The sequence below is a fragment of the Celeribacter persicus genome (assembly GCF_003050785.1).
In the GTDB taxonomy this organism is placed as follows: Bacteria; Pseudomonadota; Alphaproteobacteria; order Rhodobacterales; family Rhodobacteraceae; genus Celeribacter; species Celeribacter persicus.
This window is the reverse complement of sequence record NZ_QAOH01000010.1, coordinates 1-55,849: the sequence shown is the minus strand read 5'-3', so window position 1 is coordinate 55,849 and position 55,849 is coordinate 1. Positions and strand designations below refer to the sequence as shown.

At 59.5% G+C, this 55,849-nt stretch carries 55 protein-coding genes, 3 tRNA genes and 1 riboswitch (1 of these 59 cut by a window edge); of the genes, 23 read left to right on the top strand and 35 right to left on the bottom strand.

Annotated elements, in window-relative coordinates; translation table 11 throughout:
- Nucleotides 1–1,157, bottom strand: the 5' portion of a protein-coding gene (locus C8N42_RS13415; RefSeq protein WP_107817084.1) for a glycosyltransferase family protein. The gene continues 64 nt to the left of window position 1, outside the view; only the first 1,157 of its 1,221 coding nucleotides appear in the window; the start codon lies at nt 1,155–1,157; its stop codon lies off the left edge, out of view.
- A 3-nt stretch (nt 1,158–1,160) separates the two neighbouring features.
- Complete coding sequence (locus tag C8N42_RS13410) at nt 1,161–1,964, bottom strand: HAD-IIB family hydrolase (RefSeq protein ID WP_107817151.1); 804 nt, start codon at nt 1,962–1,964, stop codon at nt 1,161–1,163.
- A gap of 160 nt (nt 1,965–2,124) precedes the next feature.
- Between C8N42_RS13410 and C8N42_RS13405 the strand changes: the two genes are divergently transcribed.
- The 3 genes from C8N42_RS13405 to lpxK are packed head-to-tail and all read left to right on the top strand — an operon-like array spanning nt 2,125 to nt 4,668.
- Nucleotides 2,125–2,370, top strand: a complete 246-nt coding sequence (locus tag C8N42_RS13405) for a DUF4170 domain-containing protein (protein WP_107817083.1) — start codon at nt 2,125–2,127, stop codon at nt 2,368–2,370.
- A gap of 13 nt (nt 2,371–2,383) precedes the next feature.
- Complete coding sequence (locus tag C8N42_RS13400) at nt 2,384–3,679, top strand: 3-deoxy-D-manno-octulosonic acid transferase (RefSeq protein WP_107817082.1); 1,296 nt, start codon at nt 2,384–2,386, stop codon at nt 3,677–3,679.
- Nucleotides 3,676–4,668 carry a tetraacyldisaccharide 4'-kinase gene (lpxK, locus tag C8N42_RS13395; protein WP_107817081.1) on the top strand — a complete coding sequence of 331 codons (993 nt, stop codon included), beginning with the start codon at nt 3,676–3,678 and terminating at the stop codon, nt 4,666–4,668. Before C8N42_RS13400 ends, lpxK begins: the two co-directional genes overlap by 4 nt.
- A gap of 4 nt (nt 4,669–4,672) precedes the next feature.
- Here the strand turns inward: lpxK and C8N42_RS13390 are convergent, their stop codons facing one another.
- Nucleotides 4,673–5,323: a DsbA family protein gene (locus C8N42_RS13390; protein WP_107817080.1), complete on the bottom strand. Its 651-nt coding sequence runs from the start codon at nt 5,321–5,323 to the stop codon at nt 4,673–4,675.
- On the bottom strand, nt 5,320–5,856 hold the full coding sequence (locus C8N42_RS13385; protein ID WP_107817079.1) for a DUF721 domain-containing protein: 537 nt from the start codon (nt 5,854–5,856) through the stop codon (nt 5,320–5,322). Before C8N42_RS13385 ends, C8N42_RS13390 begins: the two co-directional genes overlap by 4 nt.
- Nucleotides 5,857–5,966: 110 nt before the next feature.
- Here C8N42_RS13385 and mutY point away from each other — a divergent pair, with 110 nt between their 5' ends.
- Together mutY and C8N42_RS13375 are read left to right on the top strand one after the other, a co-directional pair.
- Nucleotides 5,967–7,016, top strand: a complete 1,050-nt coding sequence (gene mutY / locus C8N42_RS13380; RefSeq protein WP_107817150.1) for an A/G-specific adenine glycosylase — start codon at nt 5,967–5,969, stop codon at nt 7,014–7,016.
- A gap of 39 nt (nt 7,017–7,055) precedes the next feature.
- Entirely contained in the window at nt 7,056–8,195 is a 1,140-nt protein-coding gene (locus C8N42_RS13375) for an alkane 1-monooxygenase (RefSeq protein WP_107817078.1), read from the top strand.
- Between the two features lie 110 nt (nt 8,196–8,305).
- Here the strand turns inward: C8N42_RS13375 and C8N42_RS13370 are convergent, their stop codons facing one another.
- The 3 genes from C8N42_RS13370 to C8N42_RS13360 all read right to left on the bottom strand — a co-directional run bounded on the left by C8N42_RS13370 (nt 8,306) and on the right by C8N42_RS13360 (nt 10,764).
- Nucleotides 8,306–9,406, bottom strand: coding sequence for a site-specific DNA-methyltransferase (locus C8N42_RS13370; RefSeq protein ID WP_107817149.1), 1,101 nt, complete (start codon nt 9,404–9,406; stop codon nt 8,306–8,308).
- Between the two features lie 114 nt (nt 9,407–9,520).
- Complete coding sequence (locus C8N42_RS13365) at nt 9,521–10,159, bottom strand: ribonuclease HII (RefSeq protein WP_107817077.1); 639 nt, start codon at nt 10,157–10,159, stop codon at nt 9,521–9,523.
- A gap of 116 nt (nt 10,160–10,275) precedes the next feature.
- On the bottom strand, nt 10,276–10,764 hold the full coding sequence (locus C8N42_RS13360; protein WP_107817076.1) for a hypothetical protein: 489 nt from the start codon (nt 10,762–10,764) through the stop codon (nt 10,276–10,278).
- Nucleotides 10,765–10,935: 171 nt separating this feature from the next.
- On the opposite strand from C8N42_RS13360, the gene C8N42_RS13355 reads away from it, so the two are divergent.
- Together C8N42_RS13355 and C8N42_RS13350 are read left to right on the top strand one after the other, a co-directional pair.
- Complete coding sequence (locus C8N42_RS13355; RefSeq protein ID WP_107817075.1) at nt 10,936–11,223, top strand: hypothetical protein; 288 nt, start codon at nt 10,936–10,938, stop codon at nt 11,221–11,223.
- Nucleotides 11,195–11,893: a winged helix-turn-helix domain-containing protein gene (locus C8N42_RS13350; protein ID WP_107817074.1), complete on the top strand. Its 699-nt coding sequence runs from the start codon at nt 11,195–11,197 to the stop codon at nt 11,891–11,893. Before C8N42_RS13355 ends, C8N42_RS13350 begins: the two co-directional genes overlap by 29 nt.
- A gap of 3 nt (nt 11,894–11,896) precedes the next feature.
- Here the strand turns inward: C8N42_RS13350 and C8N42_RS13345 are convergent, their stop codons facing one another.
- Genes C8N42_RS13345 through C8N42_RS13320 form a run of 6 tightly spaced genes read right to left on the bottom strand, consistent with a single transcriptional unit; the run spans nt 11,897 to nt 15,658 of the window.
- Nucleotides 11,897–12,352, bottom strand: coding sequence for a cytochrome c family protein (locus C8N42_RS13345; RefSeq protein WP_107817073.1), 456 nt, complete (start codon nt 12,350–12,352; stop codon nt 11,897–11,899).
- Nucleotides 12,353–12,376: 24 nt separating this feature from the next.
- Nucleotides 12,377–12,784 carry a c-type cytochrome gene (locus tag C8N42_RS13340; RefSeq protein ID WP_170109303.1) on the bottom strand — a complete coding sequence of 136 codons (408 nt, stop codon included), beginning with the start codon at nt 12,782–12,784 and terminating at the stop codon, nt 12,377–12,379.
- Between the two features lie 49 nt (nt 12,785–12,833).
- Complete coding sequence (locus C8N42_RS13335) at nt 12,834–13,355, bottom strand: methylamine dehydrogenase light chain (RefSeq protein WP_107817071.1); 522 nt, start codon at nt 13,353–13,355, stop codon at nt 12,834–12,836.
- A gap of 2 nt (nt 13,356–13,357) precedes the next feature.
- The gene (locus tag C8N42_RS13330) at nt 13,358–13,975 is read right to left on the bottom strand and encodes a redoxin domain-containing protein (protein WP_107817070.1); all 618 of its coding nucleotides are present in this window, start codon (nt 13,973–13,975) and stop codon (nt 13,358–13,360) included.
- A 16-nt stretch (nt 13,976–13,991) separates the two neighbouring features.
- Nucleotides 13,992–14,519, bottom strand: a complete 528-nt coding sequence (locus tag C8N42_RS13325; protein ID WP_107817069.1) for a MauE/DoxX family redox-associated membrane protein — start codon at nt 14,517–14,519, stop codon at nt 13,992–13,994.
- Nucleotides 14,519–15,658: an amine dehydrogenase large subunit gene (locus C8N42_RS13320; protein ID WP_107817068.1), complete on the bottom strand. Its 1,140-nt coding sequence runs from the start codon at nt 15,656–15,658 to the stop codon at nt 14,519–14,521. Before C8N42_RS13320 ends, C8N42_RS13325 begins: the two co-directional genes overlap by 1 nt.
- Nucleotides 15,659–15,861: 203 nt before the next feature.
- Between C8N42_RS13320 and C8N42_RS13315 the strand changes: the two genes are divergently transcribed.
- Nucleotides 15,862–16,785 (top strand): AraC family transcriptional regulator, encoded by a 924-nt coding sequence (locus C8N42_RS13315; protein WP_107817067.1) that lies wholly within the window; start codon nt 15,862–15,864, stop codon nt 16,783–16,785.
- Nucleotides 16,786–16,806: 21 nt separating this feature from the next.
- Here C8N42_RS13315 and C8N42_RS13310 read toward each other — a convergent pair.
- Nucleotides 16,807–16,883: transfer RNA gene (locus tag C8N42_RS13310), tRNA-Arg, on the bottom strand.
- A 309-nt stretch (nt 16,884–17,192) separates the two neighbouring features.
- On the opposite strand from C8N42_RS13310, the gene C8N42_RS13305 reads away from it, so the two are divergent.
- Both C8N42_RS13305 and ilvD read left to right on the top strand, forming a co-directional pair.
- Entirely contained in the window at nt 17,193–18,251 is a 1,059-nt protein-coding gene (locus tag C8N42_RS13305) for a LacI family DNA-binding transcriptional regulator (RefSeq protein ID WP_211309193.1), read from the top strand.
- A 134-nt stretch (nt 18,252–18,385) separates the two neighbouring features.
- Complete coding sequence (ilvD, locus tag C8N42_RS13300) at nt 18,386–20,230, top strand: dihydroxy-acid dehydratase (RefSeq protein WP_107817066.1); 1,845 nt, start codon at nt 18,386–18,388, stop codon at nt 20,228–20,230.
- Nucleotides 20,231–20,288: 58 nt separating this feature from the next.
- On the opposite strand, the gene C8N42_RS13295 is transcribed toward ilvD, so the two are convergent.
- A complete protein-coding gene (locus tag C8N42_RS13295; protein ID WP_170109302.1) occupies nt 20,289–21,200 on the bottom strand; it encodes an META domain-containing protein in 912 nt (303 codons plus the stop codon).
- A gap of 111 nt (nt 21,201–21,311) precedes the next feature.
- Nucleotides 21,312–21,387: transfer RNA gene (locus C8N42_RS13290), tRNA-Lys, on the bottom strand.
- A gap of 114 nt (nt 21,388–21,501) precedes the next feature.
- On the opposite strand from C8N42_RS13290, the gene dapF reads away from it, so the two are divergent.
- The 6 genes from dapF (at nt 21,502) to C8N42_RS13260 (ending at nt 27,262) form a co-directional block, all read left to right on the top strand.
- Nucleotides 21,502–22,338 (top strand): diaminopimelate epimerase, encoded by an 837-nt coding sequence (gene dapF, locus C8N42_RS13285; RefSeq protein WP_107817064.1) that lies wholly within the window; start codon nt 21,502–21,504, stop codon nt 22,336–22,338.
- Nucleotides 22,338–23,597: a tRNA (N(6)-L-threonylcarbamoyladenosine(37)-C(2))-methylthiotransferase MtaB gene (mtaB, locus tag C8N42_RS13280; RefSeq protein WP_107817063.1), complete on the top strand. Its 1,260-nt coding sequence runs from the start codon at nt 22,338–22,340 to the stop codon at nt 23,595–23,597. Before dapF ends, mtaB begins: the two co-directional genes overlap by 1 nt.
- Nucleotides 23,594–24,256, top strand: coding sequence for a glutathione S-transferase (locus C8N42_RS13275; protein WP_107817062.1), 663 nt, complete (start codon nt 23,594–23,596; stop codon nt 24,254–24,256). Before mtaB ends, C8N42_RS13275 begins: the two co-directional genes overlap by 4 nt.
- A gap of 188 nt (nt 24,257–24,444) precedes the next feature.
- Nucleotides 24,445–25,008 (top strand): ubiquinol-cytochrome c reductase iron-sulfur subunit, encoded by a 564-nt coding sequence (gene petA, locus C8N42_RS13270; RefSeq protein ID WP_107817147.1) that lies wholly within the window; start codon nt 24,445–24,447, stop codon nt 25,006–25,008.
- 11 nt (nt 25,009–25,019) lie between these two features.
- Nucleotides 25,020–26,426 (top strand): cytochrome b, encoded by a 1,407-nt coding sequence (locus C8N42_RS13265; RefSeq protein WP_107817061.1) that lies wholly within the window; start codon nt 25,020–25,022, stop codon nt 26,424–26,426.
- Between the two features lie 17 nt (nt 26,427–26,443).
- Nucleotides 26,444–27,262, top strand: a complete 819-nt coding sequence (locus C8N42_RS13260; RefSeq protein ID WP_107817060.1) for a cytochrome c1 — start codon at nt 26,444–26,446, stop codon at nt 27,260–27,262.
- A 51-nt stretch (nt 27,263–27,313) separates the two neighbouring features.
- Here C8N42_RS13260 and C8N42_RS13255 read toward each other — a convergent pair whose 3' ends face one another.
- From C8N42_RS13255 to thiB, 3 genes are read right to left on the bottom strand one after another with little or no spacing between them, the layout of a single operon-like run.
- Nucleotides 27,314–28,006 (bottom strand): thiamine ABC transporter ATP-binding protein, encoded by a 693-nt coding sequence (locus tag C8N42_RS13255; protein WP_107817059.1) that lies wholly within the window; start codon nt 28,004–28,006, stop codon nt 27,314–27,316.
- The gene (locus C8N42_RS13250; protein WP_107817058.1) at nt 27,999–29,543 is read right to left on the bottom strand and encodes a thiamine/thiamine pyrophosphate ABC transporter permease ThiP; all 1,545 of its coding nucleotides are present in this window, start codon (nt 29,541–29,543) and stop codon (nt 27,999–28,001) included. Before C8N42_RS13250 ends, C8N42_RS13255 begins: the two co-directional genes overlap by 8 nt.
- Nucleotides 29,519–30,508 (bottom strand): thiamine ABC transporter substrate binding subunit, encoded by a 990-nt coding sequence (thiB, locus tag C8N42_RS13245; protein ID WP_107817057.1) that lies wholly within the window; start codon nt 30,506–30,508, stop codon nt 29,519–29,521. Before thiB ends, C8N42_RS13250 begins: the two co-directional genes overlap by 25 nt.
- Nucleotides 30,509–30,549: 41 nt before the next feature.
- Nucleotides 30,550–30,654: riboswitch (TPP riboswitch) on the bottom strand.
- Nucleotides 30,655–30,747: 93 nt separating this feature from the next.
- Here thiB and aroC point away from each other — a divergent pair.
- Nucleotides 30,748–31,848 (top strand): chorismate synthase, encoded by a 1,101-nt coding sequence (gene aroC / locus C8N42_RS13240; protein WP_107817056.1) that lies wholly within the window; start codon nt 30,748–30,750, stop codon nt 31,846–31,848.
- Nucleotides 31,841–32,794, top strand: a complete 954-nt coding sequence (locus C8N42_RS13235) for an AEC family transporter (protein ID WP_107817055.1) — start codon at nt 31,841–31,843, stop codon at nt 32,792–32,794. The genes aroC and C8N42_RS13235 overlap by 8 nt, the downstream gene beginning before the upstream one ends.
- 75 nt (nt 32,795–32,869) lie before the next feature.
- Here C8N42_RS13235 and C8N42_RS13230 read toward each other — a convergent pair whose 3' ends face one another.
- Nucleotides 32,870–33,157 (bottom strand): HU family DNA-binding protein, encoded by a 288-nt coding sequence (locus C8N42_RS13230; RefSeq protein WP_066703235.1) that lies wholly within the window; start codon nt 33,155–33,157, stop codon nt 32,870–32,872.
- Between the two features lie 135 nt (nt 33,158–33,292).
- Nucleotides 33,293–34,777, bottom strand: coding sequence for an AMP nucleosidase (locus tag C8N42_RS13225; protein WP_211309192.1), 1,485 nt, complete (start codon nt 34,775–34,777; stop codon nt 33,293–33,295).
- Between the two features lie 87 nt (nt 34,778–34,864).
- On the opposite strand from C8N42_RS13225, the gene C8N42_RS13220 reads away from it, so the two are divergent.
- Nucleotides 34,865–35,731: an SDR family oxidoreductase gene (locus tag C8N42_RS13220; protein ID WP_107817054.1), complete on the top strand. Its 867-nt coding sequence runs from the start codon at nt 34,865–34,867 to the stop codon at nt 35,729–35,731.
- Here the strand turns inward: C8N42_RS13220 and C8N42_RS13215 are convergent.
- The 6 genes from C8N42_RS13215 to C8N42_RS13190 form a co-directional block, all read right to left on the bottom strand.
- Nucleotides 35,704–36,912 carry an MFS transporter gene (locus C8N42_RS13215; RefSeq protein ID WP_107817053.1) on the bottom strand — a complete coding sequence of 403 codons (1,209 nt, stop codon included), beginning with the start codon at nt 36,910–36,912 and terminating at the stop codon, nt 35,704–35,706. The genes C8N42_RS13220 and C8N42_RS13215 overlap by 28 nt on opposite strands.
- Before the next feature lie 113 nt (nt 36,913–37,025).
- Nucleotides 37,026–38,969 carry a 1-deoxy-D-xylulose-5-phosphate synthase gene (gene dxs, locus C8N42_RS13210; RefSeq protein ID WP_107817052.1) on the bottom strand — a complete coding sequence of 648 codons (1,944 nt, stop codon included), beginning with the start codon at nt 38,967–38,969 and terminating at the stop codon, nt 37,026–37,028.
- A 14-nt stretch (nt 38,970–38,983) separates the two neighbouring features.
- A complete protein-coding gene (locus tag C8N42_RS13205) occupies nt 38,984–39,850 on the bottom strand; it encodes a polyprenyl synthetase family protein (protein ID WP_107817051.1) in 867 nt (288 codons plus the stop codon).
- Nucleotides 39,850–40,092, bottom strand: a complete 243-nt coding sequence (locus C8N42_RS13200; protein WP_107817050.1) for an exodeoxyribonuclease VII small subunit — start codon at nt 40,090–40,092, stop codon at nt 39,850–39,852. Before C8N42_RS13200 ends, C8N42_RS13205 begins: the two co-directional genes overlap by 1 nt.
- 83 nt (nt 40,093–40,175) lie before the next feature.
- Nucleotides 40,176–40,901 (bottom strand): response regulator, encoded by a 726-nt coding sequence (locus C8N42_RS13195; RefSeq protein ID WP_107817049.1) that lies wholly within the window; start codon nt 40,899–40,901, stop codon nt 40,176–40,178.
- Nucleotides 40,876–41,388 carry a MarR family winged helix-turn-helix transcriptional regulator gene (locus tag C8N42_RS13190; RefSeq protein ID WP_107817048.1) on the bottom strand — a complete coding sequence of 171 codons (513 nt, stop codon included), beginning with the start codon at nt 41,386–41,388 and terminating at the stop codon, nt 40,876–40,878. Before C8N42_RS13190 ends, C8N42_RS13195 begins: the two co-directional genes overlap by 26 nt.
- A gap of 167 nt (nt 41,389–41,555) precedes the next feature.
- Between C8N42_RS13190 and C8N42_RS13185 the strand changes: the two genes are divergently transcribed.
- The gene (locus tag C8N42_RS13185; RefSeq protein ID WP_107817047.1) at nt 41,556–42,425 is read left to right on the top strand and encodes a branched-chain amino acid aminotransferase; all 870 of its coding nucleotides are present in this window, start codon (nt 41,556–41,558) and stop codon (nt 42,423–42,425) included.
- A 176-nt stretch (nt 42,426–42,601) separates the two neighbouring features.
- Nucleotides 42,602–43,102 (top strand): hypothetical protein, encoded by a 501-nt coding sequence (locus tag C8N42_RS13180; RefSeq protein WP_107817046.1) that lies wholly within the window; start codon nt 42,602–42,604, stop codon nt 43,100–43,102.
- A 17-nt stretch (nt 43,103–43,119) separates the two neighbouring features.
- On the opposite strand, the gene C8N42_RS13175 is transcribed toward C8N42_RS13180, so the two are convergent.
- The 6 genes from C8N42_RS13175 to C8N42_RS13150 all read right to left on the bottom strand — a co-directional run bounded on the left by C8N42_RS13175 (nt 43,120) and on the right by C8N42_RS13150 (nt 52,765).
- The gene (locus C8N42_RS13175) at nt 43,120–44,037 is read right to left on the bottom strand and encodes a DMT family transporter (protein ID WP_107817045.1); all 918 of its coding nucleotides are present in this window, start codon (nt 44,035–44,037) and stop codon (nt 43,120–43,122) included.
- Between the two features lie 36 nt (nt 44,038–44,073).
- A complete protein-coding gene (gene queG, locus C8N42_RS13170; protein ID WP_107817044.1) occupies nt 44,074–45,114 on the bottom strand; it encodes a tRNA epoxyqueuosine(34) reductase QueG in 1,041 nt (346 codons plus the stop codon).
- A gap of 87 nt (nt 45,115–45,201) precedes the next feature.
- Nucleotides 45,202–45,867, bottom strand: coding sequence for an FtsZ-binding protein FzlA (fzlA, locus tag C8N42_RS13165; protein WP_107817043.1), 666 nt, complete (start codon nt 45,865–45,867; stop codon nt 45,202–45,204).
- A 49-nt stretch (nt 45,868–45,916) separates the two neighbouring features.
- Nucleotides 45,917–46,636, bottom strand: coding sequence for a monofunctional biosynthetic peptidoglycan transglycosylase (mtgA, locus tag C8N42_RS13160; protein ID WP_107817042.1), 720 nt, complete (start codon nt 46,634–46,636; stop codon nt 45,917–45,919).
- 101 nt (nt 46,637–46,737) lie between these two features.
- The gene (gltB, locus tag C8N42_RS13155) at nt 46,738–51,273 is read right to left on the bottom strand and encodes a glutamate synthase large subunit (protein ID WP_107817041.1); all 4,536 of its coding nucleotides are present in this window, start codon (nt 51,271–51,273) and stop codon (nt 46,738–46,740) included.
- A gap of 58 nt (nt 51,274–51,331) precedes the next feature.
- A complete protein-coding gene (locus C8N42_RS13150; protein WP_107817040.1) occupies nt 51,332–52,765 on the bottom strand; it encodes an NAD(P)-dependent oxidoreductase in 1,434 nt (477 codons plus the stop codon).
- Between the two features lie 231 nt (nt 52,766–52,996).
- Between C8N42_RS13150 and C8N42_RS13145 the strand changes: the two genes are divergently transcribed.
- Nucleotides 52,997–53,800, top strand: a complete 804-nt coding sequence (locus C8N42_RS13145; RefSeq protein ID WP_107817039.1) for an undecaprenyl-diphosphate phosphatase — start codon at nt 52,997–52,999, stop codon at nt 53,798–53,800.
- A gap of 51 nt (nt 53,801–53,851) precedes the next feature.
- Here C8N42_RS13145 and C8N42_RS13140 read toward each other — a convergent pair whose 3' ends face one another.
- Complete coding sequence (locus tag C8N42_RS13140) at nt 53,852–54,838, bottom strand: complex I NDUFA9 subunit family protein (RefSeq protein ID WP_107817145.1); 987 nt, start codon at nt 54,836–54,838, stop codon at nt 53,852–53,854.
- A 145-nt stretch (nt 54,839–54,983) separates the two neighbouring features.
- On the opposite strand from C8N42_RS13140, the gene C8N42_RS13135 reads away from it, so the two are divergent.
- Nucleotides 54,984–55,070, top strand: a tRNA-Leu gene (locus C8N42_RS13135).
- A gap of 172 nt (nt 55,071–55,242) precedes the next feature.
- Here C8N42_RS13135 and C8N42_RS13130 read toward each other — a convergent pair.
- Nucleotides 55,243–55,849, bottom strand: a 607-nt coding sequence (locus C8N42_RS13130; RefSeq protein WP_211309191.1) for a CpsD/CapB family tyrosine-protein kinase, incomplete at its 5' end; no start/stop codon positions are given.

The following is a 55,849-nucleotide window of genomic DNA, read 5'->3' as shown; positions in this document are numbered from 1 at the left end:
GCGGCATGGACCCGCGACCAGTTCGGAATGAACGGCGTTTCCATCGGGTTCTCAAGGAACACATTGCCCGCCTGAATGATATTGTTGGCGAAAAGCTCCACTGCTTGTTCTTCCACATGGCGATCAACATGCAGCCCGTTCATCCGCGCGTCGTTGAAATAGGTCTCGATAAGATCGAGCGCGCCGCGATAGTAGGTGGCCTTGATCGAGCGGAAAATCTCTTCGGAGAACACCGTGCCATCGGCAGCGAGTTTGCGATAAAGCGCCTTGCAAATGTCGACCGACATACGCGACAGACCGGTAGTCGCGTCCTCCTGTGACAGGTCCTGATGCTTGTGATCGTAACGGTCGGAAATTTCCACCTGACAGACCGCACGCGGGCTGAGATTGCGCCAAGCCTCCGACAACAACCCAATCTCAAGCCCCCAATCGGACGGGATGCGCATATCGGGCAGGATCGAAGTCCGCATGGCGAATTCGCCTGCGAGCGGGTAGCGGAAATCGGCGAGAAAATCGAGGAAGTCCTGCGGACCGAGCACCTTGGACAACGCATGGATCATCGGCGTCACCAACAGGCGCGTCACCCGCCCGTTCAGCTTGCCATCGGCGACACGGGGGTAGAAGCCCTTGGACATCTGATAAGGAAAGGTCGGGTTCGCCACCGGATAGACCAGCCGCGCCAGCATCGCCGCCGAATAGGTCACCACGTCGCAATCATGCACGGCCACCACCGCACTATCGGCCCGCGAAATCGTATAACCGAGACAGAACCAGACATTGCGCCCCTTGCCCGGCTCGGACGGCGAAAGGTCAAGCTCCTTGAGCCGCGCATCCACCGCCTGAAGCCGCGGCCCGTCGTTCCAGAGCACCACATGATCGGCCTTCAGCCGGGAAAAGAATTTCCGCGCATAGCGATATTGCTCCTCGGTGGCGCGATCGAGCCCGATGACGATGCGATGGATGAAATCCACCTTGTTCAGCTCGTCGATGATGTTCGGCAGCGCCTCACCTTCGAGTTCGGAAAACAGCGACGGCAGGATCAGCGTGATCTTGCGGGAAGAGGCAAAGGCGTTCAACTCCCGGCCCAAGTCTTCTTCGGAGTTGATACGCAGGTTGTGCAGCGTCGCCACGTGACCGCCCTGATGAAAATCCGCCATGTGTCAGCCTTTCTCTTTGTATTCTTGTGCAATGCGTTCCAGCACCGCAAGGTTCCAGCCTTCGGGTCCGGGCACTTTCGTGCGTGTGATCCGACCCTCGGCCTCTCCCACAAGGGACGGGATACCCGGCCCATGTGAATTCGCGACGACAACCCCGAAATCAGCCGCCTCAATCATTTCAACGTCGTTAGGAGCATCACCCAAAGCCATGGTGGTCGGCCGGGGATGATAGCGGGACACGATCTCCGCCATCCGGTCGGCCTTGGTCGCTCCAAAGGACAGTGTGAGATATCGCCCGCCCTGACGCGCGGCGATCCCTTTTTCCGCCAAAGCCGCCTCAAAGGCCTTTTGCGCCTCAGCGTTTCCCGACCAAAGCCCCGGCTCGGAAAACTGCCGCCGCGCCGCAAGCCTGGCCTGTGCCAAGGGGAGGCCTGTGTTCGCCGCGACCTCCTCCACGCTCCAGTCGGAAAAGCCGGAGAAACAGACGCGCAGATCGGCGGGCAATTCCGCAAGTACCGCCAAAAGCGCCTCATGCGCGCTACGATCCGCTTGCGCTTCTGCCCCCGCAGGCAAAATCCCTGCGCCGTTTTCGACAATAGCCGGGCAATCGGCAAAACCCATCTGATCCCTCAAATCTGCAATTTCAGAGGCGGTCTTGGAGCTTGCCAGAACCAGCGGGGCACCCAATGCGCGCATCCGAAGCAAAGCCGGTTTCGCGGGGGCCCAGGAATAGCTGCCATGATCGAGCAATGTGCCGTCCAGATCGGAAAACACGATCAGGCGGGGAGCGTTGTGGTCCGTCGTCATGGTGATATGATGACGACAGAGGCAGGTGAGGGAAACAGCCAATCCGAAAAATCCCACGTCCTCGCAATAAAGCGCCCAAGAATTAGGCAGCCCTTCAAGGCCGCTTGACCCCCCTTCTGATTGGACTAGGGTGCGCCTCATCACATCCGGGAGATATTCCATGGCACAAAGACTGCACCTCGTGTTCGGCGGCGAACTTGTCGACCCGTCCAAAACCGTATTCCGCAACGTGGATGATATTCACATCGTTGGGATTTTCCCGAATTACGAGACCGCGCATGCCGCCTGGAAAGCCGAAGCGCAACGGACCGTCGACAATGCCCACATGCGCTATTTCATCGCGCATCTGCACCGTTTGCGTGACGAGGAACAGCTCGCCTCCCCCACCGAAGAGCTTGGAGCGTGAGGCCTAGGCCAGCATGGCCCGACCCCTTCCCTTTTTACTCTATTCCGGCCTGAACGGACGGTCCGAGCGACGTCACACCGAACGTCTGGACCGCCTGCTTTCCGAGGGCACGCTGACACGACAGGCGCGTGACGCGCGACTGGCCCTTGATCTGCCCCCTCGCCCACGCGGCGAGGTCTTGTGGTTTCATGCCGCGACCCAATTCGCGCTGCGACCGGCAGTGGAGCTTTTTGCCCGGATCGCCGAAGATCGCCCCGATCTATGCGCCGTGATCACCATGAGCCCCGGCGTGCATCCTCCAAACAACCAAAGGCCGGAAGGTGTGATCTTTTCCGAAGCGCCCGAGGACGAAACCACCATCGTGCGTCGTTTCCTGTCCCATTGGCGACCGGACGGGCTGATCTGGATCGGTGGCCGGTTTCGTCCGACATTGTTGCGCGCCGCGCATGATGAGGGGCTGCCGACCCTCTCCATCGAGGCACCGCACAGCCCGAGCACACTCGATCTGCCCGCACCGATCCCCGGCCTGCGCAACGCAGTTCTGAAATGTTTCGATCACGCGATCACCGCCTCCGCTGAAAGCAGCGTCCCGTGGCGACGGGCCGATTTAGACCCGAAACATGTCGAATGTCTCGGTTATCTCGAAGAGGGCGGCATTGCTCCGATCATCGACGATGAGGAACTGTCCCGCCGTTCCGGGGAACTCGGCACGCGGCCATGCTGGTTCGCGGCCCAGGTGGAACTGCCGGAGCTGAACAACGTTCTTCGGGCGCATAAAAGCGCGCTGCGGCGGGCGCATCGGTTGTTGCTTGTGATGTCCCTGTCCGATGCTTCGACGCTTGCAAGCGTGCTTCACCAATGTGAAGATACCGGACTGAACGCGATGGCTCTTGGCCCGGAGGACAGTATTTCCGAAGCCCTGCAGATCGCCGTTCTGACAGGAGAGTCCACAAATCAGGACGGGCTTTGGCATCGTCTCTCCCCGGTGAGCTTTCTCGGGCGTTCTCTCGTGCCCTTTGGCGGCATCGACCCTTATCCGGCTGCCGCCATGGGATCAGCCATCCTGCACGGCCCCCATGTCAACGCCCATGCCACCGCCTATGCCCGTCTCGCGACCGGCAACGCCACGCGGCAGGTGCGTGACGGGCATGAACTTGGCGAGGAACTCGGGCAGCTGATGTCCCCGGATCAGATTGCATTGATGGCTGCCGCAGCCTGGGAAATCGCCTCGACCGGGGCCGAGGTTACGGACCGGGTCTCCGCCCTCGTACAGGACATTCTCGATCTCCGGGAAAGGCGGTCCACATGAAAGCGCCACTGTTCTGGTCCAATCCGAAGGACGCCCCCGGCTGGCAGGCCCGCCTGCTGTCCCCACTCTCCGCGCTTTATGCCCGTACCACCGCAAAACGTGTTGCCAGACCCGGCTACAAGGCCGGCGTGCCGGTGATCTGTGTCGGCAATATCAACGCCGGCGGCACGGGCAAGACACCCACCACCATCGCGCTCGCTCAACATCTGACCGAACGGGGCTACACCCCTCATGTCGTGTCCCGTGGCTATGGCGGGCGCCTCGAAGGCCCCGTGCGTGTCGACGAGCGCAAACACAGCGCGGATGAGGTTGGTGACGAACCGCTTCTGATCGCCGCCTTTACCCCGGTCTGGGTCGCCAAGGACCGTGCCGCAGGCGTGCGTCAGGCCGAGGCCGCCGGTGCCGATGTCATCCTGCTCGACGATGGGATGCAGAACCCTTCGGTCGAGAAAGACCTGACCGTCATCGTGGTCGATGCCTGGCGCGGGTTTGGCAACGGGCGGGTGATCCCCGGCGGACCTCTGCGCGAACCCGTGTCCGCAGGCATGGCGCGGGGCGATATTCTGATCTCCATCGGGGACACCCGCGCACAGGATCGTTTTGAAGCGAATTGGGCTGGATTGGTCTCTGTATCGCACGTGAAAGCGGAATTGAAACCGTTGCCCACCGGCCTCGACTGGCAGGGGCAAAACGTCATGGCCTTTGCCGGGATCGGCCACCCCGAGAAATTCTTCCAGACCCTCACCGGGCTCGGCGCCAATCTCCTGCGCACTGAAGCGCTCAAGGATCATCAACCGCTCTCCGTGCCGCTTATGAAACGGCTGGAGGTCGAGGCTCTGGCCTTGGGCGCACAGATGGTGACCACGGAAAAAGACGCGGTGCGCCTGCCCCGCGCCTTTCGCATGAAAGTGGTGACCCTGCCCGTCCGGCTCGATATTGCCGACTGGGCGCCCATCGACGGCCATTTGGGCCGCCTTGGGCTGGTTTAGGGTCTTATTCGGCCAGTTTCGCGTCGAGGATTTTCTTGAGATCGGCGTAGCTCATGTTGGAATGTTTCTCGCCGTCAATCACCAGAGTAGGCGTGGCGTCGATGTCGTATTCCGCCACTTCCGCAGTGAATTTCGCATAAAGCTTTTCGGCCATCTCGCCGTCATTCAGGCAGGTATCGAGATTTTCGTCCGTGAGCCCTGCGCGTTTGCCGATCTTGCGCAGGTTCTCGACGATCTGCATCGTGTCCCGGCCTCCGGCGATCCAGTCGCTCTGTTCGTCGTAGAGCATTTTCTGCACGCCGAAATAGCGCATCTCGCCCCCACAACGCGCCACCATCGACGCCCAGAGACCGAACTTGTCGAAATACACTTCGCGGTAGATGAAACGCACCTTGCCCGTGTCGATGTAGTCTTTCTTGAGCGGCCCAAACACGGTTTTGTGGAAGGTCGCACAATGCGGGCAGGTGTAGGACGCGTATTCGATCAACTCGACCGGTGCGTTCTTGTCGCCGAGCGTCAGATCGAAAATGCCGGAGGTGTCCGGCAGGTCCTCGGCCTGCGCCGGTGTCACCAGAAAGGAGGTGACAGCAGAGGGCATGAGCCCCGCGCCAAGGGTCGCGAGAGCGGTCGTGATCATGAATGTGCGGCGGTTCATTTCTCTTCCTTCATCTTGTGGTGTTGCCGGGTCAGGAATGTTCCGGCGAATTTCTCAAGTGCCTGACGCAAAGCCTCGTCACGCACTCCTTCGGAAAGCGTGTGCGCCTCGGCTTTGGTTTCCGGCGTCAATTCAGGGGCAGGTTCGGGTTTCGGGCCGTGAAATGCGACACGCCCTTCGGAAAATCCGGTCGGAGCGGTTTGTGTCACATGGATACGGCTGATCGCATTATATCCATAAACCGCATTCACACGATCCCGGATTTTCGGCACTTCGGCCTGAACCATGGGAGCAAAAGCCCCGGTGGTCAAAAGCGTCAGCGTTGCGCCGAAACCGCCCTTGGCATAGGACACTTTCACAGGGCGCGACATGGCGGCCGTGGCCTCACCGACGATCTCTTCCCAGTGGGTCAGGAGACGAGACTCGGAAAACCCGCGCGCCTCGGAGGCTTCGCGAATGCGCGCCTGCAAAAGGCCGGAGGTGCGTTCAAACCCCCGTCTGCGTCTTTTGGCCTCTGTCTGCACGTCCGTCATGTCCTGCTGTTTCCTAGGCTGGCGTCTGCCTGTCTTCCCTCTATTCTAGAGGCGCGCGCGCAAGGCGCCAGAAGAAAGCAGATGACAGGACCTAAAGATTGCGTGACGAAATGAAACACGAAGACGCCGCGACGGCGCTTCTCGACTGGTATGACACGCATGCACGGGTGCTGCCCTGGCGCGTGTCGCCAGCTGATCGTGCCGCAGGTGTCGCGCCCGATCCTTACCGGGTCTGGATGTCGGAAATCATGCTGCAACAGACCACGGTTGCGGCAGTGAAATCCTATTTCGAACGGTTCACCGCGCTCTGGCCCTCGGTGACGGATCTCGCCAATGCCGAGGACGAGCGTGTGATGGGAGAATGGGCCGGGCTCGGCTATTACGCCCGTGCTCGCAACCTCCTGAAATGCGCGCGGGTGATCCGGGATGAGTTCGACGGTGTTTTTCCCAGGACCCGGATCGCATTACAGTCCTTGCCCGGCGTCGGCCCTTATACTTCTGCCGCCATTGCATCCATTGCGTTTGACCTGCCGGAGACCGTGGTGGACGGCAATGTCGAACGGGTGGTGTCCCGTCTGTTTCGGGTCGAAACACCACTGCCGACCGCCAAGCCGGAATTGACGGAACTGGCGGAAACGCTCACGCCCATAGCGCGCCCGGGTGATTATGCGCAAGCGATGATGGATCTGGGGGCCACGATCTGCACGCCGAAATCCCCCGCCTGTGGCATTTGCCCCTTGAGCTACGTCTGCGCGGCACGACACGCCGGAGATCAGGCTCGTTTCCCGCTCAAATCGCCAAAGAAGCCAAAACCCACACGACATGGCCACGCTTATGTCGGTCGCACAGAGGCGGGAGAATGGATTCTGGAAAAGCGGCCCGAAAAGGGGCTACTGGGGGGCATGATGGGCTGGCCCGGCACGGAGTGGCAGGAAGCGCATCCGCCCGCGCCCCCCTTTCCAGGCGACTGGCAGGATCTCGGAGAAGTGCGTCACACCTTCACGCATTTCCACCTGATCCTCACGGTCCATGCCGCCACCCATGTGACAAAACCGCCCGAAACCTGCGTTTTGAAGGGCAATAACGCGTTTCAGGCCTCGGATCTGCCGACTGTGATGCGAAAGGCATTTGACCTCGCCCTCTCCAACCTTGAGTATTGAGAGACACGCGCGGGCGCTTTGGTGAAGAGTCGTAATCCTATGAACATGGCCCAAATCAGCTTTCGGAACGCAATGCCATTCTGGCTGTCGCTCACCCTTATCCCTTTCATCTGGCTCGGCGCCTTTGTCGGCGGCTGGACCGTGATCATCGTGCCGCTTTATGCATGGTACATGTTCGGATTTCTCGATGGCATTCTGGGGCTGAACACCGACAATGCAGACCCGAACACGCCGGAAAGCGAGCTTTTCTGGTATCGCGCGATCACGATCATCTGGTTCCCGGTGCAATTCGTGAACATTTTTGCCCTGATCTGGTTCGTCACCCATACGGATCACCTCTCGACGCTTGAGACCGTGGTCCTGTTCTTTGGACTTGGCGTGTCTTCCGGCACGACCGGCATGGTCTATGCCCATGAGCTTCTGCATCAGCGCAACAATCTGGAACGCTGGCTCGGCGATCTGCTTTTAGCTTCCGTGCTTTACTCGCATTTCCGGACCGAACACCTTCTGGTTCATCACAAACATGTCGGCACACCTCGCGATGCCGTAACGGCGCGTTACAATGAGGGGTTTCATCACTATTTCCTGCGTGTGCTCCGGGAATGTCCGCACTCGGCCTGGGAGGCCGAAAAAGCGATGTTGGCGCGCAAGGGATTGTCGCCCTGGAACCCGCGCAACCCCCATTTCCGATACTGGACCCTGCAAATCCTGATGCTGATCCTCGCCACGCTGATCGGCGGCGTTCCGGGGGTGTTGCTTTTTATCTGGCAAGCCTTGGTGGCCATCTGGCAACTGGAACTGACCAACTACGTCGAACACTACGGGCTCACGCGGCGGCACCTTGGGAATGGCAAGTATGAGCATGTCATGCCGCATCATAGCTGGAATGCCGCGCATATGGCGACCAACTGGCTTTTGATCAACCTGCAACGCCATTCGGATCACCATTACAAACCCGACCGGCGGTTTCCGCTTTTGCAGAATTACGACGAGACCGAGGCACCACAATTGCCCTATGGCTATACCGTCATGGGCGTTGTCGCGATGGTGCCGCCGCTGTGGCGGAAGATGATGAATCCCAGGGTCAAACAATGGCGCAAGCAATATTACCCGGACCTTGAGAGTTTCGAGGACTGGGAGCCCTACAAGAACGGCACCAACCCACTGCCACGTTTGTGAGGATAAAAAAAGCCCCGCTGCGCAGACACAGCGGGGCCAAGGTGGTGCCGCGTAGTCAGGCCGCAGGCACCAGGCGGTAACTTTGAATTTTTCAGGAATAGACCTGTCGCTTACTGCATCTCCGCGCGAATCTGTTGACGCAGCACGTCGATCGGAACGGTCTTGCCATCGCGTTTGAAGGCCCAATAGGTCCAGCCGTTGCAGGAAGGCGCACCTTCGAGATGGGCGCCGACCTGATGGATCGAGCCTTTCACGTCATTGGCGATCAGCGTGCCATCGGCACGCACCTTGGCCTTCTGACGCCCGTTCATCGAATAAAGCTCCTCACCCGGACGCAACATGCCACGCTCCACGAGCTGACCGAAGGGCACACGCGGCTCGGCACGTTTCGAGGTGGAGACGCGTAGCGCATCCTTGTCGAACTTGCGCACGGAGGCGATGCGTTTTTCGGCGACCTCACGGTATTTCTCTTCGCGCTCAATGCCGATGAACTCACGCCCGAGCATCTTGGCGACAGCACCCGTGGTGCCGGTGCCGAAGAACGGGTCCAAGATCACATCGCCCGGATTGGTGGTTCCCAAGATCACACGATGCAGCAGGCTTTCGGGCTTTTGCGTCGGGTGGGCTTTGTCACCATTGTCGTCCTTGAGACGCTCGCCACCGTTGCAGATCGGCAGAACCCAGTCGGAGCGCATCTGGATCCCCTCATTCAGGGATTTGAGCGCTTCGTAATTGAAGGTGTATTTCGCCGCTTCATTTTTCGACGCCCAAATGAGGGTTTCGTGCGCGTTGGTCAGACGCTTGCCACGGAAATTCGGCATCGGATTGGATTTGCGCCACACCACATCATTGAGAATCCAGTAGCCCTGATTCTGCAACTCGGCACCGAGGCGGAACACGTTGTGATAGGAGCCGATCACCCAGATCGCGCCATTCGGTTTGAGAATGCGCCGTGCGGCTTTGAGCCATTCGCGGGTGAAATCGTCGTAGACCTTGAAGCTGTCGAACTGATCCCAAGCGTCATCGACCGCATCCACTTTGGAATTGTCCGGACGATGAAGATCGCCCCGCAGTTGCAGGTTATAGGGCGGATCGGCGAAAATCAGGTCGACGCTCTCTTCGGGAAGAGCATTCATCACCTCGATGCAATCGCCGGGCAATATCTCATTGAGCGGGAGCGAATTCGCCCCCTTGCGGATCGTTGTCTTCATCTTCTGCCTCATATCGCGCCCCTTATGGGACGTCGTTTTAACGCGTCATTTTTGACGTCATTTATGGGTCTCAAGATGAGTCATCGGGGATTCCACGTCAATTTCTTTTTCGAATCAGTCACTTATGTTTTTATCTTGATACAAGATATTGTGGACAGGTTTGAACGAACGTCTATGGTGTGGTGTCACACCAAGATTTCGGAGCCCCTCCATGTGGATTTTGGTCCCGTATCCCGCGTTCTTCTCCCAGCCATAGCCGGGAAACTGTTGCGCCAAATCCACCATCAGCCGATCACGCCATATTTTCGCAACAATGGAGGCCGCCGAAATCGACAGGGAGCGCGCATCGCCTTTGACAATCGCCTCGGCATCGAGACCGAAAGCGGGCGGCACCTTGTTACCATCGACCAGAACATAGTCGGGCTTGATGGAAAGCCCCGCCACCGCGCGCTCCATGGCACGCAAGCTGGCTTGCAGAATATTGATCTCATCAATCTCCTCGACCGAACAGGATGCGATGGAAACATCGGCAGAGGCGAGAATTTCGTCATAAAGCACTTCGCGTCGTTTCGCGCTGAGCGCTTTCGAATCATTGAGACCGGAGGGGATCGCCGCCGGGTCGAGCCAGACGGCAGCGGCCACCACGGGACCCGCGAGCGGACCGCGCCCCACCTCATCGACACCGACGATACGGGTGTAGCCCCGGCGTGCTGCCGCCTTTTCGAAACTGTAATCGGGAATTATCTTTGTCATACCCCTGTGAACCCGATGGCCAAGAGGCGCGCAAGAAAAAAGCGGGTGAGAAACTCACCCGCCAAGTGGCGCGGCCATGGGAACTTAGAACCGCACGTCTCTGCTCGTTATGAAAATCAATTGCGGCTGTAATCGCGATGGATCGCGCGGTCGCGTTCGACGCGATAGCCGAAATTTGTGAGACAGCCGACGTCATAGGCGTCGACCTTGCCCTGACGTGTCTTCACCCGTGTCTCGCAGGCGCGCGGCAGGTGGACCTGGGCTCGGCGCTCGCGTTCGATGCAGTTCTCGAAGGCAATGAGACGCTGTTTGGAGCCCTGCCCCGCGCTGGCGACACATTGGTTGGGAATGCCGAAGTCACGCCCGCGATTGCGATCCTGCCAGGTCTCATTCCGGCGATCGTCGCGATGGCGCGACGTGCTGACCGCCACTTTGTTCTTGTCCTTGTTCTTATCCTCAAGCGCTTTGCCGAGCACGAAGAGTGTTACAAGCCCGCCCAAGGCCAGCGCGGCGTCATTCTCACCGGCACGCGCCGGGGCGGCGGCAAAGCCTGCGGTGGCGATGGAAAGTGCTACAAGCCCGGCGGTGAATTTGGTCAGTTTCATTGGTCGTCCTTTCAGATCCTGTGGCCCGACGGAGCGGGCGGGAGAGGTGATGGGACGGTGATGGCCGGTTTTGCGGAAATCGCTCAATAACAGCGAAGTGTCATCGGATAACAGCGATCAAAAATGGCTTTGCTATTGAATAACATCCGTCTTGCTCACAGGATCGCGAGCATGAAAAAGCACCTTCTCCCCCTTCTCATCGCGCTTGTGGTCCTGCCGGGGCTGGCCGAGGCTTCTTGTTACGCCAGTTACAAGGCCAAGCGCGATAATCCGCTCAAGCTGCATTTCGGCGTGGCCGAGGTGAGCGACAATCAATGTACGAAAGAGGCGGCGGCCAAAGCGCTCGCTCCGCGTCTTGCGAAAGAGGGCTGGCAACTTCTCTCCATCGTCGCGATGATCCCGGAAGAGAAACTGGGCGAGGTGAAGGCCGATGCTGGCGACTATTTCCTCCGATACTGACAGCCGCAAGGTATCGCGGGTGGCGATTTACGGGATTGTGACGATTGTCGCGATTCTGTTGTTTGCCGCCGTGTTGCTGTTCGTGAACCTGCCGGATGCGAACGCCTTCAACGCGCGTGTGGAACGGATTTTCGTCGAGAACGATCTGACGACTCAGGCGGAAATCAAGTTGCTGGAAATTCTCGCGCAATCCGGGACGTCGTTTTCCGACGTCTTGAATTCCTACCGGATGGTGATTTTCGTGCTGCTGGTGTTTTCCACGGCGCTGCTGATCGCGGCACTGGTGTTTCTCGTGGTGATCATCGCACTGAACCGGCGCATGAGCGAGATCGAGAAACGCGGGATCGAGGTGTCGTCGCTCCTGATCTCACGGGCGGAAAACACGGTTTATCTGAACAATATGGAGTTCAAGCTGACGCCCGCGGCAATCGAGACGCTTTCGGTTCTGGCCGAAGCGCGACTCGATGACGATGTGCTCTCCGGGGCGGAGATCGAAGCGGTGATCTCGGGCCGGAATGCGTCGGATTGCGACGAAGCGGCGGGGGCGACACGGATCAAACGGCTGCGCGACACGCTCGGCAATCAGATGGTGAGCGAGTTACTGGTCAAGAACATCGCGCGGAAGGGCTATATGCTGTCCTGTCCACGCGATGTGATCAAGATGGTGTAACCGTCAGGGCCAGGGATATTCCGCGACAGTGATCCCCATCTCGGTAAGCTCATCAACCGCAAGACGACGGTAGGCGACCACATCAGGCACCTCCTCGGCGCGGCGACGGGTGACTTCCTCTTCGGTGAAATACACCGGAGCCTCGCTGCTGTCGGTTTCGCCCCAGACATCGAGCACGTAGTTCATCACCTCGGCGATCTCACGATCGTTCAGCGACGCCCCCACCACGCCGGGCACATGCATCATGTAGGTGCGGCCCATCTCGGTGCCCGCGATATAGCCCACACTGTTCGGAAAGGCCGGGATACCGCCCTCCGGCGTACCGCCGCCTTCGAACCCATGACACCCCGCACAACGCAGAATGTAATTCGTATGCGCGGTGCGGCTCGGCTGGTCCGCCGCCGCAAGCGTGGCGGGCAGAAGCGCAAGCGCGCAGACAAGGGGTTTCAACAGAGGCATGGTCGCTCCTTTCAATCTACCGGCTCAGTCGACAGCGGGGCGCATCGCCCGCAGATCGGCATGGGTCGGACGGGTCTCACGCGCCGTGTCCAAAAGCTCCTGCGTCAGAACCCCATCGGTTTCACCAAGGGTCTGAAGCACCCATGTGCCGATCTCGACAAGCTCTTCGTCGGTGGTGCTGGCCACAGGAGGCATGATCAGACCGATATACATCTGCCCCTGAATCTCAAGTTTTCCGGCCATACCCGAGGTCACCACCCCGGCGATATATTCGGGCGCCTTATCGCCCAGAGCCTGCCAGAACGCGGGACGGTTCAGCGGCGGTGCGAGTCCGGGATTTCCAATGCCACCACTGTTGTGACAGGCGGCGCAATGGATCTCGAACAGCTCCTCCGGAGTCTCGGCGGAGACCGGGAAGGTGAGGAGGGCCATGGCAAGCGCCACAGCCCCCGTAAGTGTCGTCAAAAGGCGCAATTCGGGATCACTCCGCCAGGCCCACGACCACGGACACCGTGCAGTGGTAACCTTTGTCAGTGTTCGCCATGCACCAGTTGATGTCATTGTAGAGACCCATGCGGTAACCCGGACGCTCGCCCTCGGACGTGTAGCAGAAGGTCGCAGAGGCCACCGACGGTTTACCGCAGCAGTCGTTATAGGCGACGAGGTAATCCTTGCCATCATCCGGGTTGGTGCAGGTGCCGACCCAGGACACCGACGAGGCGGACGAGCCCGGAGGACATTGCGTCAAAGAACCGCCGGAGGTGGAGCACAGGTTGCCGTCCAGCGCGCAGTGACGCCAGTAGGAGCATTCGTCCTCCGGCAGCTCAGAAGCGTTGGCGCGACGGTCGAACGGCAGGATCGGCGTCGCGACGGCGGCGCCCAGAACCGAGGCCCCGGCCTTCGCCATGAAGCTGCGACGCCCAAGGCTGCGTGCGGCGGTGCGGGCACCGGTTTCGACGCGCTTGTCGAGTTGCTTGAGAAGTTTGTCGATCAGTCTGGTCATAATCAGATCCTTTCGGAGGAAAATTGAGTGGCGCCCATCTGTTGGGCGACCGCAGCCTGGTATGAGGGAATGCCGGTCTCGGAGGCGTTGAACAGGCTTTCAAGCTGTTCGCGGGAGTTCACGAGACCCTTGGCGCGCACCTTGCCGTCCGGCCCGATGAGCACGGCAAAGGGCAGTTTCGCGACCTTGAAGGTCATGCCGAGATCGGAGGACAGCGCATAGGGGAAGGCCCCGAGGTCTTCCGCCTCGATGAGCCGCCGGTGCGCCGCTTCGCGCCCGTCGGAAGCCAACGCGACATCGAGCCAGCCTTTTTCATCGTCCCGGATCGACTTGATCGCGGGCAAAAGCGCCTTGCAGATCGGACAGGTGGTGGAGAGGAAAAACACGAGCTGCGCCCGCCCTTCCGGCCCGCCCAGCGCAAATTCCGGCCCGTTGAGATTGGGCAGGGTCATCTGCGGCACGGCTTCGCCAATATCCGGCCCGCTGTCCGAAATCATCGCCCCGACCGGAGAAACCCGCTCAAAAAGGATGCCGATCTGGCGGGCGAGCGCGAAGATGATTGCGATCTGCACCAGTACGACAACCCAGAGGGCGATGTTGGAAAAGATGAGTATGTTCATATCGTTCTGTCCTCTCTCATCCGGCTTGACGGATATGGGGGAGATGGGAAGCGAGTTTTTCCGCTACGCCGTAGATCGCGAAAAGCGTGATCCCGGCAGTGATCGCCATGAGCGCCCCGGCGGTGCCGACAGGCCCGGTGGTGATCATCGCGACGGCCAGTGCCATGGCGGTCAGCACGGCATTGCGTCCGAGGGTCAGGCCGGAGACGATCTGCGGTGCGCCACCGCAGCCACAGTCGATCTCCGTCTGTCCACGAAGCAAAGCCGCCGCCATCAGAGCGCCGTAGCCTGCAAACAGCCCCGCCGCCATCAGCCCGCCGAAGGGACGGGTGAAAGGGAGAAGCAGCGCGAGGACGGTGAGGGCCTCGGCCCCCGTCAGCCCCCGCACGATCGCGGGCACCATGTGGCGGGGCACAAGCCCGTAGCCCTGCGCGAAGCCCACCGTCTCATAGAAAGCCTGCCATTTGTGCAAGGCTGCGCGCGCCAACACGAGCACGAGAAAGCTCGTGAGCGACGCGGAGGTGAGTTGCGACAGGTCTCCCATCAGCGATCCAGTTCCATGATGGTCGGCCAGCCGGAGATGTCGAATTCTTCGGTTTGCTCAAGGAAGACTTCGTCGCCCATCTCGACCGTGTAGAGGAAAACTTCGCCCTCTTCATTGGCACCGTAGAGCATCGGCTCTTCGGTCTGGGTCACGAGGATGCTGTTTTCATGATGCGCGGTGGCACGCCCGACGACGGTCTTGCTCTCCATGTCCACGGCCCAGATTTGCTCGGCACCGTTTTTATGGGAACCGTCATAGGAACCGGAGTGCATTAGCACGAAAGCGGTGTTGGTCGGGGCGTTATAGGCGATCAGTTCGGAGCCGGACGGGGCCCATTTGCCAAGAACACCTTCGGTCAGCGCGATGGTCTCAGTCAGCACCGGCACATCGCCGTTGTCGTCGACGACATAGAGATTGCCGTTATAGGACACGTACACGAGGGTTTCGCCGATCCGCACACCATTGGTGAAGAGCGCATCTTCATCGACGTCAAAGATTTTCTCCGACTTGCCCGGATCGCCGAAAGTACCATCTGCGGCGTAGGAATACGTCTGGAACGTACCGTCACCGCAAATCGTGGTGAATTTCGTGCCGGTGGTGGAGGGGAAGATGCCCCAGCAACCGGGGGTGGGCACTTCGGCAATGGCGGCCCCGGCGGCAATGTCGATCACGGACACGGACGTCGCGGGCGTGGCGTTTTGCGCCAGCGCATAGGCCTCGTCGGAAGACAGAGCGAGAAGAGCGGGTTGGCTCTCCACATGTGCCATTTTCACGCCGAATTCGAATTCGCTTTTGACCTTGAGCGTCGCGACGTCCCAGGTGTGGAACACGTTGGTGATCGGCCCGTAGGTGTAGCGCTCGAAATAGACCGAGGTGGTATACATGGTCTTGCCATCGGCGGAGAGCACCATCTGGGCGGTGGTGCCCGGCCCCATGTTGCCCTTCATCGCGAAGTCTTCAGCACCCAGCACGTTGATGGAGGACGGGCCTTTCCAGGCCTGATCGAGCACGAAAAGATTCGGCCCCTCGTCGATCGTCTCCTTGACGGTGAGGGTTTCGGGTTCGATGGCGTCTTGTGCGAAAGCCGGTCCGGTCAACGCAGCAAGCGCCACGAAAGCGGCGGTTGTGGATTTCATCATCTGTCTCCTGGTGATGGTCTCGTGATCAGCATAGGGGCTGGCTTTCAGCCCGCGCTATCCGCCCTCACCTGATAATTTCGCTTATAAAATATGCAGCGCGTGAATCTTACCGTTTCCCGACCCAAACCAGTCCCACCTCGCTTGACACTCCCTGTTCAAGCGCCTCTCAAATTAGGAAAATCAAAATATTACGGTCACTTGCGATGCGCATAGACTCCAAACCCCGGACCCGTGTCCGGGAGGCACAGTTCGACAGTTTCGTCGATCAGGAACGCGGTCTCGACGGTTGGGACCAGCTTTACCGGCAATTGTCGCCGGGGGCGTTCGAAGGGCATATCGCAGCACTGGAATGGGATGACATCACGCTCTATCGCGAGACCGTGAATCAGAAGATGGAAAACATCTACCGCGTGCCCGATGGCTATGTCTGCGTCGGATTTTCGCTTGGTAAACGTCTGTCCATGACCGGGCTGCCCAACGCCATCGGTACGGGCACCGGCATGATCCATGTCGCAGGTGAAGACTATCATATCTTCACCGACAGCCACGCCGATTACATCATGCTGACCCTGCCGCAGGATTGTCTGCCCGAAGACATCATCATTGGTGCCCGGCCCGTTACGCCGTGTGAAAGCCATGGCATCGCGGACTGGATGCTGACGCTGATGGAAAGCGCGCGTCAGGGCATCGCGCAACAAGCCGTTCTGGACCTTGCGCCGGATCTCCTTCTCGACCGGATTTCGCTTTGGGCGCGGGAGGCCACACGGCACCGGTCGCGAAAACTACCCCGTGGTGTGATGACGGATATTCTCGACGCCTGCGACAGCCTGCCTTTCGACAAGCTGAGCGTGAGTCATCTGGCGAAACAACTTGACCGGGAGCGCACGACCCTGCGCGCCGCCTGTCTGGAGCGGACCGGTATGACGCTCGACGATATGCTTAAGGGGCGTCGGCTCAGCGAAGTGCATCGCCGGCTGCGCTTTTCAGACCCGCGCACCACACGGGTATCGGATGTCAGCATGGAATTCGCCTATTACCATTGGGGCCGGTTCTCGCAAAGCTATCGCGCCATGTTCGGCGAACGCCCCTCCGACACCTTGAGACGAGCAACGCCTCAGCGTCACTGAGACGGTCGAATAGGCGGAAAATGGTGACCCCGGCGGGATTCGAACCTGCAACCTGCCCCTTAGGAGGGGGCTGCTCTATCCAGTTGAGCCACGGGGCCACGCGCTCCCTCTTAGCCGGGAGCGGGGTTCGGAGACAAGAGGCGAACGTGTGAAACGCAGAACATGAAAAGGGGGAGCAAGTTGGCCCACCGCTCCCCCTTTTACGATCTGCAAGTCGCGACCCACCGAACATGCGGTCGAAACATACAGATATTTTGCACGATTGACACTGTGTGAGCGACAGCTTGCCCACAATGTGCACAATCGAATTTGTTAGCGATAACATATTCGCTCCGCAACGCGTGGACAAGGCCGTTTTATGATGTAAACTGAGGAGAATAATTCAAAACATTCAGGAGGGTCACGTCATGTCGCAGGGTTCCGGAAATATGCCTCCCAAACGGCCATTGACGTTGCGCGACGTGTCCGAAGCCTCCGGCGTGTCTGAAATGACTGTGAGCCGGGTGTTGCGCAATCGTGGCGACGTGTCGGAAACCACCCGCGCTAAGGTTCTGGAAGCCGCGCGCGAGCTTGGCTATGTGCCGAACAAGATCGCGGGCGCACTGGCCTCCTCGCGCGTCAACCTCGTGGCCGTCATCATCCCTTCCATGTCCAACATGGTCTTCCCGGAAGTCATGACGGGGATCAACGAGGTGCTGGAAGGCACCGAACTTCAGCCCGTCGTCGGAATTACCAATTACAAACCGGAACGCGAAGAGGCGGTGCTCTATCAGATGCTGTCCTGGCGCCCTTCCGGTGTGATCATCGCCGGGCTCGAACATACCGAAGCCGCCAAGGCGATGCTCGGGGCCGCGGGTATTCCGATTGTCGAGATCATGGATACGGACGGCGAGCCGATCGACTCGGCGGTGGGGATTTCGCATCGTCGCGCGGGGCGCAAGATGGCGCAGGCGATCATTGACGCGGGATACAAGCGCATCGGGTTTCTCGGCACCAAGATGCCGCTCGATCACCGCGCCCGCAAACGCTTCGAGGGGTTCACCCAGGTGCTCGCCAAGGCGAAACTCGAAATTGCCGACAGCGAATTCTATTCGGGCGGTTCCGCACTCAAGAAGGGCCGCGAGATGACCGAGGCGATCCTCAAGCGCAACGAGGAGAACCCGCTGGATTTCCTTTATTACTCGAATGACATGATCGGGGCCGGCGGGTTGATGTATTGCCTCGACAATGGCATTGACGTGCCAGGACAGATCGGTTTGGCGGGCTTCAACGGCATCGAATTCCTCGACGGTCTGCCACGCAAACTCGCGACCATGGACGCCTGTCGCCTTGAGATCGGGCGCGCCGCCGCCCAGATCATCGCCAAACGGGTCGAAACGCCGGACGCGCCCGGCGGTGAGGTGATCACGCTGGAACCCTCCATTGCCTATGGCGAGACGCTCAAGCGCAAGAAAAAGCTGATCTGACCTGTTTCGCGGTCGTTTCAGCAACTTTGTTCAAGATCGCACAGCCCATGGTGACTGGAAATGACGCTCCGAAAGATTTAAGGAGCGTCAACGCTCGTTTTGCGGGTGATCAGTCGTAGCGGAAAGAAAACAAGATGCCACATTACAGATCCCGTCGTTCTACCCATGGTCGCAACATGGCCGGTGCCCGCGGCCTTTGGCGCGCGACCGGCATGACAGACAGCGATTTCGGCAAGCCGATCATTGCGGTGGTGAACTCGTTCACGCAATTCGTCCCCGGCCACGTCCACCTCAAGGACCTTGGCCAGATGGTCGCCCGCGAAATCGAGAAAACCGGCGGTGTGGCGAAAGAGTTCAACACCATCGCGGTGGATGACGGTATCGCCATGGGCCATGACGGGATGCTCTATTCCCTGCCCTCGCGCGAAGTGATCGCGGATTCGGTCGAATACATGGTCAACGCTCATTGCGCCGATGCGATGGTCTGCATCTCCAACTGCGACAAGATCACCCCTGGCATGATGATGGCCGCCATGCGCCTCAACATCCCGGTGATCTTTGTCTCCGGCGGCCCGATGGAAGCGGGCAAGGTGCAGATCGGCGATCTGGAACGCGCCGTGGACCTCGTGGATGCGATGGTTGCCGCCGCCGATGATCAATACACCGACGAGCAGGTGGATGCGTTCGAACAGAATGCCTGTCCGACCTGTGGCTCCTGCTCCGGGATGTTCACCGCCAACTCGATGAACTGTCTGGCTGAGGCGCTGGGTCTGGCGCTTCCGGGCAACGGGTCTACACTTGCGACGCATGCCGACCGCAAGAACCTGTTCCTTGAGGCCGGGCGCAAGATCGTCGAGATCACCAAGCGCCACTATGAAGCTGAGGAAAAAGGCCTTCTGCCGCGCGAGATCGCGACCTTCGAGGCGTTCGAGAACGCGATGAGCCTCGACATCGCCATGGGCGGTTCCACGAACACGGTGTTGCACCTTCTCGCCATTGCGCATGAGGGTGAGGTGAATTTCACCATGCAGGACATCGACCGCCTGTCGCGCAAGGTGCCGGGCATCTGCAAGGTCGCGCCGAACATCCACAACGTTCATATGGAAGACGTCCACCGCGCCGGTGGCATCTTTGGCATCTTGGGCGAGCTCTATCGTGGCGGCTTGCTACATGGCGATGTGCGCACGGTGCATTCCGACACCATGGCGCAGGCAATCTCTAAATGGGACGTCAAGGTCGCCAACGATCCGGAGGTCGAGACCTTCTTCCGCGCCGCCCCCGGCGGTGTGCGCACGACACAGGCATTTTCGACCGAGAACCGCTATAAGGAACTCGACACCGACCGCGAAAACGGCGTGATCCGCTCCGTCGAACATGCGTTCTCGAAAGATGGCGGCCTGGCGGTTCTGTTCGGCAATATCGCCGAGCGCGGCTGTATCGTGAAAACCGCCGGTGTGGATGACAGCATCCTGAAATTCTCCGGCCCAGCGCATGTGTTCGAGTCTCAGGACGACGCCGTCGAAGGCATCCTGACCCGCAAGGTCGAGGCCGGTGAGGTCGTGATCATCCGCTACGAAGGCCCGCAGGGCGGGCCGGGGATGCAGGAAATGCTCTATCCGACGTCGTACCTGAAATCCAAAGGGCTGGGTAAGAAATGCGCGCTTCTGACCGACGGGCGGTTCTCCGGCGGCACCTCTGGTCTCTCGATCGGCCACGTTTCGCCTGAGGCGGCCGAAGGCGGTCTGATCGGATTGGTGGAAACCGGCGATACCGTCGAGATCGACATCCCGAACCGGTCGATCAATCTCAAGGTGGACGACGCCACTCTGGCCGCGCGCCGCGAAGCGAAAGGGCCGCTGCCGTGGAAACCCGCCGCGCCGCGCCCGCGCGCAGTCTCCACCGCACTCAAGGCCTATGCGATGTTCGCCTCTTCGGCGGACAAGGGCGGAGTGCGTATCCTGCCGGACAGCGCCAAGTAAGAGACGCTTCCCCCCACAACATAGGAAAACGCCGCCCAAAATGGAGCGGCGTTTTTCTTTAGCGGCGTGCGATGATCACCGCCGTGTCTAGGCTATAGAGAACAAGCGCTCCAGTGTCGTCGATATCGAACCGATCCACCGAGGAAAGCGCCTCGAAATAACGGTTTTCCTGCGCCATCAGAGGTTCGGAACACATCATTTTCGTCGCCGCCAACGGCCCGAAATGCAGTCCCTCCCCGGTCAAGTCCAGCGCCCCGGTATAATTGTTGCAACCGGCGGTTCCCGACACCCGCCCCTCTGGAACGACGGACAGGGTGAGTTGGTTGGCGTCGGTCACGCCCTGACCGAAAATATCCTCAATCCGCCACTCCGCCCCGCTTATAAGTTGCAATGGCGCCCCGGCGCAGCCGCGCAGCACCTGATCGCCACGCTTCAGCGTCACGCTTTCAGGATAGGGCATCCCGGTCATGTCGTCGTGACACAGGGTCGGACGCAGAAACAGGGACAAATCCGGCCAATCGTACCACAACGCCCCCTCGAAAAGCCGGGCCTCGGGCAGATCTTTTGCAAGACTGGTTTCGCCATAATCGAGGCGCGCCTCAAACCGCCCGTCCGAAACGGTGAGACTCCACCCCGGCTCATTGCCTCGGGCCACCCAGTTCGCGGATGTTTGCGACAATTGGCAGCTCTGCTCAGTCTCACCGGAGGAGAAAAACGCCTCATTGCCCTTGATCCAGAAGATCACGTCCCCCGCCTCGCTCTCATATTTCGCGCCGGAAGCCGAGACCGACTGATGCAGCACAGAAAGAGACGTTCCAAGGTCGAGAATCGCCGCCCCATCGGCGAACCCGACACGCCCGGACGTGGCCTCACACTGAACCTGTGTCGAAAACCCGAACGGCACGTCACCGGAAAATGCAGGCACAGCCGAAACCAAAGCGATAAGGAAAACCGATTCTCTGATCAACATGACACACCTTCCATGACGGTTCCCAACCATCATAAGCCTCAGACAAAGCAACGGCCACAGCGATCGGATACAACGTCCGATTTTGGTGTTAGACGACAAATTGGAAGAAAGTGGTGAGCCGTGCAGGATTCGAACCTGCGACCCACTGATTAAAAGTCAGTTGCTCTACCAACTGAGCTAACGGCCCACTCTCGCAGCCTCATCGGCTGTGCGGCGGGGTTTACTGTCGTGTGTCAGGAGCGTCAAGCGGAAAACTCGGATTTTCTTGGAAAAGGTTCCGACAAGGTTTATATGCCCGGCCATGCAACAGGATTTTGACAGCTCCACCCGCCTGCCCTTTCTGAAAATGCATGGGCTGGGCAATGACTTCGTGATCATCGATTCACGGGGGCGGGAGGCAATTGTCACGCCGAATCTTGCACGCGCGATCGGGGATCGCCACTGCGGTGTGGGTTTCGATCAACTGGCCGAGATTCGCACATCAGACACCGCCGACATTGATCTCGACTTCTGGAATTCGGATGGATCGCGTGCGGGCGCCTGTGGCAATGCCACACGCTGCGTCGGGCGTCTGATGCTGGACGAAACCGGCAAGGACGAGATCACAATTCGCACCGAGCGTGGGATATTGATCGCACGGCGTGCGGGCGATGAGGTCTCGGTCAACATGGGCCACCCGCAACGCATGTGGGACGAAGTGCCTTTGTCGCATCCGGTTGACACGGATTTCCTGCCGCTCGACGGCGAACCGGTTGCGGTGGGCATGGGCAATCCCCATGCGGTGTTTTTTGTTGCGAATATCAAAGAGGTGGATGTCGCGGAATGGGGCAAGCGGGTCGAATATGATCCGCTTTTCCCTCAGCGCACTAATGTCGAGTTTGCCGAAATCCGCTCCCGCGACGAGATCAGGATGCGGGTCTGGGAACGTGGCACGGGGATTACGCTGGCTTGCGGCTCCGGAGCGTGCGCGACGGCTGTGGCGGCCTCTGTGCGGGGGCTGACGGACAAAAAGGTGCGGATGGAGGTCGATGGCGGCTGGCTCACTCTGGATTGGCGTGAGGATGGTGTCTGGATGACCGGACCGACGCAGCTTGTGTTCAGGGCGGAATTCGACACGTCTTTTCTGGAGCGCGTCTAATGTCCGCCCAACCACCGATTTTCGCGACACTCGGCTGTCGCCTCAACGCCTATGAGACCGAGGCGATGAAGGAACTGGCCGAAGCCAACGGGGTCGAGAACGCCGTTGTGGTGAACACCTGCGCGGTAACGGCGGAGGCAGTGCGTAAAGCGCGTCAGGAGATTCGAAAGCTCCGGCGCGAGAACCCCGAGGCAAAGATCATCGTCACCGGATGCGCGGCCCAGACGGAACCGGAAACTTTCGCCACCATGGCCGAGGTCGATCTGGTGATCGGCAATAGCGAAAAAATGCAGCCGGAGACCTGGCAAGCCATGGGGCCGAATTTCATCGGTGACACGGAGCGCGTTCAGGTCAACGACATCATGTCGGTAACGGAGACGGCTGGGCATCTGATCGACGGCTTCGGACGGCACCGGGCTTATGTGCAGGTCCAGAACGGCTGCGATCATCGTTGTACCTTCTGCATCATTCCTTATGGCCGGGGCAATTCGCGCTCTGTGCCTGCGGGCGTTGTGGTCGATCAGATCAAACGGCTGGTGGACAAGGGGTTCAACGAGGTGGTGCTTACCGGTGTGGACCTGACGAGCTGGGGGGCGGATCTGCCGGCCAGCCCTCGTTTGGGTGATCTGGTGATGCGCATTCTCAAATTGGTACCGGATCTGTCTCGTCTTCGGATTTCGTCCATCGACTCGATTGAGGCGGACGAAATGCTGATGCAGGCAATCGCGACGGAATCGCGCCTCATGCCGCATCTGCACCTGTCCTTGCAGCATGGCGATGACCTGATCCTGAAACGCATGGCCCGACGGCACCTGCGCGACGATGCGATCCGCTTCTGCGAAGAGGCGCGCAAGCTGCGGCCCGAGATGACCTTTGGCGCGGACATCATCGCAGGGTTCCCGACCGAGACAGAAGCACAGTTCGAAAATTCTCTGAAACTGGTGACGGAGTGCGATCTGACGTGGCTGCATGTCTTCCCCTATTCCAAACGCGAGGGCACGCCCGCCGCGAAAATTCCGCGTCAAGTGAATGGCAAAGTGATCCGGGAACGCGCCGCACGGCTGCGCGCGATGGGTGACGCTCAGGTTCAGAAGCACCTGCAAGCGCAGGTTGGACGCGAACACCTGATCCTGATCGAAAACCCGCATATGGGCCGAACGGAGCAATTCACGGAGGTGAGCTTTGACGCACCACAAGAGGAAGGTGCGATCCTCAAAGCCACCATCACCGGTATCAAGGACACGCAGCTTACCGCATGAGGCCTGTGCTCTATTCTTTCCGCCGCTGTCCCTATGCAATGCGGGCACGCCTTGCGATTGCCTCAGCGGGAATAGAGGTGGAATTGCGCGAAGTGCTCTTGCGCGACAAGCCACAGGAAATGCTCAAAGCCTCGCCGAAAGGAACTGTGCCCGTGTTGATCACCGAGACCGACGTGATCGACGAAAGCCGGGACATCATGGATTGGGCGCTGGCACAGAACGACCCCGAAAATCTGCGCGACATGCCCGCCGAGGGCGAAGAGTGGATCGCAGAAATCGAAGGGCCGTTCAAAGCCGCACTGGATCGCTATAAATATGGCACTCGCTTTCCGGAGGCCGATCCTGTCGAAGAACGTGGAAAAGCCGCCGCGATCCTGCATCAGGCGGATGCGTCTTTGCGTCGCAGAAACTGGCTTTATGGCGCACGACCGACACTCGCCGATCTCGCCACGATCACCTTCGTGCGGCAGTTCGCCATGGTCGACAGTGGCTGGTTTGAGGCACAGGACTGGCCGGGCATACAGGCTTGGCTTTTCCGCTTTCTCGCGTCATACCGCTTCACGGACATCATGAGGAAATATCCCAAATGGATGCCCATGGATACGCCGACCATTTTCCCTTCCGGCGAGAAGATGCATCCTGTTAGCGGATATAGGTAAGTCTGAGATGTATCTTATAGCAAACGCGGTTTCCAGCCCCCGCGACACATCGCGCAGTTCACAATTCATTGAATGCTAGACTGAGCGGCTTCCTGCCGCTAAAAGCGCCTGCGAAGGGCCAGGGTCAAACCATGGCCTCTCATCGTATTGGCCGGGGAGGACCGGCTGGAGAAAATGGAGATTTGCTCGTGTCCCACGTAGAAGAACACGAAGGCACCCGCCGCGATTTCCTGTACTACGCCACTGGTGGCGCAGGTGCAGTGGCCGCCGGTGCCGCCGTCTGGCCTCTGGTCAACCAGATGAACCCTTCCGCCGACGTTCAGGCTCTCTCCTCGATCCGCGTTGACATCAGCGGCGTCGAGGTCGGAACCCAGCTGACCGTCAAATGGCGCGGCAAACCGGTGTTCATCCGCCGCCGCACCCAGGAAGAAATCGACATGGGACGCGCCGTGACCATGGACGAGCTTGTCGACCCGATTGCGCGCAATGATAACAAAGACGCCGAGCTCGACGCATCTGACGAGAACCGCACGCTGGACGATGCGGGCGAATGGCTCGTGATGATGGGCGTTTGCACCCACCTCGGCTGTGTGCCGCTGGGGGATGGCGCAGGCGACTTCGGTGGCTGGTTCTGCCCCTGCCACGGCTCGCACTACGACACTGCCGGTCGCATTCGCAAAGGCCCGGCTCCCGAGAATCTTCCGGTTCCGATCGCCGCCTTCGAGGGCGAAACCGAGATCATTCTGGGCTAAGGGAGAAATTCATGTCTGGTATTCCGCACGACCATTATGAGCCCAAGATGACCTTTACCAAAGGCGTCGAAAAACGGCTCCCGATCATCGGCCTGATCTACGACACGCTGATGATCCCGACCCCGAAAAACCTGAACTGGATGTGGATCTGGGGCATCGTCCTTGCGTTCTGCCTCGGTCTTCAGATCGTCACCGGCATCGTCCTGGTGATGCATTACACCCCGCATGTCGACTTGGCCTTCGCCTCCGTCGAACATATCATGCGCGACGTGAACGGCGGGCATATGCTGCGCTACCTGCATGCCAACGGCGCGTCGCTGTTCTTCTTTGCCGTCTATCTGCACATCTTCCGCGGCCTCTACTACGGCTCCTACAAAGCCCCGCGCGAGATCACCTGGATCATCGGCATGATCATCTACCTGCTGATGATGGCCACCGGCTTCATGGGCTACGTTCTGCCTTGGGGTCAGATGTCCTTTTGGGGCGCGACCGTGATCACCGGCCTCTTCGGCGCCATCCCGTTCATCGGTGAGCCGATCCAGACCTGGCTTCTGGGCGGACCGGCCGTGGACAACGCCACGCTGAACCGATTCTTCTCGCTGCACTACCTCCTGCCCTTCGTGATCGCAGGTCTGGTGATCGTCCACATCTGGGCTTTCCACCACACCGGCAACAACAACCCGACGGGTGTTGAAGTGCGTCGTGGCTCGAAAGCCGAGGCCGAGAAAGACACGCTGCCGTTCTGGCCTTACTTCGTGATCAAGGATCTCTTCGCCCTCGGCGTCGTCCTGATCGCCTTCTTCGCCATCGTCGGCTTCATGCCGAACTATCTCGGACACCCGGACAACTACATCGAAGCCAACCCGCTTTCGACACCGGCTCACATCGTGCCCGAATGGTACTTCCTGCCGTTCTACGCGATCCTGCGTGCCTTCACCGCCGATGTCTGGCTCGTTCAGATCATCAGCTTCATTACCGGCGGTATCGTCGATGCGAAGTTCTTCGGTGTGCTCGCGATGTTCGGTGCGATCATCGCCATGGCTCTGGTGCCCTGGACCGACACCTCTTCGGTGCGCTCCGGCAAGTACCGTCCGATGTTCAAGGTCGCCTACTGGCTTCTCGTGTTCTTTTTCCTCGGCCTGACCTGGGCCGGTGCGCAGGGCACGGACCTGATCATGGTCGGCATCCTCGACGGTCATCCGGTGTTCATGCAGGCTCTCTCCGGCGCCGATTTCGACAACACCATCGGCATGTCCGCTCCGGGCTTCGCGCTCATCGGCTCCGCCTACTGGTTCGGCTATTTCTTCGTGATCCTGCCGCTACTCGGTGTGATCGAGAAACCGCTACCGATGCCGGCGACGATCGAAGAAGACTTCATCGCTCACTACCCGTCCGCCGCCAAAGAGCCGGCCGAGTGAGAAAGGACTTGAGGAAAATGATCAAGAAACTCACCCTCTCCGCCCTCACCGCTTTGGGTCTCTCCGCCTCGGCCGCCATGGCCGCAGGCGAAGGCGGGCACATCCACGATGTGAAATTCTCCTTCGAGGGCCCCTTCGGCAAATACGACCAGATGCAGCTTCAGCGCGGTTTGCAGATCTTCACCGAAGTCTGCTCCGCCTGCCACGGCATGAAATTCGTGCCGATCCGCACCCTTGCGGATGAAGGCGGCCCGGCGCTCCCCGAGGATCAGGTCCGTGCCTATGCGGCCCAGTACCCGGTGAACGACGAAGCCGCGAACATGCATCTCTTCGACTACGAGGAAGGCGCTGCGCGTCCGCTGACCGAGAACGATCACTTCCCGGCCAATGAATCGCAGAACGCACCGGACCTGTCGCTGATGGCGAAGGCGCGTGCGGGCTTCCACGGCCCGGCAGGCACCGGCATCAACCAGTTCCTGAAAGGGATCGGCGGTCCGGAGCACATCGTCGCCATTCTCACCGGCTACACCGGCGAGGAGAAAACCGAAGCCGGCACCACCTATTACGAGAACACCGCGTTCTCGACGGGCTGGATCGCCATGGCTCCGCCGCTCTACGGTGAGGACGTCGAATTTGCCGATGGTCACTCCAACGAGCTGCACCACGAGGCTGAAGACGTCGCCGCCTTCCTGATGTGGGCTGCGGAACCAAAATTGATGGCCCGTAAGAAAGCCGGTTTCATTGCCGTGACCTTCCTTGTGGTGCTCACCTCGCTTCTGTTCCTGACGAACAAGAAACTCTGGGCCCCGCATAAGGGCAAAAAGACCACGCTCTGATCCAGAGCCCAAAACAAAAACAAAGCGCCCCAATCCGGGGCGCTTTTTTCATCATCCGATATAGGCTTTTAGACCTTGGGGAGGATCGACCTTCATCTCCTCCCAATTGCGCGGCGGCAGGCACACCCCGTCTTCGATCCAGATCACCAGATCGGCGAACCGGTCCACATCGGCAATGTCATGGGTGACCATCAACATGGTGGCAGAAAGCCGCGTGCTGACCTCTTTCGCCAGCCCGATCATTTCACCACGCATCGCCGGTCCCAGCGCCGAAAACGGCTCGTCCAGCAGGATCAGCGGCTTTTCCTGCACCAGAACGCGGGCGAGCGCCACGCGGCTTTGCTGCCCGCCGGACAGCTCGGCCGGGCGACGCGCCTCCATGCCGGACAGACCAACGGCGCTCAGGGCCTCCGTGACGCGAGCCTGCTCCGCTTTGGTGAGGCGCAGATTGGGCCGAATCCCAAGCCCGACATTCTGCGCAGCGCTCATATGGGCGAAAAGATTGTTGTCCTGAAACAGGTGCGAGATCGGACGCTCGTGCGGGAGAGCCTTGGTCAACTCTTGTCCATTCCAAAGCAGGCGCCCTTCATCTGGTGCCTCAAACCCACCGATCAGCGAGAGGAACGTGGACTTCCCCGCACCCGACGGTCCGACCACAGCGACGCGCGCACCGACGGGAATGGTGAGATCGGCGGAAAGGGTGAAATCCCCCTGTGTGAGCCGGATGGACTGAAGCTCAAGCACGGCGCTTCCCCCAGAGATCGAAGATGTAAAACAGAGCCAAACTCAGCCCAAGAAGCAACAAAGCCGCCCCCATGGCCTGATCCATGCGGTATGATCCCATGAGACGGTAAATCTGCAAGGGAAGTGTCGCGGCTTCGGGCCGGGCGAAAAGCGTGATCACCCCGAGATCCCCCATGGACAATGCTGCGGCGAGACCGGCGGAGAAGCCCATGGGCACTCGCAAGCGCGGCAGCAGGACGAGCCTGATCCGACTCAATCCGGTCATACCGAGACTGTCGGCAAGCCGTCCATAATCCCGCTCCGCCCCGGACAGTGCGGGACCGAGCGCACGCAGGATGAAGGGCATGGACATCACCGCATTGACCAATGCCGTGATGGGCAAGGCCCAGTTGGCGGGGTCGGTGATCGCAAAAAGCACGATGTAAAGCCCGGTCCCCATCACCAGAGGCGAGGCGGCGATGGAGGACATGCCGATAATCTCCAGTCCCCGCCAGCGCAACGCGGAGAGCGCCAGTGCGAGAGACATCAGGACCGCCAGAGCGGCAGAGCCAAGCGCGGTGATCAGGGATCGAAATGCGGCGCTCCAGACAGAGGCTGGCAGATCGACAATCCCAGTGGCCCCGCGCAGGGCAATGGCCAGAAGCGGCGCCAAGAGAAACAAGCTGACTGCGACGATCCAGAAGAGATCGAGCATCCGCGTCGGCATATTGCGCGCATCAAAGCGCTGCACCACACGGTTGAGACCTCCGGTTCCCATCTGCGGCACGCGAAACCTGAGCGACGCGACAACGGCCAGGACACAGATCAGCACCTGAATAAGCGCCAGAAGCGAGGCCTTGCCGAGGTTGAAATCGTAACGAAACGCCTCGTAGATCGCGAGTTCGACCGTGGTCGCCTTCGGCCCGCCACCAAAGGTCAGGGCGACCGCGAAGGAGGTGGTGCAGATCAGAAAGATCACCGCAAAGGCCCCAGGCACGATCTCACGCAGCATCGGCAACTCGATATAGTGAAACACATCCTTTGGAGCGAAATGCAGCGAGGACGCCAGACGAAACCGCTCCGCCGGAATTGCCCCCCAACCCTGAAGCAAGAGCCGGGTCGCCAATGGCAGATTGAAGAACACATGCGCCAACACGACGCCGTGGAAGCCGTAGATGGATATGGGCTCTAATCCGGCCCAACCCAGCACAATCGAGACAAATCCCGACCGACCGAATACCGCCGTCAGACCGAGGATCGCCACGATGGTCGGGAGGATAAAGGGTGCGCCCAGAAGGGTGATCAAAAGCCCGCGTCCGGCAAAGTTCCGCCGTGCCAACGCCCGCGCCGCAGGGATGGCGAAGAGAACGGAGAGGAGCGCGGACAACAACGCCTGCACCACGGTGAAGCGCACCGCGAGCCAGTCGAAACGAGAGAGGGCGGAAAAGCTCTCCGCCCGGATCGCCACAGCACCCAGAGTGCCCAAGGTCAAAGCGGTGACCAGAGCCGCCGCAATGATCCCGGGCCAGAGCGTTATTGAGAAAACGCGTCGCGCCATTCGGCGATGGCCTCATACCGAAGCGCATCGGCCTCGTCTTCGTTCAGGAAAATCGCCTTTTCCGGATAGTTGAGCCGGGAAAAGGCTTCGGGCCATTGGTCTTTCGGCAGGGCCGCCGGATAGGACCAGTTGGCGGTCGGAATGATGTTCTGGAAGGTCGGCGACAGAATGAACGCCATGAACTCATCCGCCAGCTCCGGCTGGTCGGTGCCTGCCAGTTTCGCGGCAAGTTCGACCATGAAATAGTGACCCTCATCAAAAAGGGCCGCCGATTTCGTCTCGTCCTCTTCGGCGATGATATGATAGGCGGGCGAGGTCGTGTAGGATAACACCATGTCCACCTCGCCATCGGTGAAGAGGCCATAAGCCTCCGACCAGCCCTTGGTCACAGTCGTGACCTTCGGCGCGAGCTTGGCCCAGGCCTCCGGCGCCTCATCGCCAAACACCTCTTTGCCCCAGAGCACCAGCGCCAGCCCCGAAATCGAAGTGCGCGGGTCCTGAATGGCGATGGTCCAGTCCTCATCCGAATTCACCAATTCATGGAACGACGTCGGCGGGTTCTCGATCTTCGTATTGTCATAGACGAAGGCGGTATAAGACCAGTTGAACGGCAGGAACGTATCATCCTCCCAGTCGATCGGCAGGGTCAAAGGGGACAGGTCCAGCCCATGCGGGGCAAAAAGACCGGTCTCCCGCGCCTTTTTGGTCACATCGGAATTGAACCCGATGGCGACATCCGCCTTGGTGCGCGCGCCCTCAAGCATCAGCCGAGGCAGAAGATCGCCCGTGACATATTCGATCTCGCAATCGCACTGTGCCTCGAACGCCTCCTTGATCGCCGGTCCCGGTCCCCATTCCGACGCGAAATAATCGGGGGCGTAGATGGTGAGGGGATCTGCCGAAACCGCTTGAGCGGTGAGGATTGCCGCCAAAGTCAATGCAGAGTGTGTCAGACCATATTTCATGGCTCGCTCCATAGAAGATATGGGCGAAGAAAAAGGGCAGCTTTGGGGGCTGATACCTTCCCTCCGCCGGTGTTAGCCGGTTCAGGTTCAACGGGTTCGCATATGCATCTCAGCCGTGTCTGGCACGGGCACCCCGAGGTGAGAGCCAACTTAGCGCGAAATCCACCGGACACAAGACCCGCTCTTTTCGAACCCCTTAGAAGACGTTAAACGTCAATGCGATCAAGGAGACGCCACACATGAGCATGAACACCTTTGGACATCTGTTCCGTTTCACGACCTGGGGCGAAAGCCACGGGCCTGCTCTTGGTGCGACGGTGGATGGCTGTCCTCCGGGGATCGGGATCAATGAAGAGATGCTTCAGGTCTGGCTCGACAAACGCAAACCCGGCACGTCGAAGTTTACCACCCAACGTCGTGAGCCCGATCAGGTGGAAATCCTCTCGGGCGTGTTCGAAGGCAAGACCACCGGCACCCCGATCCAGTTGATGATCCGCAACACGGATCAGCGTTCAAAAGATTACGGCGAGATTGCACAGGCGTTTCGTCCCGGCCATGCCGACATCACCTATTTTCAGAAATACGGCATTCGCGACTATCGCGGCGGCGGGCGGTCTTCGGCGCGGGAAACGGCGGCGCGCGTGGCCGCGGGCGGCGTGGCGCGGGCAGTTTTGGCCGATCTTCTGCCGGGCCTTGAGATCAAGGGCTACATGACCCAGATCGGCCCGCATGGCATCGAAGGTTCGCGCGACATGGCGGAGATTGACAACAATCCGTTCTGGGTGCCCTCCGCTACGACGGCCGAAAAATGGGCGACATATCTCGACGGTATCCGCAAAAGCGGTTCCTCTGTCGGCGCGATTGTCGAGGTTGTCGCCAAAGGCGTTCCCGCCGGGCTCGGAGCCCCGATTTACGCCAAGCTGGATACCGATCTGGCCGCCGCAATGATGTCGATCAACGCCGTCAAGGCTGTGGAAATCGGTGAGGGCATGAACGCCGCCTGTCTCACCGGAGAAGAGAATGCCGATGAGATGCGGATGGGGCCGGATGGGCCTGAGTTCGGGTCCAATCATGCGGGAGGTATCCTTGGCGGGATTTCCACCGGTCAGGATGTGGTGGTGCGCTTTGCGGTGAAACCGACCTCTTCGATCCTGACCCCGCGCAAGACGGTGACGAAATCCGGCGAGGACACCGATCTGATTACCAAGGGGCGCCACGATCCCTGTGTCGGCATTCGTGCCGTGCCCGTGGGCGAGGCGATGATGGCCTGTGTGATCCTCGACCACCTCCTGTTGCATCGCGGTCAGATCGGCGAGGGGCTCCGCGGCAAAATTGGCTGAGATCCTCACCATCTTCGGGATCACCTTCCCGATCTTCGCCATGGTCGCCATCGGCTATGGCACCGTCACGAAGGGCGTGTTTCGCCCCGCAGACATGGGTATCCTCGGCGGCTGGGTGATGAATTTCGCCCTCCCCGCCCTGGTCTTCGGCGCAATCTCTTCCCGCCCGATTTCCGAAGTGATCCACCCCGATTACATCGCCGTCTATGCCCTCTCAGGCGTGCTGACGGCGGGGCTCGGCTTTCTGTGGTTTTCCATCATGGCCGATCCCGGAAGGCGCGGCGTGGTGACAATGATTTCCTATTGTCCAAACTCCGGCTTCATCGGCTACCCGATGTTCCTCATCCTCGTGCCGGATCACGCGGGAATTATCCTCGCGATGAATTTTCTGGTGGAGAACATTATTTTTATCCCGCTGGCTCTCATGGCCATCGAGGCCGGAAAACCACGCGAGGAACGCAAAAGCAACGCGCTTCGGCAACTGGGACACGTGCTCAAGAACCTTGTGAAACGTCCGCTGGTGATTGCCATCATCCTTGGCTTTATCGTCTCGGCATTGGGCCTCACCCTGCCCGGTCCCTTGCGCCACCTTATCGAGCTTGTTGCCAATTCCGCCTCCGCCGTGGCGCTTTTCGTCATCGGCGGGTCTCTGGTCGGGCTGTCGTTTGAAGGCAATCTTAGGCTGGCCAGTCAGGCCGCCGTCGGAAAACTGATCGTCATGCCGATCTTTGCCGCTCTGGTGATTTTCGCAATGAGCCAACTTGGGCATCGAATGGACACTGATTTCCGTACTGCCGCCTACATCTCCGCCGCGCTGCCGACTATGGCCGTCGCTGCCATTTTCGCACAGGAAGTCGGGCGCGGCGCGCTTGCCTCTCTCTCCATCCTGATCAACACTTTGGGGGCCTTCATCACCCTCAACATCGTGTTATTTCTGGTGGTTTAGAGACTTTTCAAGAACAGGCAGACAAAGAAAAAGGGCCGCGAAACGCGACCCTTTTCCTCAAACCTGAAAACCGGTTCAGCCGTTCACGCTGTCTTTCAGCGCTTTGGCGATGGTCATTTTCACGACCTTGTCGGCTTCTTTCTTCATCTGGTCGCCGGTCTGCGGATTGCGAACCATGCGTTCCGGGCGTTCGCGGCAGTAGATTTTGCCAACACCCGGCAGGGTCACGGCGCCACCGGCGGACACTTCTTTGGTGATGATCGCGGTGATCGCTTCGAGCGCAACACCAGCGGATTTCTTGTCGGTGCCCATTTCTTCGGCCAGGGCAGCCACGAGCTGGGTCTTGGTCATCGGTTTCGACATTGTCTGTATACTCCTCGTACGCCCCCCTTGGATTAGGGGGTTATTGCGCATTTCTAAGCGAATATTGCGGGGGCGTACAACGGCTAGTGTAACTATACTGGGCTTTTTCGCTCATTTTGGACGAAAAATCCTCACTCAGAGGAAGGCAGTCTCCTCAAAAGAGCGCAATTTCCGGCTATGGATACGCTCGATCGGCATTTCCCGCAACAGTTCCATCGCGCGAATACCGATCAGCAAATGTCGTGAAACCTGGGATTTGTAGAACTCCGACGCCATGCCCGGAAGTTTCAGTTCGCCGTGAAGCGGCTTGTCCGATACACACAAAAGCGTCCCATAAGGCACCCGAAATCGAAACCCGTTCGCGGCAATCGTCGCGCTTTCCATGTCGAGACCGATGGCCCGCGACTGGCTCAATCGCTGCACTGGGCCGGATTGATCCCGAAGCTCCCAATTGCGGTTGTCGATCGTCGCCACCGTGCCCGTGCGCATGATCCGCTTGAGCTCATAACCCTCAAGCTCGGTGATCTGCTCCACCGCATCTTCGAGAGAGGTCTGAATCTCCGCCAGTGCCGGGATCGGCACCCAAACCGGCAGATCGTCGTCGAGCACGTGATCCTCGCGCAGATAGGCATGGGCCAGAACGAAATCCCCCAGCCGCTGAGAATTCCGCAGACCGGCACAATGGCCCACCATGATCCAGGCATGCGGCCTCAGAACCGCAATGTGATCCGTCGCCGTTTTCGCATTCGAAGGACCGACACCGATATTCACAAGTGTGATCCCGCCCCCATCGGCCCGTTTCAGGTGATAGGTCGGCATTTGCGGCATCTTCCCGGTCGGAGGAATGATGGTCTCAGGGTCCGTGATCTCGATATTCCCGGTGGACACAAAGCTGGTATAGCCGCTCTCCGGATCGGCCAGCATCTTGCGTGCATAGGCCTCGAACTCGGACACATAGAACTGGTAGTTGGTAAAGAGCACATGGTTCTGGAAATGGCTCGCATCCGTCGCGGTGTAATGCGACAGGCGGGCAAGCGAATAGTCGATCCGCTGCGCCGTAAAAGGCGCCAGCGCGGAGGACCCGTCCTCATGCAGGTAGCCAAACCCGTTCACGATGTCATCATGAGTGGTGCTCAGATCCGGCACATCGAACACGTCGCGCAGAGGGAAAGCCATGGCCCCTTCCTGCGGCACGGTGATGTTTTCGTCATTGGCAACCGCGAAATGCACCGGCATCGGGGTCTGCGAGGCACCGATCTGCACCCGCACCCCATGATTGCGCACGATCTGGGTGATCTGTTGCTTGAGATAATTGCGGAACAGGTCGGGCCGTGTGATCGTCGTCGAATATTCGCCCGGCCCCGCCACATGACCAAAGGACAACCGACTGTCCATCGCCGCGTGAGAGGTCGTCACGACGCGAATCTCCGGGTAATAGGCCCGATAGCGCGCCGCGGGCTTCTCCCCTCGCGCAATCATCGAAAATTTCTCGGCCAGAAAGGAACAGGCTTCCGTATAGAGCTCTTCGAGATAGCTAACCGCAGCCTCCGCATCGGCAAAACTCCGGGGATCGCGCTCCGGCGGGGTTTCAAGCATCAGGCTCGTCAAGCGGCTGTCCATTCTTATATTCCTTTTATCAGCACGGTATGACCGCAGTTGAGACCATGTGCGGCACGGACGCAAGAGCCCGGAATTCAGGAGAGAACCATGACCACACAGAAACTGTTTTCCTTCGGTCACGGCTATAGCGCCCAGACTCTCGCACACCGCCTCCTGCCAAAGGGCTGGCAAGTCATTGGCACCACGCGTACCCCGGAAAAGGCACGGGAATTTGACAGATCCGGTGTTGTGCCGGTTTTGCTCGGACAAGAGCCAATTCCGGCGCAACTTGGTGGTGCAACCCATCTCCTGATCTCCGCCGGACCGGATGCGGAAGGCGATCCCTTTCTGCGCAATTACCGGCAGGTTCTGATCGACGCCGCCCCCAATTTGCAATGGGTCGGTTATCTCTCAACGACGGGGGTTTATGGCGATCATGGCGGCGACTGGGTCGATGAGGATACGCCTCTCACACCGGCCACGAAACGCGGCATCGCACGGGTTACGGCCGAGACAGAATGGCAGGAGATTGCGCAGGACTTAGGTCTCAACCTGTCGATTTTTCGCCTCGCGGGCATCTACGGCCCCGGACGCGGTCCTTTCGCCAAAGTGCGCAATGGCACCGCGCGGCGGATCGTCAAAAAGGATCAAATCTTTTCCCGCATCCATGTCGAGGACATCGCTCAAGTGCTGGAAGCTTCGATCAACAGACCCGACTCCCCCGGTATTTACAACGTCTGCGACGATCTCCCCGTACCGCCTCAGGAGGTGATCGGCTATGCCGCCGAACTTCTCGGCCTGCCGCTCCCACCCGAAGAGGATTTCGAGACGGCGGATATGACCCCGATGGCGCGCAGTTTTTATGCCGAGAGCAAAAAGGTGCGAAACGACCGGATGAAGCGGGAACTCGGTGTACGCCTCATCTATCCGGACTACAAATCCGGGCTTCAGGCGCTTTTGTCAGAGGGCCAGTAACGCCAGTTGCGACGGTGATCCCAAAGCGTGATCGCATAAAGGATCACCCCGGCAAGGGTCAGCACCGCACCGACATAGCCCGAAGACGTGAACCCGTACCCTCTGGCAATGTAAAGCGAGGCAAGGAAAGGTCCCAGCGCATTGGCGACATTGAAGGCTGCGTGATGCAACGCGGCGGCCAACGCCTGCGCATCACGCGCGACATCCATGAGACGGGTTTGCAGAAGGATCGGAAAACCGTTCGCCAACCCCATCGCAAGCACCAGCCCCGCCATCGCCCAGCTTTGCCTCGCAATCAGCGGATAAATCAAAAGCAGGCCTATGTTGATGAAAAGCATCACGAAGACGGAGAAGTTCAGCGCCCGATCCGCCGCCCAACCGGCGATCAGCGCGCCAAGTGTCATACCAAAGCCCATGAGCGCCAGAAACCAAGGAACAGTGCTGTCTCCGACCTGTGTCACCTCCATCAGGGTCGAGGTCAGGTAGGTGTAAAAGGCAAAGAAACCACCGAAGCCGATCGCCCCGCTCAACAGGGTCAAAAGCACCTGACGGTTTTTCAATGCGCCCAGCTCCTGCAAGGCATTGGAGGCTGTCCCCGCAGCGGATTTCGGTGCAAAGATCAGGATAAGCCCCGCCGTTATGGCCGCCAGAACCCCGACCAGAGCAAAGGCCCAGCGCCAGCCGACCGTCTGGCCCAGTACATTCGCCATCGGAACCCCGACCACGGTCGCAATGGTCAACCCGAGCATCAGACGCGCCACAGCCTTGCCCCGCTGTCCCGGCCTAGCGAGTGAGGCCGCGAGCAAGGCCGCGACCCCGAAATAAGCCCCATGGGGCATGCCGCTCAGAAAGCGCGCCGCCAACATGGCCGTGTAATTCGGCGCAATCGCCGAAAGGATATGGGTCAGACAGAACATCGCCATCAGACCGACAAGCAACATCCGCCGTTCGATCCGTGCCGCAACAATCGCAATCATCGGCGCACCGACAACAACCCCCAGAGCATAGGCCGAGACAAGGTGACTGGCCTTGGCCTCATCAATCCCGAGGCCGGCAGCCATATAGGGCAACAGGCTCATGGTCGCGAATTCGGTCGTACCAATGGCAAAGCCACCCATCGCCAGCGCGAAAAGGACAATGCCCGGTCGGGTGCCGGGTGCGGTGGAGGTGGCGACGGTCATGGCGCGTCCTGAAACTTTGGAGAATAGACAGCTCAACCCTTGGCTCATTCCCGCCGGAGGATCAACATAGGGAGCATGCTTCTTCTGTCAAACCGGCCTTGCGGAAACCGCAATCAGGCGCGTTTGCTCGCAATGTCGGCGACCCCGAGCACGGACAGTACCTTGGCTTCGATGTCGGACGTATTGAGCCCTGCGGTCGCATACATGGCCTCGGGACTCGCATGGTCGATAAACGTATCCGGCAGGGTCATGGAGCGGAATTTCAGCCCCCGGTCAAATACACCCTCTTCCGCGAGGAAATCGGCCACATGCGAGCCGAAACCACCGATCGCCCCCTCTTCCAGAGTGATCAGCGCTTCGTGGTTGGCCGCCAGATCGCGGATCAGATCGTGATCAAGCGGCTTGGCAAACCGCGCATCGGCCACGGTGCAGGAAATGCCTTTCGCCGCGAGGTTCTCGGCAGCCTTGAGCGCAGGTTCGAGACGTGTACCAAAAGACAAAAGCGCCACACGCGTGCCGTCGCGCACGATCCGCCCCTTGCCGATCTCCAGCACTTCACCCCGTTCAGACATCTGCACACCAACGCCTTCACCCCGCGGATAGCGGAAAGCAATGGGACCATCATTGTGTGCGACAGCGGTGGCGACCATATGTTTCAGCTCCGCCTCATCGGCAGCCGCCATGACCACCATCCCCGGCAGGTTCGCCATGAAGGCAATGTCGAACGCCCCGGCATGCGTGGCCCCGTCAGCGCCGACAAGCCCCGCACGGTCAATGGCGAACCGCACCGGAAGGCGCTGAATCGCCACATCGTGAACGACCTGATCGTAGCCACGCTGAAGGAAAGTCGAATACATCGCGCAGAACGGCTTCATCCCGCCGGCAGCCAGACCGGCAGAGAAGGTCACACCATGTTGCTCCGCAATCCCCACATCGAAACACCGCGCCGGAAAGCGTTCGGCAAAGAGATCGAGCCCCGTCCCATCCGGCATGGCGGCGGTTACGGCGACAATCTTGTCGTCCTGCTCGGCTTCCTGAATGAGCGCTTCGGCAAAGACCCGGGTATAAGACGGCGCGTTGGATTTCGCTTTTTTCTGTTCGCCGGTCACCACATCGAATTTCGCGGTGGCATGCCCCTTGTCCGGGCGGCTTTCGGCGGGGGCATACCCCTTGCCCTTTTTCGTGATCGCATGGATCAGGATCGGCCCGGTCGCCCGCGCCTTGACGGTGCGGAGCACGCTCAGAAGCTGGTCCATGTCGTGCCCATCGACAGGGCCGACATAGGAAAAACCCAGTTCCTCGAACAGGGTGCCGCCCACAGTCATACCCTTGAGCATTTCCTTGGCGCGTTTGGCCCCTTCCTGAAACGGATGCGGCAAGAGCGACACGGCGCCTTTCGCCGCCGCTTTCAGCTCCTGAAACGGCGCACCCGCATAGAGACGTGTCAAATAGGAGGACAGCGCACCGGTCGGAGGCGCGATGGACATCTCGTTGTCGTTCAGAATGACGATCAAGCGTTTGCCCAAATGGCCCGCGTTGTTCATCGCCTCGAACGCCATACCAGCGGACATCGACCCGTCACCGATCACCGCAATCGCATCGCCCAGCCCGTACTCCGGCGCCCCGCCAAGATCGCGCGCCACGGCAAAGCCGAGAGCGGCGGAAATCGAGGTGGAACTGTGCCCGGCCCCGAACGGGTCATAAGGGCTTTCCGAGCGTTTGGTGAAGCCCGAGAGGCCTTTTTCCTGACGCAGGGTACGCATCCGGTCACGGCGTCCGGTAAGAATTTTGTGCGGATAGCATTGATGCGAGACATCCCAGATCAGCCGATCCTTGGGGGTATCGAACACGGCATGCAGCGCCACGGTCAGTTCCACCACCCCAAGCCCCGCGCCCAGATGTCCGCCGGTTTCCGAGACGGCGGCAATCACCTCCTGCCGCAACTCATGGGCGAGACGTTTCAACTCGGTGTCCGACAACGCTTTGAGATCGGCGGGAACATTCACACGGTCAAGCGTGGGGGTGGCAGGTGTCGGCGTAGCTGGACGGTCGGACATAGCGTCTCGCTTTCTCAGGTTTCCCGCGAAATAACGAAGCGGGCCACATCCCGCAAGGGTTCCGCACGGGTTCCATAGGGGCTCAGTGCCGCACAAGCCTCATCGACCAGCGACCGCGCCCGCGTTTTCGCACCCTCAAGACCCAGAAGCGACACAAAGGTGGCCTTGCCCGCATCGGCATCCTTGCCCACGGCTTTGCCGGTTTTCTCCACATCGCCCTCGACATCAAGAATGTCATCCTGAATCTGAAAGGCGAGGCCCAGCGCTCTGGCATAGGTCCCGAGCGGTTCGGGATCGGCACCGGCCATGATCGCGCCTGCACGCGCCGACCATTCGATCAGCGCACCGGTCTTGTTGCCCTGCAATACGGTGATCTCTTCGAGGCTCAGAGGCGTGGCCGAGGTTTCCGCCGCAATATCCTGTGCCTGCCCCAACACCATGCCCTGCACGCCGGAAGACCGCGCCAGTGAGGCGATCAGTTCGACCCGAATCTGGCTGGATACACCCAGTTCTGGCCGGGTCAAAAGCTCGAAAGCCAGGGTTTGCAACGCATCGCCCACAAGCACCGCTGTCGCCTCATCCCAGCGTTTATGCACCGTCGGCTGGCCACGGCGCAAATCGTCGTCGTCCATGCAGGGCAGATCGTCATGCACAAGGCTGTAGGCATGCAAAGCCTCAATCGCGGCGGCGGCCCAGACGGATTGCGCAGGTGCAATGCCATGAAGCGCCGCGCCTTCCATCACCAGAAACGCACGCAGCCGCTTTCCACCGTCAAGCGCGTAACGCATTCCCTCCTCGACCGGCATGGTGCCAAGCGGTGCCAGAACAGTGTCGAAACAGGCGGACACAGCCGCCTTGCAACGCGCCAGATCATCTTGCATCAGATACCTTCAGCCTTGGTCACGCCCTTGGCCTGTCCATCGGGACCGATGGTGATCTTTTCGACCTTTTCCTCGGCATCCTTGAGCTTGGCTTCGCAATGCGCCTTAAGCGCCGCGCCGCGCTCGTAAAGCGCAATGCTGTCCTCAAGCGCCACGTCCCCACGTTCGAGCTTGCTCACAACCTCGTTCAACTCCGCCATGGCGGTTTCAAAGGACATTTCGCTGACCGGCGTATCGCTCATGTGACTCTCCCGAATGCTTCCCTCACTGCATATAGGAAAACCGGCGGGAAAGGCCAGTTTGACTTTACCGCATCACACCGGGGTCATTCCGGCGTCAGCATATAGCCAGCACCCCGCACGGTTTGCAGATAACGCGGCTGGCGCGGATCGTCTTCGAGCTTGCGGCGCAGGCGGGTGATCTGGACATCGACGGCTCGCTCCTGTGCCTGATCGCCGTCGCGTCCGAGGCGCTCCACCAATTCACTTCGCGTGACAGGTTCGCCCACTGAGGTCACGAAAATCTTCATGAGCTGTGCCTCAGTCCCGGTCAGGCGCACGATCTGATCTCCTTCCCAAAGCTCGCCACGTTCGACATCGTAGCGGAAGCGCCCGAGATGCAGATATTTCGGCCCCGCTTCCGCTTGCTCCATCTGAGGCATCCGGCGCAACACCGCGTTGATCCGCAAAAGAAGCTCTTTCGGCTCAAACGGTTTCGACAGGTAATCATCCGCCCCGGCCTCAAGCCCGGCGATCCTGTCCTCCGTCTCGCCCTTGGCGGTCAAAAGCAAGATCGGCGTGGACAGGGTCTTGCGCAGATCGCGCGTCAGGGTGATCCCGTCCTCCCCCGGCATCATCACGTCCAGCACGATAAGATCAAACTCCAGCCCCGCCAGAAGCCGCCGCGCATGGGCCGCATCACGCGCGGCCGTCACACAAAATCCATGACGGATCAAAAATTTCTGCAACAAACCTCTGATCCGCTCGTCGTCATCGACAATCAGAAGGTGGATTTCACCGCCCAACCTACTCCTCCTTCCCGGACAGCGCATTGAAAAATGCCGCCTGATCCGGGTCCATCATCGCCTCAAGCACTTGCCGGAATCCCGACACCGCCTCATGCCCCGCCTCGCGGTAAGCCGCTCGCATCCGCGCCCGCTGCACCTCCGCAATCTCACTTTCCAGCACTTTACCCTTCTCCGTCAAATAGAGATGACGCTCGCGCTTGTCCTGCACACCCACCCGGCTTTCCACCAGACCGTCCTCGATCAGCGTTCTGAGTACGCGATTGAGCGATTGCTTGGTCACTCCCAGTATACCCAGGAGGTTGTTCACATTGGTCCCCGGCGCACGGGAAATAAAATGCAGCGCACGATGATGCGCCCGCCCGTAACCGTGTTTTTCGAGAATACGATCCGGGTCTGCCGTAAAGCCACGATAGGCGAAGAACATCGCCTCGATGCCTTTGCGAAGCTGTTCATCCGTCAGAAAAAGCAGCGCTTCCCCACCCTTGGTTCCGCCAGCCTTGCCATCCGCCATATCCTGCCTCGTTCTCGAAATGCGTAAATTACGTACAGTTTAAGTCAGTGTTGTTGACATTCCAAGACGGAATTGATAGCGAAACCGGGATTTCACGCAATAATCATCCCATTTGACGCCGCTGGGCGCAACTTCACGAAAGCGGGATGTCGAAAAAGGAGAGCCCCATGGCTGGAAGCTACGAAGATCGCGACGGCTACATCTGGATGGACGGCGAACTCGTCGATTGGCGCGACGCCAAGGTCCATATTCTCACCCACGCCATGCATTACGCCTCTTCCGTGTTCGAAGGCGAGCGGTGCTACAATGGCAAGATTTTCAAATCCGTGGAACATTCCGAACGCCTGATCGCTTCGGGCAAGGCGCTCGACATGCCGATCCCCTATTCCGTCGAGGAGATCGAGAAGGCGAAATACGACATGCTCAAGGCGAACGGTTGGACCGATGCCTATGTACGTGTGGTCGCCTGGCGCGGGGCCGGCGAGGATATGGGCGTCTCCGCCCTGCGCAACCCGGTTCGCATGGCCGTCGCAGGCTGGGAATGGGGCGCCTATTATGGCGATGCCAAGATGAAGGGCGCAAGGCTCGACATCGCCAAATGGAAACGCCCTTCCCCGGAAACCATTCCGACCGCCGCGAAAGCCGCCGGTCTTTACATGATCTGCACCATGTCGAAACACGCCGCCGAGGCGAAGGGCTGCTCCGACGCGCTGTTCATGGACTATCGTGGTTATGTGGCCGAGGCGACCGGCGCTAACATTTTCTTCGTCAAGGACGGTGAAGTGCATACCCCGATCCCGGATGCAATCCTCAACGGCATCACCCGCCAGACGGTCATCGCCATGCTCAAGGACAAGGGCGTGACCGTGCATGAACGTCGCATCCTGCCCGAGGAACTGGAAGGCTTCGAACAGTGCTTCCTCACCGGCACCGCCGCCGAAGTGACGCCTGTGGGCCAGATCGGCGATTACACCTTCGAGGTCGGCGCACTCACCCGCGAAATTTCCGAAGATTACGAAAAGCTGGTGCGCAGCTGATATTAAAGCGTCACGCCTTTAACCTGAGCTATCAGATAAAGGCGAGGTGCGTACAACACTCATATCCCGCACTGCGTTCCGCCAAAAGCTGTGTCTCAGTTTTTTGGCGGAACGCTTTAACCGGGAAATAAGAGCTTTCTGCCAATCTGCGTCCACGCGATTGGCAGGAGGTTCCCGTGGTCTCGAAAAAAGACACCATCGTCATTACCCTGATCACGGTGTTCATCGTAACACCGGCCATTCTGGCACTGACTGCCTATTTCATCACGCAGAACCCGTCCCTGCGACCGCTCGGCATCACCGTCGAGCGCCTGACCGAGGCCGGTCAGCTCGAAAACAAAAGCCTGATCATCGCCGTGGTCGACATTGGTGCCGAGACAAAGGCAACCACGACCAAGGACCAGTACAGGACCGCGCTGGAAACCGCCTTTGCCCGCATGGAGGCCGAGGTTCAGGTCAAATTCCGCTCCATTCCCGGCAGTAGCGGTGTCAATGTCACCTATCTCGTCGGAGAAAGCCGCATAGGCCCCTTTCCCATCGCCCGCGCCGCTGCGGGTGTCGCCGCAGCGACTCAGGCCGAACGCATGGTCGTCGCACAACGCAGAGCCGTCGAGCAGGAACAGGAACGCCGCGCCCAGCTCAATCGCGACGGGTTCTGGCGACATGTGATGGATTAAAAGCCTGACATGTTAAGTTAAAGAGCGTCCGCCTTTTTGCGCTTGGCGGCACTGACCCCAAGCGTCCGTTCCCGCAGGATAATGACAATACCCGCAGCAATCACGATGGACGCGCCAATGAGCATAGGACCTGTCGGAACCTCGCCGAAGACTGCGTAACCGATGATCAGGGCGAAAATCATCGAGGCATAATCGAAAGGCGCGAGAAGCGAGGCATCGGCATAGCGATAGCAGGAAGTCAGGAACACCTGCGCCACGCCACCGATCAGCCCGCCAAGAATGAGAAAGACCAAAACTTTTCCACTCGGCATCACCCATGGCGTAACGAACAACGTCAACAACCCCGCAAGCGTGCAGGACATCGAGAACCAGAACACGATGGAGGTCGTGCTCTCCGTCCGCACCATATTGCGCACATGCAATTGCACGATGGCGGCAAGACAGGCCCCGCCCAGCGCCATCATGGCCCCAAACTGCTCCTTGGGATCCGGTGCGCCATGCAGAACCGTCATACGCGGCGCAAGGACGATGATCACCCCGATCAGCCCTGCAAACACGGCAGTAAACCGAAACAGACGAACATTCTCACCCGCGAACATCGCCGCGAAAATCACCAGAAGCAGAGGAGAGGCATAGCCGATCACCGTCGCCTCGGGCAGCGGCAAAAGCGCCAGAGCCGCGAAGTTGAGAAACATAGCACTCGCCCCGATCAACCCACGCCAAAGATGCCCCATCGGCGACTTGACCTTGAGTCCCTGCCGAAACTCTCCGCGCCCGGCAAGCCAGATGAAAATAATCGGCAAGGCAAAAAAGGAGCGGAAAAACACTGCCTCACCGGCAGGCACCTCATCACTCGCCGCCTTCACCAGCGCCGCCATGATGACGAAACAGATCACGGAAGCGAGTTTAAGGCCAATGCCGCGAAACGGCTGCATGGCGGTTCTCCTGTCAGGTGAGGATACGCCTGTGTCTCATTCTCCCGTCAGTCGCGCAACCGCCCATCGGGCTGCGTCCCGCACGACCGGGTCGGCATCCTCGCACAACGCTGCCGCTACGTCACGCAATGCGGGTGCTCCGGAATTGCCAATGGCATAAAGCACATTGCGCACAAACCGATCCCGTCCGATCCGTTTGATCGGAGAACCGGAAAACTTCTCCCGAAATCCCGCATCGTCCAATAAGGCAAGTTCGTCCAGAGGCGGAGAGATCAAATCCTCGCGTGCCGCGAACCGCATCTCTTTGGCCGTCACCGCAAACTTGTTCCAGGGACAAGCCGCCAGACAATCGTCACACCCGTAAATCCGGTTTCCCATCCGGGCGCGCAGCTCTTCGTCCACAGGCCCGTGATGCTCGATGGTCAGATAGGAAATGCAGCGCCGCGCATCGAGTTGGAAAGGCGCCGGAAAAGCGTCCGTCGGACAGGCATCGAGACAGGCCCGGCACGATCCACAATGTTCTTTTTCCGCAGGATCAGGGTCGAAATCATGGGTCGTGAAGATCGCTCCAAGGAAAAACCAGTTGCCCAGATCGCGCGACAAGAGATTAGTGTGTTTGCCCTGCCACCCGAGCCCGGACTGCGCCGCCAAGGGTTTCTCCATCACCGGCGCGGTATCGACGAAAACCTTGATCTCCGTCCCTTCCCCCGCCTGCTCAATCAACCAGCGCCCCAGTCGCTTGAGCCGCTTCTTGACGATGTCATGATAGTCACGATTGCGGGCATAGACCGAAATTGCGCCGGATTCGGGTCTGTTTATAGCCTCCATAGGGTCATCGTCCGGCGTATAGGCCTCCGCCAACATGATCACCGATTTCGCCTCCGGCCAAAGCGCGGCGGGATCGCCCCGCCAGTTCATACGCTCTGCCATCCACCCCATCTGGCCATGCCGTCCCTCGGCGACAAAATTCTGCAAATGCTCCATGGCACCGGGAATTTCCGGACGTCCGAAAGAAGCCTTGGAGAAACCTTCCTCCAAAGCCCGCGCACGCACAGTTTCCTTATGCAACCCGGCCAAACGAAGCCCTTTCTTTTGTCCGGAAATATCCTCGGGGGGAATTGCCCAGAGGGCAAGGGGGGTAGACAGCCCCCGCGACGCCCGCTCTTAGAAATCGAGATCCGTGTAATGCGCCGGTGGCGGAAAGCCCGACACCTGATCCGCCAGAAGAGAGCGGAACGACGGGCGCGATTTGATCTTGGCGTACCAGTCCTTCACCACATCGTGCCGGTTCCAGTCCACATCCGAGATGTAGTCCAAAGCGGACAGATGCGCCGCGGCAGCGAAATCCGCCAGTGTCATCGCATCACCGGCAAGCCAGCGCCGCCGATCCAAAAGCCATGCCATGTAATCGAGGTGATATTTGATCGCCTTCGAGCCTGATTTGACATTGGCCGCCACCGGGTAACCGGTCTTCATAAGTTTGCGGTTCACCCGCTCATACAGAAGTTTCGACGTCACCTCGTTGTGAAACTTGTCATCGAACCAAGACACCAGACGACGGACCTCATAACGTCCCTCCGCATCCTTCGGCATCAGAGGTGGGTTGGGGTAGCGTTCCTCAAGATATTCACAGATCGGCGTACTTTCCGACAGGTGCATGTCGTCGATGCGCAGCACCGGCACCTTGCCCGCCGGATTGCGGCGCAGGAAATCCGCGTCCTGTTCCCAATAGCGCTCCTCGACCAGTTCCACCTCGATCTTCTTTTCCGCCAGACAAAGGCGCACCTTGCGGCAAAAAGGGGAAAGGGGAACGTGGTATAGGCGGATCATGATCTCTACTCGTGGTTTTCTCTCTACTTGCCGCAAGGCCGGAGGCAGTTCAATCCTCGAAACAGGATGCACGCCCGTCTCGCAAGATTGTGGCCGCCCCATCGACGATCTGCGCGGCTCTTTGCCGAACGAAAGGTCCGGGATTGCCCGCATTGCGTGACTTTGGTGCGGGCAGGACCGCGGCCAGACGGGCGGCTTGCGTCGGTGTCAGTTCCTCAGGGCCAACCCCGAAATAATGACGCGCGGCGGCTTCGGCCCCGAACACGCCCGTATCGAATTCGGCAATGTTGAGGTAAACTTCCAGAATTCGCTTCTTGCTCCAGGTTAGTTCGACCACCGGTGTGAGCAAAGCTTCCAACGCCTTGCGCGGCCAACTGCGTCCATGCCAGAGAAAGGCATTCTTCACCGTCTGCTGAGTAATGGTGGACGCCCCGCGATTGCCACCCTCGGCAATCGCAGAGCGAATCGCTCCGAGGTCGAACCCCCAGTGATTGCAGAAATTGGCATCCTCTGCGGCGACGACCGCGCGTGCGAGATGCGGCGACATCCGCTCCATCGGCGTCCAGTGGTAATCGACCATCTGCCCGTGACGCCCGCTTTCGGCCAGCATGTAGAACGTCCCCGGAACGGGAAATACGCCGTAGGAGAGAATCCAAAGTGTCAGGAGGACAAAAACGATCAGAACCCCGCGCAAAACACGACGACGCAAACGCCGGAACACTCCTGCCGGTTTGGTGGATTTCGTCTTTGACCTGCGCGTCTTTGCCATGGGGAGGAGGAACCATGCGGGGCACGGTAAGGTCAAGCCTTGGCAGCGTGCTCAAAAGAAAAAGCCCCCGGTGGGGGCTTTTTACAAGATCGGGATCGAAATCACTCGGCCGGGATTGCGCCTTGCTCCAAAGTAAGCGGCACAGGCAGGTGAATGAGCATCTCTTTCGGACAGACCTGGAGGAAGTTGCCTTTCTCCTCATCCCAATGATCGAGAATTTCCTTCGCCTTGATCGAATGCGTCTCCTTGGCGTGTCGCTCGATGAGGTCCTTGAGCTGGGTCTCCCAGTGATCCACGGCGACCGGGCAGGTTACGAGAGTCTCAAGGTTCATCAGATCAAGCGCCTTACCGTTCGGGTCGTAGAGATAGGCCATGCCACCCGTCATCCCGGCGCCAAAGTTCGCGCCGATGGTGCCCAAGATCACCGCAATCCCGCCGGTCATGTATTCACACCCATTGGAGCCGCAGCCCTCGATCACCACTTTCGCACCGGAGTTGCGCACCGCGAACCGCTCGCCCGCACGACCGGCGGCAAAGAGATACCCATCCGTCGCACCGTAAAGCACGGTGTTGCCGATGATCGTGTTCTGATCGGCGACCAGCGGCGAATGCATCGGCGGACGCACCACAACGGTGCCCCCCGAGAGGCCCTTCGCCACATAATCATTCGCATCACCCGAGACTTCGATCTTCAGCCCCGGAGCCGCAAAGGCACCGAGCGACTGACCCGCAGAGCCCGTGAGTTTCACGGTCAGGTGGTCAGGTTGAAGGCTGTTGCGCATGCCGAATTTCGATACGATATGTGACGAAGTGCGCGTCCCGATGGTACGAAGCGTATTTTGCACCGCGTAGGAAAGCTGCATCTTTTCGCCATCGTTGAGGAAACGCGCGGCGTCTGACACGATCTGCGCATCGAGCGTATCGGGCACCGCATTGCGCGGTTTGGAACGGTCGTAAACGATCCGGTCCGAGCCATCGACGGAAAGCAGAAGCGGGTTGAGGTCGAGATCGTCGAGATGCGCAGACCCGCGCGAGGTCTGGGTCAGAAGATCGGCACGACCGATGACCTCGTCCAGCGACCGCGCACCGAGAGAGGCCAGAAGTTCGCGGACTTCCTGAGCATAGAAGGTGATCAGGTTCACGACCTTGTCGGCATTGCCGGTGAACTTCGCACGCAGGCGCTCGTCCTGGGTACAGACCCCGACCGGGCAGGTGTTCGACTGGCACTGACGCACCATGATACAGCCCATCGCGATCAGAGCGGCGGTGCCGATGCCGTATTCCTCAGCCCCCATCATCGCCGCCATGACGATGTCGCGACCGGTGCGCAGACCACCATCGGTTCTGAGCGTCACACGATCCCGCAGGTTGTTCATCGCCAGCACCTGATGCGCCTCGGTGAGACCCATCTCCCACGGCAGACCGGCGAATTTGATCGAGGTCGCAGGCGACGCGCCCGTGCCACCGTTGTGACCGGAGATCAGGATGATATCCGCTTTCGCCTTGGCCACACCGGCGGCAATGGTCCCGACGCCGGAGGAAGCCACGAGTTTCACCGTCACCTTGGCTTTCGGGTTGATCTGTTTCAGGTCGTAGATGAGCTGCGCCAGATCCTCGATGGAGTAGATGTCATGGTGCGGCGGCGGCGAGATCAGCGTCACGCCTTTGGTCGAGTGACGCAGCTTGGCGATGAGGTCGGTGACCTTCATCCCCGGCAACTGACCGCCCTCGCCCGGCTTCGCACCTTGGGCAACCTTGATCTCCAGTTCTTCGCAATGGATCAGGTATTCGGCGGTCACACCGAAACGACCAGAGGCCACCTGCTTGATCTTGGCGGAGGCGTTGTCGCCGTTGGGTTCCGGCGTGAAATCGTCCGGGCTCTCGCCACCTTCACCGGAGTCGGATTTCGCCCCAATCCGGTTCATCGCGATGGACAGCGTACGATGCGCCTCGGGCGACAGAGCACCCAGCGACATCCCCGGCGTCACAAACCGTTTGCGGATCGAGGTGATGCTTTCGACCTCTTCGATCGGCACCGGTTTGCCCAGCGGTTTGAAGTCCAGGAGATCGCGCAGATGGATCGGCGGCATCGACTGCATTTTCGCCGAATACTGCTTCCACATCTCATAGGACGCACGATCACAGGCCGATTGCAGCATGTGCATCGACTGCGCTTCCCAGGCATGGGTTTCGCCGGATTTGCGTGCCTTGTAGAAGCCGCCGATCGGCAAGGTGTTGCCCCCGAGCCATCCCTGTTTGTGCACGGCTTCAAGTTTGCGCTGAATGCCTCCAACACCGATCCCGGAAATCCGCGAATGCATGCCCGGGAAGAAATCGGCCACCATGGCGCGGGACAGGCCCACGGCCTCAAAGTTCAGACCACCGCGATAGGAGGAAATCACCGAAATCCCCATCTTGGCCATGATCTTCAAAAGACCCGCGTCAATCGCCGCACGATAGCGCGCCACGGCTTCAGTCAGGGTGCAATCCAAGAGACCCCGCTCGATCCGGTCGGCCAGCGAATCCTCCGCCAGATAGGCGTTCACGATGGTCGCGCCGCAGCCGATCAGCACCGCAAAATAATGCGGGTCGATACATTCAGCAGAGCGCACACCGAGCGAACAGAAGGTCCGAAGACCCTTGCGCGTCAGCCAGCTATGGACGGCAGAAGTCGCGAGGATCATCGGCATCGCGACCTTTTCTTCACTCTGCTTCTTGTCGCTCAGGATGATGTGTCCACCACCGGAACGCACAGCTTCTTCGGCCTCCGCACGGATGCGCTCCAGCCCGTCACGCAACGCATTCGGTCCGCCATCCACCGGGAAGGTACAGTCGATCTCGGTCATCGGCGCATTGAAATGGGTTTTCAGCGCCTCGAATTGCGCGTTTCCGACAAAGGGGCTTTCCAACACGAGAATTTCGGTCTGGCTGCTGTCTTCGTCGAGCACGTTTTTCAGGTTGCCGAACCGTGTCTTCAGGCTCATCACACGATATTCGCGCAGAGAGTCGATCGGCGGGTTGGTCACCTGCGAAAAATTCTGGCGGAAGAAGTGGCTGAGCGGACGGTATTTCTCCGACAGCACCGCCGCCGGTGTGTCGTCACCCATGGAGGCAAGCGCCTCCTTGCCATCCTCGCCCATCGGCGCGAGAACCTGCTCCAGTTCTTCAATCGTGTAACCCGCAGCAATCTGGCGTTTTTTCAGCTCGGCACCGGAGAAGATCGCCGCCTCGTTCAGACCGGCAAGCTCTTCTTCGAGATCGACGATCTTGCCGACCCACTCGCCGAAGGGTTGGGAATTCGCCAGACGATCCTTGATCTCGGTGTCGTGGTAGAGCTTGCCCTCGGCCATATCGACGGCCAGAAGCTGCCCCGGACCGAGCGCTCCTTTTTCCACAACAGTCGCTTCGTCGGTCGGCACCATGCCCACCTCAGACCCCGCGATGACAAGGCCATCGCCGGTGACGACATAGCGCATCGGGCGCAGGCCGTTGCGGTCGAGACCGGCACAGACCCAGCGGCCATCGGTCATCGCCAAAGCGGCCGGACCGTCCCACGGCTCCATCACGGAGTTCACATAGGAATACATATCGCGCCACGCCTGCGGCAGCTCCTCGGCGTTTTTCGACCAGGCTTCCGGCACCAGCATGGTTTTCGCCATCGGCGCGGAACGACCCGCACGCACCAGAACCTCGAACACCGAGTCGAGTGCCGCGGAGTCGGAAGACCCCTGAGGGATGATCGGCTTGATGTCCTCGGCCATCTCCCCGAAGGTCGACGAAGCCATACGGATTTCATGCGATTTCATCCAGTTGGTGTTGCCCTTGATCGTGTTGATCTCACCGTTATGCGCCAACATGCGGAACGGCTGCGCCAGCCACCATTGCGGGAAGGTGTTCGTGGAATAGCGCTGGTGATAGATCGCGAAGGCGCTCTCGAAACGCTCGTCTTTCAGGTCCGGGTAGAATTCGGCCACCTGTTCGGCCAGCATCATGCCCTTGTAGATGATCGAACGGCAGGACAGCGAGCAGAGATACAGCTCACGAATGCCCGCCGCCTGCGATGCTTTCTCGATGCGTCGGCGGATGACGTAAAGCTCACGCTCGAAGGTCTCTTCATCCACACCCTTGGAGTTGGAGATCAGGATTTGTTCGATCTCCGGGCGAGTCGCATTGGCTTTCTCACCCAGAACCGTCGTGTTCACCGGAACGTGGCGCCAGCCGTAGATGTAATAACCCATCCGCAGCACTTCGGTCTCGACGATCGTGCGGCAGGTTTCCTGCGCCCCGAAATCCGTGCGCGGCAGGAATACCTGACCCACGGCCAGAAGCTCGCCTGCGCGCGCCTCGTGACCGGTGCGACGGATCTGGTCGCCGAAGAAATGGTGCGGAATCTGGACGTGAATGCCCGCGCCGTCGCCGGTCTTGCCGTCGGCGTCCACGGCACCGCGGTGCCAGATCGCTTTCAGCGCGGAAATGCCGTTTTCAACGACCTTGCGGGATTTCGACCCGTCCACGGAGACCACGAGACCCACACCGCAGGAGGAGTGCTCGTCCTCTTCACGGAACAGCGAGTGCTCCGCCATCCACTGGCGTTTCGCCTCTTCACGGGCGGCCCAGCTTTCATCAAATTTCGTCATGTCGGATACCTTTCGGATAAAGGCGGCAGGGACCTCTCCCTGCCCTTTTGAAGTCGAATTACTCAGCTGCCACAGCCGCGCTCTGATCGAGATATTCGACCATCGCATCTGCCGCTTCACGTCCGTCCCGGATCGCCCAAACCACAAGCGAGGCGCCGCGCTGGATATCACCACAGGCGTAGACACCTTCGAGGTTGGTCGCGTGGGTCGTGAAATCGGCCATGACCGTGCCCCAACGGGTGGTCTCAAGCTCTTCGACACCCCAAAGCGCCGGCAGGTCCTCGGGTTCGAACCCAAGCGCCTTGATCACAAGATCGGCTTCCTCGATATAATCGGCCCCCTCGATCACCTCAGGCGACTGACGCCCGGAGGCATCCGGCGCGCCAAGGCGCATCTTCTGCACCATCACGCCGGTCACCGGATCGCCGGTGAAACCTTTCGGCGCGGAGAGCCAGACGAATTCGACACCTTCTTCCTCGGCGTTCTGGGTCTCACGCTGCGAACCGGGCATATTGGCACGGTCGCGGCGATAGAGACATTTGACGGAGGTCGCACCCTGACGGATGGCGGTCCGCAGACAATCCATTGCGGTATCGCCGCCGCCGATGACGACGACTTTCTTGCCAGCCGCATTCAACTCGCCGGTTTCGAATTCCTCGACCTCGTCACCGAAGGAAAGCTTGTTCGAACAGGTGAGGTAGTCGATCGCGCGCACGATCCCGGCGGCACCGGAACCCGGCCCCTTGAGATCACGGGATTTGTAGACACCGGTGGCGATCAGCACGGCATCGTGTTTGCCACGGATCGCGTCAAAGGAAATGTCCTCACCGACATTACAGTTCAAGACGAATTCAACACCTGAATCCTCAAGCTGTTTGACCCGACGCAGCACGATGTCTTTCTCAAGCTTGAAGCCCGGAATACCGTACATCATCAACCCGCCCGCGCGGTCGGAACGTTCGTAAACGGTAACCTTGAGACCCGCGCGACGCAGACGGTCGGCCGCAGCCAGACCGCCAGGGCCGGAGCCGATGATGCCGACGCTTTCCTCGCGTTCGATCACCGGCTTGATCAGCTCGACCCAGCCTTCTTCCCAGGCCGTGTCGGTGATGTATTTCTCGACGGAACCGATGGTCACCGTGCCGTGGCCGGATTGTTCGATCACGCAATTGCCTTCGCAGAGACGGTCCTGCGGACAGATGCGCCCACAGATTTCCGGGAAGCTGTTGGTGGCCTGAGAAATCTCATAGGCCTCTTTCAACCGTCCCGTCGCGGTCAGGCGCAGCCAATCGGGGATGTTGTTGTGCAGCGGGCAATGCGTATGGCAATAGGGCACGCCACACTGGGAACAGCGTGATGCCTGCTCCTTGGCCTTTTCATCCGCGAACTCGCCGTAGATTTCCAGAAAATCGTCCTTGCGATCTTCCGCGCTTCGCTTGGTCGGCATGTCCCTGCCCACGGTCACGAATTTGAGCATCGGCTCTTTCGCCATGACACTACATCTCCGAAGGTTGGTAAAACTATGTTGCGGCCTCATTAAAGGGTCTCGAAAAAAAAGAAAAGTCAGAAATACTGTCTTATTTTTCATTTCCAGAGCGTCGACGCACGCCACAAGTAGTCAACACGTCAAAAATTATGTCAGTATTGCTGATATATAAATGCTCTTCTTATTGATTTGCAAAGAGTTTACCTTGCCCCTTATCAAGGCCGCATCGGAGACCCCATGAGCCTCTTTTATCTACTCATCGTCGCAATCGTTCAGGGTATCACGGAGTTTCTCCCGGTTTCCTCCTCCGGCCACCTGATTCTCCTGCCGCTTTTGCTCGGAACACACGATCAGGGCCAGGCCATTGACGTCGCCGTGCATGTCGGCACCTTGGGCGCCGTTATCCTCTATTTCTGGCGAGACGTGAAGGTCGGACTCGCAGGCCTGCCCCACCTGATGACCGGGCGCACGGACACACCCGGATCGAAACTCGCCTTTCTTCTGCTCATTGCCACCATTCCGGTGATCGTGATCGGGCTCATTTTGAAAGTGACCGGGCTTTCGGACGCCATGCGCTCTCCCGCGGTAATCGGTTGGACCATGCTGATCTTCGGGCTCGTGCTTTACTGGTTCGACCAGAAAGGCGCGGAAGTGAAGGGCGAGAAGGACTGGAACATCAGGGATGCGATCAAGCTTGGCCTGTGGCAGGCGGTCGCCCTGATCCCCGGCACCTCACGATCCGGCATCACCATCACCGGCGCGCGTGCGATGGGATACACCCGCGCCGACGCGGCCAAGATTTCCATGCTGATGTCGATCCCCACGATCATGGCCTCCGGCATTCTCCTTGGCGCCGAGGTCGTGGGTGATGCGGATTGGGCCATGTTGAAAGATGCGGCCATCGGCGCGGTATTCGCCTTTGCCGCCGCCCTTCTGGCCCTGACGCTGATGATGCGGCTTCTCAGATCGGTCAGCTTTACACCCTATGTGATCTACCGCGTGATCCTAGGCGTCATCCTGCTCGCCATCTCCTACAGCTAAACGAAAAACGCGCCCGAAAGGGCGCGCTCATCGTTCAGGAATAAGTAGCAGTCAGATCTCGCGCAGGTTCTTTGCGCTTTCACGGATGGCATCGTATTGCCCACCGTCGCGGTAAACCCACATGTAATCCGGCAAGACAGCTTGCAATGCAGTTGGCTTGATACCCAGATCGGCCAGACTCTTCGCATCTTTGGACACGACATTGTCGACCTTCAGGTTCGCGATCTGGTCACGGGTCAGGATACCGTTATGGAAGAGACCAAGCGACAGGGTTTGCAAAGCGGAAAAGCCCATCGCCATCAGCGATCCAACCCAGAACGGCAGGTTCACAATCGGGCGGTTGCGGTGGATGATCCGCAACATATCCGCCATCAGCCCCTTGAGCGTATCCACATCCGGTCCGCCGAGCTCGTAAACGCCCGGTTCCGCCTGCCCAAGGGCACCTTTGACAGCAGCCTGCGCCACATCATCGACATACACCGGCTGGAATTTCGTGTTGCCACCAACGAGCATGAGAACCGGATTCTTCTCCGCCATCTTGCCAAAACGGTTGAAGAACTGATCCTCCGGCCCGAAGATCACCGACGGGCGCAAAATCACGGCAGACGGGAAAGCTTCGAGAACCCGTGCCTCTCCCTCGGCCTTGGTTCGGGAATAGGAAGAAGCGGCATTCGCATCGGCTCCCAGCGCGGAGAGATGCACAAGCTGCCCCACACCCTCTTCCGCCGCGATGCGAGCGATGCGACCGGCCCCCTCGGCCTGAACAGCCTCGAAAGAGTTCTTGCCACGCTCGGTTAGAACACCCACACAGTTCACAACCGCATCGGCTCCGACCATGGCCGCGCGCACGGAGGCATCGTCACGAACGTTGCAGAACACCGGCTCGACCTGACCGACCGCACCATAGGGTTTGACGTGAAGCGATTCGTTGGGGCGACGCACTGCGACGCGAACACGCCAGCCCTCTTTTGCCATGCGACGGGCGATGTACCGCCCGACAAAGCCAGCGCCGCCATAGATGGTGACCAGTTTCGTCATCTGCATCTCCAATGCCAAATTGTCGCGTCTGGTTTAGCTTTTCAGGGGGAAATGAACAAGGGATCTTCGCTCTCGCAAAAAACATTGAAAATCGCCGTTGACACGCCCCGCGTCTCCCTTTAGATCGCTGCCTCACGACATCTGTGCCCAGATGGCGGAATTGGTAGACGCGCCAGCTTCAGGTGCTGGTGTCCGTATGGACGTGGAGGTTCGAGTCCTCTTCTGGGCACCATTTCACTCGCAGAGTGAGATGTTCGAAAACCACAGAAAAACAAAAGCTTACGTCCATCCCGGCTTACGTCAGGTGATGTCAGGCCTCGTGCGTCCGAAAAGTCACGCGCCCCACATTATGCAAAGAGAACAGGGGCGCGACCAGATAATCGCGCCCGCACCAGTCATTCAGTTCAGCCGTAATAGGAATAATAGGCAGAGTCGCGCATCTTGGTCTCATCGAAGTTGAGAACCGTGAAAATCGGCGTTTCCTCGTATTTCACGGCATCAATCTGCGTGAAGGAATCCCGCACGTCACCTTGCGACGTACTCCCGTATTTGACGATCAGCACGATCGCATCGACAAGCGGCGCAATGTAGCGGGCATCCACCACCGGCAAGACCGGTGGCGTGTCGATGATCACCACATCCATGCTCTGACGGGCACTCGTCAGAAGCTCGGAAAACGCCGCGCTCTGCAAAAGCTGATCCGTCGGCACATCGGCACGGCTACGTCCGAGAATGATACCGGTCCGCGATTTCGGGTCAGCGACATAAAACCCGCGGTCGATGTCAAGTGCCTTGTCCGGATTGCGGAGGTATTCAAGGAAACCCTCGTCCGGATCATAGCCGATTTGCTGATGCTGCGACGGCTTTCGCAAATCCGCATCAATCAGCAAAACCTTTTTCCCAGCTTCCGCGTAGGTGTCAACGGCGGAGTAAAAACCTACCAAAGGGCGGCGCAAAAGTAGACCACTTGTGGGTTTAGCGTGACGGGCGCACAGAGCGCTGGCGGCCAGT

What these genes read in the sequence shown, in the direction of transcription:
- C8N42_RS13410 (WP_107817151.1), bottom strand. Translation starts at nt 1,964, where the DNA reads ATGACGACGGACCACAACGCTCCCCGCCTGATCGTGTTTTCCGATCTG.
- C8N42_RS13405 (WP_107817083.1), top strand. Translation starts at nt 2,125, where the DNA reads ATGGCACAAAGACTGCACCTCGTGTTCGGCGGCGAACTTGTCGACCCG.
- C8N42_RS13400 (WP_107817082.1), top strand. Translation starts at nt 2,384, where the DNA reads ATGGCCCGACCCCTTCCCTTTTTACTCTATTCCGGCCTGAACGGACGG.
- lpxK (WP_107817081.1), top strand. Translation starts at nt 3,676, where the DNA reads ATGAAAGCGCCACTGTTCTGGTCCAATCCGAAGGACGCCCCCGGCTGG.
- C8N42_RS13390 (WP_107817080.1), bottom strand. Translation starts at nt 5,323, where the DNA reads ATGAACCGCCGCACATTCATGATCACGACCGCTCTCGCGACCCTTGGC.
- C8N42_RS13385 (WP_107817079.1), bottom strand. Translation starts at nt 5,856, where the DNA reads ATGACGGACGTGCAGACAGAGGCCAAAAGACGCAGACGGGGGTTTGAA.
- mutY (WP_107817150.1), top strand. Translation starts at nt 5,967, where the DNA reads ATGAAACACGAAGACGCCGCGACGGCGCTTCTCGACTGGTATGACACG.
- C8N42_RS13375 (WP_107817078.1), top strand. Translation starts at nt 7,056, where the DNA reads ATGAACATGGCCCAAATCAGCTTTCGGAACGCAATGCCATTCTGGCTG.
- C8N42_RS13370 (WP_107817149.1), bottom strand. Translation starts at nt 9,406, where the DNA reads ATGAAGACAACGATCCGCAAGGGGGCGAATTCGCTCCCGCTCAATGAG.
- C8N42_RS13365 (WP_107817077.1), bottom strand. Translation starts at nt 10,159, where the DNA reads ATGACAAAGATAATTCCCGATTACAGTTTCGAAAAGGCGGCAGCACGC.
- C8N42_RS13360 (WP_107817076.1), bottom strand. Translation starts at nt 10,764, where the DNA reads ATGAAACTGACCAAATTCACCGCCGGGCTTGTAGCACTTTCCATCGCC.
- C8N42_RS13355 (WP_107817075.1), top strand. Translation starts at nt 10,936, where the DNA reads ATGAAAAAGCACCTTCTCCCCCTTCTCATCGCGCTTGTGGTCCTGCCG.
- C8N42_RS13350 (WP_107817074.1), top strand. Translation starts at nt 11,195, where the DNA reads ATGCTGGCGACTATTTCCTCCGATACTGACAGCCGCAAGGTATCGCGG.
- C8N42_RS13345 (WP_107817073.1), bottom strand. Translation starts at nt 12,352, where the DNA reads ATGCCTCTGTTGAAACCCCTTGTCTGCGCGCTTGCGCTTCTGCCCGCC.
- C8N42_RS13340 (WP_170109303.1), bottom strand. Translation starts at nt 12,784, where the DNA reads ATGGCCCTCCTCACCTTCCCGGTCTCCGCCGAGACTCCGGAGGAGCTG.
- C8N42_RS13335 (WP_107817071.1), bottom strand. Translation starts at nt 13,355, where the DNA reads ATGACCAGACTGATCGACAAACTTCTCAAGCAACTCGACAAGCGCGTC.
- C8N42_RS13330 (WP_107817070.1), bottom strand. Translation starts at nt 13,975, where the DNA reads ATGAACATACTCATCTTTTCCAACATCGCCCTCTGGGTTGTCGTACTG.
- C8N42_RS13325 (WP_107817069.1), bottom strand. Translation starts at nt 14,519, where the DNA reads ATGGGAGACCTGTCGCAACTCACCTCCGCGTCGCTCACGAGCTTTCTC.
- C8N42_RS13320 (WP_107817068.1), bottom strand. Translation starts at nt 15,658, where the DNA reads ATGATGAAATCCACAACCGCCGCTTTCGTGGCGCTTGCTGCGTTGACC.
- C8N42_RS13315 (WP_107817067.1), top strand. Translation starts at nt 15,862, where the DNA reads ATGCGCATAGACTCCAAACCCCGGACCCGTGTCCGGGAGGCACAGTTC.
- C8N42_RS13305 (WP_211309193.1), top strand. Translation starts at nt 17,193, where the DNA reads ATGTCGCAGGGTTCCGGAAATATGCCTCCCAAACGGCCATTGACGTTG.
- ilvD (WP_107817066.1), top strand. Translation starts at nt 18,386, where the DNA reads ATGCCACATTACAGATCCCGTCGTTCTACCCATGGTCGCAACATGGCC.
- C8N42_RS13295 (WP_170109302.1), bottom strand. Translation starts at nt 21,200, where the DNA reads ATGTTGATCAGAGAATCGGTTTTCCTTATCGCTTTGGTTTCGGCTGTG.
- dapF (WP_107817064.1), top strand. Translation starts at nt 21,502, where the DNA reads ATGCAACAGGATTTTGACAGCTCCACCCGCCTGCCCTTTCTGAAAATG.
- mtaB (WP_107817063.1), top strand. Translation starts at nt 22,338, where the DNA reads ATGTCCGCCCAACCACCGATTTTCGCGACACTCGGCTGTCGCCTCAAC.
- C8N42_RS13275 (WP_107817062.1), top strand. Translation starts at nt 23,594, where the DNA reads ATGAGGCCTGTGCTCTATTCTTTCCGCCGCTGTCCCTATGCAATGCGG.
- C8N42_RS13265 (WP_107817061.1), top strand. Translation starts at nt 25,020, where the DNA reads ATGTCTGGTATTCCGCACGACCATTATGAGCCCAAGATGACCTTTACC.
- C8N42_RS13260 (WP_107817060.1), top strand. Translation starts at nt 26,444, where the DNA reads ATGATCAAGAAACTCACCCTCTCCGCCCTCACCGCTTTGGGTCTCTCC.
- C8N42_RS13250 (WP_107817058.1), bottom strand. Translation starts at nt 29,543, where the DNA reads ATGGCGCGACGCGTTTTCTCAATAACGCTCTGGCCCGGGATCATTGCG.
- thiB (WP_107817057.1), bottom strand. Translation starts at nt 30,508, where the DNA reads ATGAAATATGGTCTGACACACTCTGCATTGACTTTGGCGGCAATCCTC.
- aroC (WP_107817056.1), top strand. Translation starts at nt 30,748, where the DNA reads ATGAGCATGAACACCTTTGGACATCTGTTCCGTTTCACGACCTGGGGC.
- C8N42_RS13230 (WP_066703235.1), bottom strand. Translation starts at nt 33,157, where the DNA reads ATGTCGAAACCGATGACCAAGACCCAGCTCGTGGCTGCCCTGGCCGAA.
- C8N42_RS13225 (WP_211309192.1), bottom strand. Translation starts at nt 34,777, where the DNA reads ATGGACAGCCGCTTGACGAGCCTGATGCTTGAAACCCCGCCGGAGCGC.
- C8N42_RS13220 (WP_107817054.1), top strand. Translation starts at nt 34,865, where the DNA reads ATGACCACACAGAAACTGTTTTCCTTCGGTCACGGCTATAGCGCCCAG.
- C8N42_RS13215 (WP_107817053.1), bottom strand. Translation starts at nt 36,912, where the DNA reads ATGACCGTCGCCACCTCCACCGCACCCGGCACCCGACCGGGCATTGTC.
- dxs (WP_107817052.1), bottom strand. Translation starts at nt 38,969, where the DNA reads ATGTCCGACCGTCCAGCTACGCCGACACCTGCCACCCCCACGCTTGAC.
- C8N42_RS13205 (WP_107817051.1), bottom strand. Translation starts at nt 39,850, where the DNA reads ATGCAAGATGATCTGGCGCGTTGCAAGGCGGCTGTGTCCGCCTGTTTC.
- C8N42_RS13200 (WP_107817050.1), bottom strand. Translation starts at nt 40,092, where the DNA reads ATGAGCGATACGCCGGTCAGCGAAATGTCCTTTGAAACCGCCATGGCG.
- C8N42_RS13195 (WP_107817049.1), bottom strand. Translation starts at nt 40,901, where the DNA reads ATGCGCTGTCCGGGAAGGAGGAGTAGGTTGGGCGGTGAAATCCACCTT.
- C8N42_RS13190 (WP_107817048.1), bottom strand. Translation starts at nt 41,388, where the DNA reads ATGGCGGATGGCAAGGCTGGCGGAACCAAGGGTGGGGAAGCGCTGCTT.
- C8N42_RS13185 (WP_107817047.1), top strand. Translation starts at nt 41,556, where the DNA reads ATGGCTGGAAGCTACGAAGATCGCGACGGCTACATCTGGATGGACGGC.
- C8N42_RS13175 (WP_107817045.1), bottom strand. Translation starts at nt 44,037, where the DNA reads ATGCAGCCGTTTCGCGGCATTGGCCTTAAACTCGCTTCCGTGATCTGT.
- fzlA (WP_107817043.1), bottom strand. Translation starts at nt 45,867, where the DNA reads ATGATCCGCCTATACCACGTTCCCCTTTCCCCTTTTTGCCGCAAGGTG.
- mtgA (WP_107817042.1), bottom strand. Translation starts at nt 46,636, where the DNA reads ATGGCAAAGACGCGCAGGTCAAAGACGAAATCCACCAAACCGGCAGGA.
- gltB (WP_107817041.1), bottom strand. Translation starts at nt 51,273, where the DNA reads ATGACGAAATTTGATGAAAGCTGGGCCGCCCGTGAAGAGGCGAAACGC.
- C8N42_RS13150 (WP_107817040.1), bottom strand. Translation starts at nt 52,765, where the DNA reads ATGGCGAAAGAGCCGATGCTCAAATTCGTGACCGTGGGCAGGGACATG.
- C8N42_RS13145 (WP_107817039.1), top strand. Translation starts at nt 52,997, where the DNA reads ATGAGCCTCTTTTATCTACTCATCGTCGCAATCGTTCAGGGTATCACG.
- C8N42_RS13140 (WP_107817145.1), bottom strand. Translation starts at nt 54,838, where the DNA reads ATGACGAAACTGGTCACCATCTATGGCGGCGCTGGCTTTGTCGGGCGG.